The sequence below is a fragment of the Gemmatimonadales bacterium genome, assembly GCA_035502185.1.
In the GTDB taxonomy this organism is placed as follows: domain Bacteria; phylum Gemmatimonadota; class Gemmatimonadetes; order Gemmatimonadales; family JACORV01; genus Fen-1245.
On sequence record DATJUT010000103.1, the window covers coordinates 1 to 57,671 of the forward strand.

The 57,671-nt window shown below is 73.2% G+C and carries 46 protein-coding genes (1 of these 46 running past the window's edge); 31 read left to right on the forward strand and 15 right to left on the reverse strand.

The window, feature by feature from the left end; all coding sequences use genetic code 11:
• The 14 genes from VMF70_13690 to VMF70_13755 all read left to right on the forward strand — a co-directional run.
• Positions 1-405, forward strand: a 405-nt coding sequence (locus VMF70_13690) for a nickel-dependent hydrogenase large subunit (GenBank protein HTT69070.1), incomplete at its 5' end; no start/stop codon positions are given.
• Positions 406-481: 76 nt separating this feature from the next.
• Entirely contained in the window at positions 482-1,009 is a 528-nt protein-coding gene (locus tag VMF70_13695; GenBank protein HTT69071.1) for a hydrogenase maturation protease, read from the forward strand.
• Complete coding sequence (locus tag VMF70_13700; protein HTT69072.1) at positions 979-1,350, forward strand: hydrogenase maturation nickel metallochaperone HypA; 372 nt, start codon at positions 979-981, stop codon at positions 1,348-1,350. The genes VMF70_13695 and VMF70_13700 overlap by 31 nt, the downstream gene beginning before the upstream one ends.
• Entirely contained in the window at positions 1,337-2,029 is a 693-nt protein-coding gene (hypB, locus tag VMF70_13705) for a hydrogenase nickel incorporation protein HypB (protein ID HTT69073.1), read from the forward strand. The genes VMF70_13700 and hypB overlap by 14 nt, the downstream gene beginning before the upstream one ends.
• Complete coding sequence (gene hypF / locus VMF70_13710) at positions 2,026-4,338, forward strand: carbamoyltransferase HypF (protein HTT69074.1); 2,313 nt, start codon at positions 2,026-2,028, stop codon at positions 4,336-4,338. The genes hypB and hypF overlap by 4 nt, the downstream gene beginning before the upstream one ends.
• Before the next feature lie 4 nt (positions 4,339-4,342).
• Positions 4,343-4,621, forward strand: a complete 279-nt coding sequence (locus VMF70_13715) for a HypC/HybG/HupF family hydrogenase formation chaperone (protein ID HTT69075.1) — start codon at positions 4,343-4,345, stop codon at positions 4,619-4,621.
• Entirely contained in the window at positions 4,618-5,739 is a 1,122-nt protein-coding gene (gene hypD, locus VMF70_13720) for a hydrogenase formation protein HypD (GenBank protein HTT69076.1), read from the forward strand. The genes VMF70_13715 and hypD overlap by 4 nt, the downstream gene beginning before the upstream one ends.
• The gene (gene hypE, locus VMF70_13725; GenBank protein ID HTT69077.1) at positions 5,739-6,785 is read left to right on the forward strand and encodes a hydrogenase expression/formation protein HypE; all 1,047 of its coding nucleotides are present in this window, start codon (positions 5,739-5,741) and stop codon (positions 6,783-6,785) included. Before hypD ends, hypE begins: the two co-directional genes overlap by 1 nt.
• 142 nt (positions 6,786-6,927) lie before the next feature.
• Complete coding sequence (locus VMF70_13730; protein ID HTT69078.1) at positions 6,928-7,872, forward strand: ABC transporter ATP-binding protein; 945 nt, start codon at positions 6,928-6,930, stop codon at positions 7,870-7,872.
• Positions 7,873-7,958: 86 nt separating this feature from the next.
• A complete protein-coding gene (locus VMF70_13735) occupies positions 7,959-9,002 on the forward strand; it encodes an ABC transporter permease (GenBank protein ID HTT69079.1) in 1,044 nt (347 codons plus the stop codon).
• Between the two features lie 71 nt (positions 9,003-9,073).
• A complete protein-coding gene (locus VMF70_13740; protein ID HTT69080.1) occupies positions 9,074-10,639 on the forward strand; it encodes an alkaline phosphatase family protein in 1,566 nt (521 codons plus the stop codon).
• A gap of 201 nt (positions 10,640-10,840) precedes the next feature.
• Positions 10,841-11,836: an NAD(P)H-quinone oxidoreductase gene (locus VMF70_13745; GenBank protein ID HTT69081.1), complete on the forward strand. Its 996-nt coding sequence runs from the start codon at positions 10,841-10,843 to the stop codon at positions 11,834-11,836.
• Positions 11,837-11,861: 25 nt separating this feature from the next.
• Complete coding sequence (locus tag VMF70_13750) at positions 11,862-12,572, forward strand: hypothetical protein (protein ID HTT69082.1); 711 nt, start codon at positions 11,862-11,864, stop codon at positions 12,570-12,572.
• Between the two features lie 18 nt (positions 12,573-12,590).
• A complete protein-coding gene (locus tag VMF70_13755) occupies positions 12,591-14,111 on the forward strand; it encodes a type IV pilus twitching motility protein PilT (protein HTT69083.1) in 1,521 nt (506 codons plus the stop codon).
• 175 nt (positions 14,112-14,286) lie between these two features.
• Here the strand turns inward: VMF70_13755 and VMF70_13760 are convergent, their stop codons facing one another.
• From VMF70_13760 to VMF70_13785, 6 genes are all read right to left on the reverse strand, one after another.
• On the reverse strand, positions 14,287-15,285 hold the full coding sequence (locus VMF70_13760; protein HTT69084.1) for a dihydroorotate dehydrogenase-like protein: 999 nt from the start codon (positions 15,283-15,285) through the stop codon (positions 14,287-14,289).
• Complete coding sequence (gene nifJ, locus VMF70_13765; protein ID HTT69085.1) at positions 15,282-18,875, reverse strand: pyruvate:ferredoxin (flavodoxin) oxidoreductase; 3,594 nt, start codon at positions 18,873-18,875, stop codon at positions 15,282-15,284. Before nifJ ends, VMF70_13760 begins: the two co-directional genes overlap by 4 nt.
• Positions 18,876-19,075: 200 nt before the next feature.
• Complete coding sequence (locus VMF70_13770; GenBank protein ID HTT69086.1) at positions 19,076-19,486, reverse strand: OsmC family protein; 411 nt, start codon at positions 19,484-19,486, stop codon at positions 19,076-19,078.
• A complete protein-coding gene (trxA, locus tag VMF70_13775; protein ID HTT69087.1) occupies positions 19,483-19,836 on the reverse strand; it encodes a thioredoxin in 354 nt (117 codons plus the stop codon). Before trxA ends, VMF70_13770 begins: the two co-directional genes overlap by 4 nt.
• Before the next feature lie 3 nt (positions 19,837-19,839).
• Positions 19,840-20,289, reverse strand: a complete 450-nt coding sequence (locus VMF70_13780) for a DUF302 domain-containing protein (GenBank protein HTT69088.1) — start codon at positions 20,287-20,289, stop codon at positions 19,840-19,842.
• Positions 20,286-20,630: a metalloregulator ArsR/SmtB family transcription factor gene (locus VMF70_13785; GenBank protein HTT69089.1), complete on the reverse strand. Its 345-nt coding sequence runs from the start codon at positions 20,628-20,630 to the stop codon at positions 20,286-20,288. The genes VMF70_13780 and VMF70_13785 overlap by 4 nt, the downstream gene beginning before the upstream one ends.
• Before the next feature lie 169 nt (positions 20,631-20,799).
• Between VMF70_13785 and VMF70_13790 the strand changes: the two genes are divergently transcribed.
• From VMF70_13790 to VMF70_13800, 3 genes are all read left to right on the forward strand, one after another.
• Entirely contained in the window at positions 20,800-21,270 is a 471-nt protein-coding gene (locus VMF70_13790) for a MarR family transcriptional regulator (protein HTT69090.1), read from the forward strand.
• Positions 21,271-21,343: 73 nt separating this feature from the next.
• Positions 21,344-21,919, forward strand: coding sequence for a YceI family protein (locus VMF70_13795; GenBank protein HTT69091.1), 576 nt, complete (start codon positions 21,344-21,346; stop codon positions 21,917-21,919).
• An 85-nt stretch (positions 21,920-22,004) separates the two neighbouring features.
• Positions 22,005-22,472 carry a GAF domain-containing protein gene (locus VMF70_13800; protein ID HTT69092.1) on the forward strand — a complete coding sequence of 156 codons (468 nt, stop codon included), beginning with the start codon at positions 22,005-22,007 and terminating at the stop codon, positions 22,470-22,472.
• Between the two features lie 82 nt (positions 22,473-22,554).
• Here VMF70_13800 and VMF70_13805 read toward each other — a convergent pair whose 3' ends face one another.
• Positions 22,555-24,252, reverse strand: coding sequence for an electron-transfer flavoprotein:ubiquinone oxidoreductase (locus tag VMF70_13805; protein HTT69093.1), 1,698 nt, complete (start codon positions 24,250-24,252; stop codon positions 22,555-22,557).
• A 78-nt stretch (positions 24,253-24,330) separates the two neighbouring features.
• Entirely contained in the window at positions 24,331-28,032 is a 3,702-nt protein-coding gene (locus tag VMF70_13810; protein ID HTT69094.1) for a TonB-dependent receptor, read from the reverse strand.
• A gap of 155 nt (positions 28,033-28,187) precedes the next feature.
• Between VMF70_13810 and acnA the strand changes: the two genes are divergently transcribed.
• The gene (gene acnA, locus VMF70_13815; protein HTT69095.1) at positions 28,188-30,857 is read left to right on the forward strand and encodes an aconitate hydratase AcnA; all 2,670 of its coding nucleotides are present in this window, start codon (positions 28,188-28,190) and stop codon (positions 30,855-30,857) included.
• 10 nt (positions 30,858-30,867) lie between these two features.
• Here the strand turns inward: acnA and VMF70_13820 are convergent, their stop codons facing one another.
• Complete coding sequence (locus VMF70_13820; GenBank protein HTT69096.1) at positions 30,868-31,137, reverse strand: hypothetical protein; 270 nt, start codon at positions 31,135-31,137, stop codon at positions 30,868-30,870.
• Positions 31,138-31,200: 63 nt separating this feature from the next.
• Positions 31,201-31,767 (reverse strand): nitroreductase, encoded by a 567-nt coding sequence (locus VMF70_13825; protein HTT69097.1) that lies wholly within the window; start codon positions 31,765-31,767, stop codon positions 31,201-31,203.
• Positions 31,768-31,854: 87 nt separating this feature from the next.
• Here VMF70_13825 and VMF70_13830 point away from each other — a divergent pair, with 87 nt between their 5' ends.
• On the forward strand, positions 31,855-32,850 hold the full coding sequence (locus VMF70_13830; GenBank protein ID HTT69098.1) for a beta-ketoacyl-ACP synthase III: 996 nt from the start codon (positions 31,855-31,857) through the stop codon (positions 32,848-32,850).
• 121 nt (positions 32,851-32,971) lie between these two features.
• Here the strand turns inward: VMF70_13830 and VMF70_13835 are convergent, their stop codons facing one another.
• The gene (locus tag VMF70_13835; protein ID HTT69099.1) at positions 32,972-35,368 is read right to left on the reverse strand and encodes a beta-propeller fold lactonase family protein; all 2,397 of its coding nucleotides are present in this window, start codon (positions 35,366-35,368) and stop codon (positions 32,972-32,974) included.
• A gap of 40 nt (positions 35,369-35,408) precedes the next feature.
• Between VMF70_13835 and tkt the strand changes: the two genes are divergently transcribed.
• Together tkt and VMF70_13845 are read left to right on the forward strand one after the other, a co-directional pair.
• Positions 35,409-37,448: a transketolase gene (gene tkt / locus VMF70_13840; protein ID HTT69100.1), complete on the forward strand. Its 2,040-nt coding sequence runs from the start codon at positions 35,409-35,411 to the stop codon at positions 37,446-37,448.
• Between the two features lie 13 nt (positions 37,449-37,461).
• Entirely contained in the window at positions 37,462-40,236 is a 2,775-nt protein-coding gene (locus VMF70_13845) for a bifunctional transaldolase/phosoglucose isomerase (GenBank protein HTT69101.1), read from the forward strand.
• A gap of 6 nt (positions 40,237-40,242) precedes the next feature.
• Here the strand turns inward: VMF70_13845 and VMF70_13850 are convergent, their stop codons facing one another.
• Positions 40,243-42,144: an ATP-binding protein gene (locus VMF70_13850; protein HTT69102.1), complete on the reverse strand. Its 1,902-nt coding sequence runs from the start codon at positions 42,142-42,144 to the stop codon at positions 40,243-40,245.
• 8 nt (positions 42,145-42,152) lie between these two features.
• The gene (locus tag VMF70_13855) at positions 42,153-43,208 is read right to left on the reverse strand and encodes an HD domain-containing phosphohydrolase (protein ID HTT69103.1); all 1,056 of its coding nucleotides are present in this window, start codon (positions 43,206-43,208) and stop codon (positions 42,153-42,155) included.
• Between the two features lie 77 nt (positions 43,209-43,285).
• On the opposite strand from VMF70_13855, the gene VMF70_13860 reads away from it, so the two are divergent.
• A complete protein-coding gene (locus tag VMF70_13860; GenBank protein ID HTT69104.1) occupies positions 43,286-45,952 on the forward strand; it encodes a glycoside hydrolase family 38 C-terminal domain-containing protein in 2,667 nt (888 codons plus the stop codon).
• On the opposite strand, the gene VMF70_13865 is transcribed toward VMF70_13860, so the two are convergent.
• Together VMF70_13865 and VMF70_13870 are read right to left on the reverse strand one after the other, a co-directional pair.
• Positions 45,949-46,812, reverse strand: a complete 864-nt coding sequence (locus VMF70_13865) for an ABC transporter permease (protein ID HTT69105.1) — start codon at positions 46,810-46,812, stop codon at positions 45,949-45,951. The two genes, VMF70_13860 and VMF70_13865, sit on opposite strands and share 4 nt — an antisense overlap.
• Positions 46,809-47,801 carry an ABC transporter permease gene (locus VMF70_13870; GenBank protein HTT69106.1) on the reverse strand — a complete coding sequence of 331 codons (993 nt, stop codon included), beginning with the start codon at positions 47,799-47,801 and terminating at the stop codon, positions 46,809-46,811. Before VMF70_13870 ends, VMF70_13865 begins: the two co-directional genes overlap by 4 nt.
• Positions 47,802-47,861: 60 nt before the next feature.
• Here VMF70_13870 and VMF70_13875 point away from each other — a divergent pair, with 60 nt between their 5' ends.
• From VMF70_13875 to VMF70_13915, 9 genes are all read left to right on the forward strand, one after another.
• Positions 47,862-49,382 carry a peptide ABC transporter substrate-binding protein gene (locus VMF70_13875; GenBank protein HTT69107.1) on the forward strand — a complete coding sequence of 507 codons (1,521 nt, stop codon included), beginning with the start codon at positions 47,862-47,864 and terminating at the stop codon, positions 49,380-49,382.
• 2 nt (positions 49,383-49,384) lie between these two features.
• Entirely contained in the window at positions 49,385-50,398 is a 1,014-nt protein-coding gene (locus VMF70_13880) for a hypothetical protein (GenBank protein ID HTT69108.1), read from the forward strand.
• A 1-nt stretch (position 50,399) separates the two neighbouring features.
• Complete coding sequence (locus VMF70_13885) at positions 50,400-53,102, forward strand: heparinase II/III family protein (GenBank protein ID HTT69109.1); 2,703 nt, start codon at positions 50,400-50,402, stop codon at positions 53,100-53,102.
• A 7-nt stretch (positions 53,103-53,109) separates the two neighbouring features.
• A complete protein-coding gene (locus VMF70_13890) occupies positions 53,110-54,282 on the forward strand; it encodes an aminotransferase class III-fold pyridoxal phosphate-dependent enzyme (GenBank protein ID HTT69110.1) in 1,173 nt (390 codons plus the stop codon).
• A complete protein-coding gene (locus VMF70_13895; GenBank protein HTT69111.1) occupies positions 54,279-55,094 on the forward strand; it encodes an amidohydrolase family protein in 816 nt (271 codons plus the stop codon). The genes VMF70_13890 and VMF70_13895 overlap by 4 nt, the downstream gene beginning before the upstream one ends.
• The gene (locus VMF70_13900) at positions 55,055-55,801 is read left to right on the forward strand and encodes a hypothetical protein (GenBank protein ID HTT69112.1); all 747 of its coding nucleotides are present in this window, start codon (positions 55,055-55,057) and stop codon (positions 55,799-55,801) included. The genes VMF70_13895 and VMF70_13900 overlap by 40 nt, the downstream gene beginning before the upstream one ends.
• Positions 55,802-55,854: 53 nt before the next feature.
• Positions 55,855-56,847, forward strand: coding sequence for a prolipoprotein diacylglyceryl transferase (lgt, locus tag VMF70_13905; GenBank protein HTT69113.1), 993 nt, complete (start codon positions 55,855-55,857; stop codon positions 56,845-56,847).
• Positions 56,848-56,998: 151 nt separating this feature from the next.
• The gene (locus VMF70_13910; protein HTT69114.1) at positions 56,999-57,646 is read left to right on the forward strand and encodes a cytochrome c3 family protein; all 648 of its coding nucleotides are present in this window, start codon (positions 56,999-57,001) and stop codon (positions 57,644-57,646) included.
• 19 nt (positions 57,647-57,665) lie between these two features.
• Positions 57,666-57,671, forward strand: the beginning of a protein-coding gene (locus VMF70_13915) for a molybdopterin-dependent oxidoreductase (protein HTT69115.1). 2,964 nt of this gene lie beyond the right edge of the window; 6 of the gene's 2,970 nt are visible here — the first part of the coding sequence; it begins with the start codon at positions 57,666-57,668; its stop codon lies beyond the right edge, outside the window.

The window sequence follows — 57,671 nt, forward strand, 5'->3', positions numbered from 1 at the left end:
GAGCGGCTGCAGGAGATTGCCGCCGATCCGGTGCTGGTGGACAAGAACGTCCGCACCCTGCCCACGGTGAAGCCGTCCGAGGGCGTCGGCGTCGTCGAGGCGCCGCGCGGGACGCTGATCCACCACTACAAGACCGACGAGCGCGGCGTGATCACGATGGCGAACCTGATCGTCGCGACCCAGGGCAACGCTGCCCGGATGGCGATGGGCGTGGAGAAGGCCGCCAAGGGCCTGATCTCGGGCAAGCAGGTCTCGGAGGGGCTGCTGAACATGGTCGAAATGGCGTTCCGCGCCTACGACCCGTGCCTGGGCTGCGCGACCCACAGCCTGCTGGGGGAAATGCCGCTCGAGGTCACCATCCGCGATCCCGAGGGCGAAGTGCTGCAGGTCGTGAGGCGGGACTAGGCAGTAGCGGTGTAAGAGGGTGTAAGGGTGTGGGGTGTAGGCGTAGGGTCACGGCGGCGGGAGTGGGGGATCGAACGTGGCGGCAGACGGGACGGCCGAGCGCGTCGTCGTCGTCGGGCTGGGCAACCCGCTCCTGACCGATGACGCCGTCGGCGTGCGCGCCGCCGAGATCCTGGCGGAGCGGCTGGCCGCCACCCCGGTGGACGTGGTGCAGAGCGCTTGGGGCGGAATGCGCTTCGTGGACCTGCTGGCCGGTTACGATCGCGCCATCATCGTGGACGCGATCGAGTGGCGGCGGGGCCCCCCGGGCACCATCTACCGCCTCACCCCCGACGAAGCCATCCCGACCCTCCGGGCGGTCTCCTACCACGACGTCAGCCTGGGCACCGCCCTGGCCCTGGGCCGCACGCTCGACATCCCGCTGCCCACCGAGACCGTCTTTTTCGCCGTCGAAGCCCAGGAAACCCGCATGTTCGGCGAACAACTGACCCCTGCCGTTCGGGCAGCGCTGCCGGAGCTGGTCCGGCGCGTCGAGGCACAGCTAATGCAGTGGAAAGTGCTCGGGGTTCAGACATGCACGAAGCAGGCATCGCCCAGAACCTGATCGAGGCAGTCCAGCAGCGGCTCGCCTCCGAACCCGGCGCCCGCGTCGCGGCGATCCACGTCCGCGTCGGGGAGCTGTCCGGCGTCTCGACCGATGCCCTCGACTTCGCCTTCGAGTGCCTCGCGGCCTCGACTCCCCTGAGCGGTGCCAGGCTGGTGTTCGATCCGGTGCCGCTGGTGGTGGCGTGCGACGCGTGCGGGCAGGAGAGCCCGGTCGAGGATCTCGTCTTCCGCTGCGGCGTGTGCGGCTCGGAGCGCACCCGGATCGTGAGCGGGCGGGAGCTGGAGGTGCGGACGCTGGAGCTGGAGGACGAGACCGAGGTGGCGCATGCACGAGATTGACGTCAAGGCGGGGCTGCTGGCGCCGAACGACGCGGTGGCGCGCGAGAACCGGCACCTGTTGGCGGAGCACGGGATCTACGCGGTGAACCTGATGAGCGCCCCCGGGTCGGGGAAGACGTCGCTGCTGGAGCGCGTGCTGCCGGCGCTGGCCGTGCACCACCGGGTGGGCGTGGTCGAGGGCGACATCGTGGGCAGCTGTGACAAGGACCGGCTGGACCGGTTCGGCGGCCCCGTGCACCAGATCAACACGGGCGCCGCCTGTCACCTCGACGCGCGGATGGTGCACCACGTCCTGCATCACCTCGCGGAGGACGGCTGCGACGTGGTGGTGATCGAGAACGTGGGGAACCTGGTGTGTCCCGCGGAATTCGATCTCGGCGAGGACGACGCGGTGATGCTGCTCTCGGTGACGGAGGGGCACGACAAGCCCAAGAAGTACCCGCTGATGTTCCGGCGGGCCGATCTCGTCGTGGTGAACAAGGTGGACCTGCTGGACCGGACCGACTTCGATCCGCGCGCGGCCGCGCTCGCGGTGCACGACGTGCATCCCGGCGTCGCGATCGTGTCGACGTCGTGCCGGACCGGGGAGGGCGTCGGGGACGTGGTGGCCTGGCTCGAGCGGCGGATCGCGGCGAAGCACGCGGCGCGGCCGGCCTCCTCGGGGGTCGAGGCGCGGTGAGCGCACTCCTGGCGCCCCTCGCGCCGCGGCCGCTCGCCGCGCGCATCGTCGTCACGGGGGCGGTGCAGGGCACCGGATTTCGGCCGTTCATCTTCCGGCTGGCCGTGTCGCTGGGGCTGGCGGGGTCGGTGCGCAACACCTCGTACGGCGTGGTGATCGAGGTGGAGGGCCCGGAGGAGCGGGTGACCGAGCTGGCCCGCCGGCTGGAGGGCGAGGCGCCCCCGGCGGCGGTCGTGCGACGGGTCGACGTGGCGTGGGTGGAGCCGCAGGGGGCGGAGCGGTTCGCGATTCTCGAGAGCGAGACCGGCCCCGAGCCGGTGGTGGCGATGCTGCCCGATCTCGCCACGTGTCCCGACTGCCTGCGGGAGCTGAACGATCCGGACGATCGCCGCTACCGCTACCCCTTCCTCAACTGCACCGCGTGCGGCCCGCGGCTCTCGATCATCGAGGGGCTGCCCTACGACCGGCCGCTGACGGTGATGCGCGCGTTCGCCCTGTGTCCGGACTGCGCGGCCGAGTACGACGACCCGCGGGACCGGCGCTTCCACGCGCAGCCGGTGGCGTGCCCGCGGTGCGGCCCGCGCCTCGCGTTCGAGGGCCGGGACCGCGACGCGCCGCCCGGCGCGACCTACCCGCTCGAGGCGGCGGCCGCGGTCGTGCGCTCCGGCCGGATCCTCGCGCTCAAGGGGCTCGGTGGCTACCAGCTGATCGTGGACGCGCGCGACGGCGCCGCGGTGGCGCGGCTCCGGGCGCGCAAGGGGCGGGAAGCGAAGCCGTTCGCGGTGATGTTCCCGAGCCTCGACGCGGTGCGCCGCGCGGCCCGCGTCGGCGAGCGGGAGGCGGAACTGCTGACCTCGCCGTCGGCCCCGATCCTGCTGCTGCCGCTGGTGGACCGCGGCGCGGTGTCGCCGGAGACGGCGCCCGGCCTGCGCTCGGTGGGCGCGATGCTGCCGTACTCCCCGCTGCACCACCTCCTGCTCGCCCGGCTCGGGTTCCCGGTGGTGTGCACCAGCGGGAACTTCTCCGAGGAGCCGATGGCCGTCGAGGCGGACGACGCGCGCGCGCGGCTGGGCTCGATCGCGGACGCGTTCCTGCATCACGACCGCCCGGTCGCCCGCCACGTGGACGACTCCGTGGCCCGGGTGGTGGACGGCGAGCTGCTGGTCATCCGGCGCGCGCGAGGCTTCGCGCCGTTGCCGGTGGCGGTCACCGGCGACCTGCCCACGGTGCGCGCGCTCGGCGGCCACCTCAAGAACACCGTGGCCTGGAGCCAGCACGGGCAGATCGTCGCGAGCCAGCACATCGGTGATCTGGACCACCGGCTGTCGCTCGAGGCGCTCGGGCGCACCGTCCGGGACTACGAGCGCCTGTACGCGCTGCGCCCGGTGGCCGTCGCCTGCGATCTCCATCCCGACTACGCGACGACGCGCCTCGCCGAGGCGAGCGGGTTGCCGGTGATCCGGGTGCAGCACCACCACGCCCACGTCGCCGCGGCGATGGCCGAGCACGATCTCGCGGGCGAGGTGCTGGGCGTCGCGTGGGACGGCACGGGCCTCGGCACCGACGGCACGATCTGGGGCGGGGAGTTCCTCCGCGCCTCGGCCACCGGCTTCGTGAGGGTGGCGCGCCTGGCGACCTTCCGGCTTCCCGGCGGGGAGGCGGCGGCGCGCCAGCCGTGGCGGTCGGCCCTGGGCGTGCTGCACGAGACGATGGGCGAGGAGCTGTGGACGCTCGACCTGGCGCCGGTGGCGGAGGCGCGCGGCCGCCGCGAGGTCCTCGAGTCCCTGTTCCGGTCCCCGGGCGACGCGGTCCGCACCTCGAGCGCGGGCCGGCTGTTCGACGCGGTCGCGTCGCTGCTCGGCCTGCGCCAGGAGTCGCGGTACGAGGCCCAGGCGGCGATGCTGCTCGAGCAGATCGCCGCCCCGGTCACGGCGGGCGCGTACCCGTTCACGCTGCGCGAGGCGCCGGGCGGGACGGGCGACGCGCTCGTGGAGCTGGACTGGCGGCCCGTGGTGCGGGGACTGCTCGCCGATCTCGGTCGCGGCACCGCGGCCCCGGTGGTCGCCGGGCGGTTCCACCTGACGATGGCCCGGATGATCGGCGCCGCGGCCGAGTGGCTGGGCGTGAGCCGGGTGGTGCTCACCGGCGGCTGCTTCCAGAACGCCGCGCTGCTCTCGCTCGCCGCGCGGGAGCTGCGGGCCCGCCGGCTCACCGTGGTGGCGCACTGCCGCGTGCCGCCCAACGACGGCGGCCTGGCGATCGGGCAGGCCATGGTGGCGGCGCACCAGCTCCTCGAAGGCGGAGGGTAGCCGCATGTGCCTCGGCATCCCGGGCGAGATCCTCGAGACCCATGCCGGACCGGGCGGGCTCCGCTACGGCACCGTGCGGTTCGGCGGGGCGAGCCGCGACGTGTGCCTGGAGTACGTGCCCGAAGCCGCCGTCGGCGACTACGTGATCGTGCACGTGGGCCTGGCGCTGAGCCGGATCGCGCCCGAGGACGCCGAGGAGACCTTCCGGTACCTCGAGGAGATGCAGGAGCTGGCCGGACTGGACGGCGAGATGCAGGCGATCGAACGGTCGGAGGTGCCGTGAGGTACCTCGACGAGTACCGCGACGGGTCGGCGGCGCAGCGATACGCCGAGACCCTGCGCGCGATCGTCACCCGCCCCTGGACCCTGATGGAGGTGTGCGGCGGCCAGACGCACGCGATCGTGCGCTACGGCATCGACGAGATGCTGCCGCCCGGCGTCACGCTGGTGCACGGGCCCGGCTGCCCGGTCTGCGTCACGCCGGTGGACATCCTCGATCGCGCGTTCCGGATGGCCCGCCGGCCGGGGGTCGTGTTCACCTCGTTCGGGGACATGCTCCGGGTGCCGGGCACGAGCGACGACCTGCTGCACGTTCGGGCCGAGGGCGGCGACGTGCGCGTGGTCTACTCGCCGCTCGACGCCGTCGCGATCGCCGAGCGGGAGCCGGAACGCCAGGTGGTCTTCTTCGCGGTGGGTTTCGAGACCACGGCGCCGGCCAATGCTATGGCGGTCCAGCTCGCCGCGCGGAAGGGGCTGCGGAACTTCAGCCTCCTCGTGGCCCAGGTGCGGGTCCCTCCCGCGCTCGAGGCCATCCTGGCGGAGCCGGAGTGCCGGGTGCAGGCGTTCCTCGCCGCCGGCCACGTGTGCACGGTGATGGGCACGGCGGAGTACCGGCCGCTGGTCGAGCGGCACCGGGTGCCCGTGGTGGTGACGGGCTTCGAGCCGCTGGACCTGCTGCAGGGCGTGGCGATGGCGGTGCGCCAGCTGGAGGAGGGCCGCCACGAGGTGGAGATCCAGTACGCGCGGGTGGTGCGGCCGGACGGCAACGCGGTCGCGCGCCGCGCGATCGAGGAGGTCTTCGAGGTCACGGACCGCACCTGGCGCGGCCTCGGCCCGATCCCGCGCAGCGGGCTGGGCCTGAACGCGCGGTACGCCGAGTTCGACGCGGAGCGCCGGTTCCCGGACCACTCGCCGGCGGCCCGGGAGGACCCGGACTGCCGCGCCGGCCTGGTGCTGCAGGGGCGGCTCCGGCCGCAGGAGTGCCCCGCGTTCGGCACGCGGTGCACGCCGGAGCACCCGCTGGGTGCGCCGATGGTCTCCTCCGAGGGGGCGTGCGCGGCCTACTGGCTGTACCGCCGGCGGCGGGCCGCCGGCGCGGCGGCGACGGCGGTGGCGGGCTGATGGGCGGCGAGCTGGCGTGCCCGGTTCCGCTGCCCGCCGGCGGCCGCATCCTGCTCGCGCACGGCGGGGGCGGACGGCTGACGCGCGAGCTGGTGGAGCGGCTGTTCGTCCCGGCGTTCCGGAACGACGCGCTGGCGGCGCTGCACGATGCCGCCGTGTTCGACACGCCGGCCGCGAAGCTCGCGTTCACCACCGACAGCTTCGTGGTGCATCCGATGTTCTTCCCGGGCGGCGACGTCGGCACGCTGGCGGTGAACGGCACGGTCAACGACCTCGCGATGAGCGGCGCGCGGCCGCTGTATCTCAGCCTCGGGTTCATCCTCGAGGAAGGGCTGGCCATGGACGACCTGGCCCGCATCGTCGCGTCGATCGAGCGGGCCGCGCGCGAGGCGGGCGTCGTGGTGGTGGCGGGCGACACCAAGGTCGTCGAGCGCGGCAAGGGCGACGGCGTCTACATCACCAGCGCGGGCGTCGGCGCGGTGGTGGCGCGCCGGCCCGTGGCGCCGACGGAGGTGCGCCCCGGTGACGCGGTGCTGGTGAGCGGGACGATCGGCCAGCACGGCGTCGCGGTGATGGCGGTGCGCGACGGCCTCGCGTTCAGCTCCCCGATCGTCAGCGACTGCGCCAGCGTGGCCGCCCCGGCGCTCGCGCTGGTCGAGGCCGGCCTCGCCGTGCACTGCCTCCGCGACCCCACCCGCGGCGGCGTGGCGACGGTGCTGAACGAGATCGCGACCCAGGCCGCGTGCGAGATCTCGGTGCACGAGAGCGCGGTGCCGGTCGGCGAGGACGTGGCGGGCGCGTGCGAGGTGCTGGGCCTGGACCCGCTGTACGTGGCGTGCGAGGGGCGCTTCATCGCGTTCGTCGCGGCCGGCGACGCGGACGCGGCCCTGGTGCTGCTCCGCGCGCGGCCCGACACCGCGGCCGCTGCTCGCATCGGCACCGTGGCCGCCGGGGGCACGCCGGGGCTGGTGACGCTGAAGACGCGCGCCGGCGGCGAGCGGGTGCTGGACCTGCTGTCCGGGGAGCAGTTGCCGAGGATCTGTTAGCCGGTTGTGGGTTGTGGGTGGCAGGTGGTGGGACGTCGAGGCCGCGGTCGCGGCCTCTTCCTTAACCCAGGGTCTGCAACCCACCGACGGTCCGCTGCCCCCCTTTCGCCCGGCTCGGCGTCTCGACATCATCCACGGCCCCATGCCCACCGCCACGGCCGTCCCCGCCATCCGCTGTACCGGCCTCCACAAGCGCTACAAGGACGTGGTCGCCGTCTCGGGCCTCGACCTCGAGGTGCGTGCGGGCGAGTGCTTCGGCCTGCTGGGCCCCAACGGCGCCGGCAAGACCACCACGGTCGAGATGCTGGAGGGGCTGGTCCCCCCGGACGGCGGCGACATCCAGGTGCTGGGAATGCGGTGGGGGCACGACGAGCACGCGCTACGCGAGCGGCTGGGCGTCGCCCTCCAGGAGACGCGGCTCGCCGACCGGCTCAAGGTCGCCGAGGTGATCCGTTTGTTCCGCAGCTTCTACCGCCGCGGACGGACCGTCGAGCAGGTGCTCGAGGTCGTGGAGCTTGGCGAGAAGCGGGACGCCTGGGTGGAGAAGCTGTCGGGCGGCCAGCGTCAGCGCCTGGCGATCGCGTGCGCGCTGGTGGGCGATCCCGACATGCTGTTCCTGGACGAGCCGACCACGGGGCTGGACCCGCAGTCCCGGCGCCAGCTGTGGGACGTGGTGGCTGCGTTCAAGCGGCAGGGCGGGACCGTCGTGCTCACGACCCACTACATGGAAGAAGCGGAGCGGCTGTGCGACCGCGTGGCGGTGATGGATCACGGGCGGGTCATCGCCCTGGGCACGCCGCGGGAGCTGATCGCGTCGCTCGGCGCGGAGGAGGTGGTGGAGTTCGCCCTTCGCGACGGCGCGCCGGCGCCGGCCGAGGCGGTGCTGGCGGCCCTGCCGGGCGTGAAGGCCGTGCGCCGCGACGGACCGCGGTACGTCCTGACCGTGAGCGAGGTCCACCGCGCCGTGCCGGGGCTGCTGGGCGAGCTGCAGCGCCGTGACGTCGAGATGACGGAGCTGGTGACGCATCACGCGACGCTCGAGGACCTGTTCCTGAGTCTGACGGGGAGGCACCTGAGAGACGAGTGAGAAGTGAGAAGTGAGGGGTGAGAGGTTCAGGTGAGAAGTGAGAAGTGAGAAGTGGGAAGTGAACTGCGTGAGAAGTGAGGGAAGGGATGAGTGCAGTCGGTTCCGACAGCCCGCTGTGGCAACTGACGCTCGCCCGCTTCCGGGAGCAGCTCCGGCAGCCGGAGGTGCTCTTCTGGGTGTTCGCCTTTCCGCTGCTGCTGGCGGTGGCGCTGGGGCTCGCGTTCCGGAACCGGCCGCCGGAGGTGACCCGGGTCGGGATCGAGGCCGGGCCGGGCGCGGACTCCCTGGCGGCGCTGCTGGGTGCGGGCCGCGGCATCCAGGCCACCGTGCTGCCGGCGCCGCGCGCGGCCGAGCAGCTGCGCAAGGGCGGCATCGCGCTCGTGATCGTGCCGGGCGAGCCCATCGTGTACCGGTACGACTCGACGCGGGCCGAGAGCCGCACCGCCCGCCTGGTGGCCGACGACGCGCTGCAGCGCGCCCTGGGGCGCACGGACGTGCGGCGGGTCGCCGACCAGAGGGTGATGCAGAAGGGCTCGCGCTACATCGACTTCCTGATCCCGGGCCTGCTCGGCCTCAACCTCATGGGCACCGGCATGTGGGGCATGGGCTACGCAGTCGTGGACGCCCGCAAGCGCCGGCTCATCAAGCGGCTGCTCGCCTCGCCGATGCGCCGCAGCGAGTACCTGCTGTCGTTCATCGCGGCGCGCCTGGTGATGCTCGGGCCGGAGGTCGCGCTGCTCCTGGGCTTCGGCGCCCTCGTCTTCGGCGTCCCGTTCCGCGGCTCGGTGCTCACGCTCGCCGCGCTGGTGCTGATCGGCGCCATGTGCTTCGCGGGCCTCGGCCTGCTCACGGCCAGCCGGGCACGGACCGTCGAGATGGTGTCGGGGCTGATGAACCTGATCATGCTGCCGATGTGGGTGCTGTCGGGCGTGTTCTTCTCGTCGTCGAACTTCCCGGCGGCGATGCAGCCGCTGATCAAGGCGCTGCCCCTGACCGCGCTGAACGACGCCCTGCGCGCCGTCATCCTCGACGGCGCCTCGCTGGCGGCCGTCGCCGGACCGACCGCCGTCTGCGCAGCCTGGGGCGCAGTCGCGTTCGCCGTCGCCCTCAAGATCTTCCGCTGGCTGTGATCCGGGAGCCGCATCGCACGGACGGACCGGCCTGCGCATATTCCCTCCTTCACCGAAGCGTCGGAGTCTGAATGGCCAGTCCGCTCCTCGCGCTGCTCGCCGCCCTGCAGGCCTCCGCGCCGCACCAGCAGCCCCTGCCGCGGCTGGTGGTGCACATCACCATCGACCAGTTCCGGGCCGACTACCTGGAGCGCTGGCGCGCCCAGCTCACGGGCGGCCTGGCGCGGCTGCTGGAGCGCGGCGCGGTGTTCACCGACGCGTACCAGGATCACGCGATGGCGGAGACGGCGCCCGGCCACGCCACGGTGCTGTCCGGGCGCAACCCGCGGTCCACCGGCATCGTCCGCAACGCCTTCGGGGTCACGGACAACAACGAGACCGGGGAGCTGCTCGACGTGACCGGGCCCGGTGCGTCGCCGTGGCGATTCCGCGGGACGGCGCTGTTCGACTGGATGCAGGCCCGCTGGCCCGGCGCCCGGGCGCTCTCGGTCTCGCGCAAGGACCGTGGCGCGATCCTCCCGATCGGCCGCGCGCGCCAGCAGGCGTACTGGTACCAGTCCGGCCAGTTCACGACCAGCCGGTACTACGCGGACTCGCTGCCCAAGTGGGTGCGCGACTTCAACGCGGGGCTGCTGCCGGCCCGCGCCCCGGGCAGGCGCTGGGACCTGCTGCTCGACCCGTCGGCCTACGCCGAGCCCGACTCGATGGACTACGAGAACGGCGGCAAGGACGTCGTCTTCCCGCACGTCCTGCCGCCGGACACGACGGCGGCGGCGGATGCCTTCATCGCGACCCCGTGGATGGACTCGCTGACGCTGGCCCTGGCCCTGAACGGCGTGGTGCAACTCCACCTCGGGTCCGGCGGGCACCCCGATCTCCTGGCCGTCAGCCTGTCGGCGACCGACTACATCGGGCACGCCTTCGGGCCCGACTCGCGGGAGATCCACGACCAGGTGCTCCACGTCGACCGCTACCTCGGCGCGTTCCTCGACTCGCTCGACCGCCTGTTCGGGCGCGACGGCTACGTCGTCTCGGTGACCGCCGACCACGGCATGACGTCGTACCCGGAATACGCGAACCGCCACGGCACGCCGGGGGCGCAGTGGCTGAACCCGTCTGGGCTGATCCGCGCCGACAGCGTGGCGCTGGCCCAGCAGCTCGGGCCGCACCGGTGGATCCGCTTCTTCGAGCTGGGCCTGCTGGTGGTGGACCGCCCGGGGCTCGTCGCGCACGGCGTGGCGGTGGACGCCCTGGTGCACCTGATCGCGAACGAGATGCGGCAGGCGCCCCAGGTCCTGCGGGTCGATACGCCCGAGACCCTCGCGGCCGCGGACACGGCGACGGACGCCGTCGCCCGACGGTGGAGGAACGCGATCCCGCCCGACCTCCCGGCCGCGTTGATGGTGACGCTGAAGCCGCACATGGTGTGGGGGAGCGGGGGCGAGGCCCAACACGGGCAGCCCAGCGACGACGACACCCACGTGCCCCTCGTCATCGCCGGTCCCGGCGTGCGGCCCGGGCGGTACGCGCAGCGCGTGCAGGTGGCGGATCTTGCGCCGACGCTGGCGCGACTGGTCGGGGTCGAGCCGCTCGAGAAGCTGGATGGGCGGGTGTTGGTCGAGGCACTCGACAGGTGAAGCGCGAGAGGCGCGAGGTGAGAAGTGAGCGGTTCAGGTGAGAGGTGAGAGGGGGAAAGGCGTGAGGGGTGCGCGCGCGCTGCTCGGGGGCGGCCGTGCCGGGACGAGCTGCGCCCTCTCCCTTCGACCTCTCACGGCTCACTCGAACCTCGCGTGCCTCACGTCTCACCGCTCACCGGCGGGGTGGGAAGGGGTGGGGCGATGAGAGCCATCGTGATTTCCGCTGCGGGAGGGCCGGAGGTTCTCCAATTGCGCGACGTGCCCACGCCGCGACCGGCGGCCGGCGAGGTGCAGGTGCGGGTGCGCGCGGCCGGGGTCAACCGCGCGGACGTCCTGCAGCGGCAGGGGCACTACCCGCCGCCTCCGGGCGCGCCGGGCGACATCCCCGGGCTCGAGTACGCCGGTGAGGTGGCGGCCCTGGGCGCCGGCGCCAGGGCCTGGAAGGTGGGCGACCGCGTCATGGGGCTCGTGCCGGCGGGCGGGTACGCGGAGGCGGTGACGGTCAACGAGGCGGTGGCGATGCCGGTGCCGTCGGCGTGGACGTTCGAGGAGGCGGCGGCGGTCCCCGAAGCGTTCATCACCGCCTACGATGCCCTGTTCCGCCAGATGGGCCTCAGGTCCGGCGAGCGGGTGCTCATCCACGCCGTCGGGAGCGGCGTCGGCACGGCGGCCCTGCAGCTGGCGAAGGCGTTCGGCGCGCGCACGTTCGGCACCTCGCGCAGCGCGGCGAAGCTCGCGCGGGCGACCGCCCTCGGCCTGGAGGTGGCGATCGACACCTCCAAGGCCGATTTCGCCGAGGTCGTCAAGCAGCGCACGGCGGGCGAGGGCGTGGACGTCGTGTTCGACCTGGTGGGCGGCCCGGTGCTGGCCGGGAGCATCCAGGCCCTGGCCCGCGGGGGCCGGATGATCGTCGTGGGCCTCACCGGGGGGCGAAGCGCGACCATCGACCTGGGCATGCTGCTCAGCAAGCGCCTCACGCTGGTGGGCACGGTGTTGCGGGCGCGCACGCTGGAGGAGAAGATCGGCGTCACCTCGCGTTTCGCGGCCGAGGTGCTGCCCCTCCTGGAGGGCGGGATCGTGCGGCCGGTGGTGGAGCGCAGCTTCCCGCTCGCGGACGCGGCCGAGGCGCACCGCGTGCTGGAGTCCGACGCGGTCTTCGGGAAGCTGGTGCTGCTCTGCGACCAGGCGAACGGGTAGCGAGCCCGGGCAGTCGGAGGCGTCCATGGCAGGCTCCAAGCTGTCGGCCAAGGCGAGCGAGATCGTCGAGTACCTCGAGACCGTCCTCAAGGAGGCGGAGCACTTCGGCGTGCTCGTGGAGCAGTACGCGGCCGCCAAAAAGGGCGGCGAGATGTACGCGGCCCAGCTGTCGCGCGAGTTGGGCCACCTGCGCCAGAAGACGATGGCGCGCAACCTCGGCTTCATCGCCGACTCCGCCGGCCAGCTGGCGGTGATGGCCTCGCGGGGCGGCAGCCCGATGATGAAGGCCCGGATGCTGCGGGACGCCGTGGTGGCGTTCAGGGGACTGATCGAGCGCACCCTCAAGGGGACGATCACGGCGGACGAGAACGACCAGAAGGAGAAGACGTTCCTGGCCGAGAAGGAGCGGAAGACGCAGGCCGAGCACGTCAGGGCGCGGGTGCTGGCGGAGGAGGCGAGGGAGGCGGCGAAGGACGCAGTGGTGCAGGCGCCGCCGGCGGGTGCGCCCGGCGTCGCGCCGGCGTCCAGACCGCCCGCGGGCGCGGGCCAGCCCGGCGCGCCGGCCCCGGCCCCGGGGCCGTCGGCCCCGTCCCGCTCCGCGGCGCCGGCCGCCCCGCAGCCCGCGGCCGCGCGGCCCGGCGCCCAGACTCCGCCGCCCGCGCCGGCCGCGGCGCCCGCGGCGGCTCCGGCCCAGCCGAAGGCGGCGGAGCCGACCCCGGCCAAGCCGCAGCCCTAGCCCCGGAGAGGGAGAGGCATGGCGACGCTCGACAAGTTCATCGAGGTGATGTTCCAGCAGGGCGCCGCGCACATGCGTCTCGCCAGCGGCGCCGCGGTCATGCTGAGCGTGGAGGGCGCCGAGCGGCCGGTGACGCGGGACCTGCTCACGAAGGCCAAGATCATGGCGCTGGTGCGGGAGATCGCGCCGGAGGGGATGAAGGACCACCTGGAGGCCGAATCGCGCATGGCCTTCGGCTACGCCCTGGACGGCGGGCGCGTGGACGTGGAGATCGTCCACATGGGCGACGACATCGCGGTCACGATCGGGCCGGCCAGGCCGCGCCGCTCGAGCGCGGCCATCTCGATGCCGATGGAGGCCCGCGCGCCCGCGGCGCCGGCTCCCGGCCCGGGGCCGAGGCGCGAGGCGCCGGCCGGGGGCGGCGAGGCGGCGGCCGGGGCCGAGGAGCGGATCCAGGACCTGCTGCGCCGGCTGGTCGAGTCCGGCTCGTCGGACCTGCACCTCCGCGTCGGCGAGCCTCCCATCACCCGGAAGGCGGGCGTGATGGCCCGGACCGAGGGGCAGGAGCCGCTCACGGTCGAGGAGATGGAGGCGCTGGTCTTCTCGATCATGCCGGAGCGCAACCGCCGGGAGTTCGCCGAGAGCAACGACACCGACTTCGCGTACGAGATCCTCGACCTGGCGCGGTTCCGCTGCAACGTGCTCCGCGACCGCCGGGGGCCGGCGGCGGTGTTCCGCGTGATCCCCACCCGGGTGCAGACCGCGGAGGAGCTGGGCCTGTCGGAGGAGATCCAGAAGCTCTGTTTCCTGACCAAGGGCCTGGTGCTGGTCACCGGGCCGACGGGATCCGGCAAGTCCACCACGCTCGCGGCGATGATCGACCTCATCAACCGCAAGCGCACGGATCACATCATCACGATCGAGGACCCGATCGAGTTCGTGCACTCGAGCAAGAGCTGCGTGGTCACCCAGCGGCAGGTGGCGCTGCACACGGAGTCCTTCAAGCGGGCCCTGCGGGCGGCGCTGCGGGAGGATCCCGACATCGTCCTGGTGGGCGAGATGCGCGACCTCGAGACGGTGGCGATCGCGATCGAGACGGCGGAGACGGGCCACCTGGTCTTCGGCACACTCCACACCACCACGGCGGCGTCCACGGTGGACCGGATCATCGACCAGTTCCCCGCGGACCGCCAGAGCCAGATCCGGGTGATGCTCTCCGAATCGCTGAAGGGCGTGGTCGCTCAGATCCTGTGCAAGAAGATCGGCGGCGGGCGCGTGGCGGTGCGCGAGATCCTGCTGGCGATCCCGGCCATTTCGAACCTCATCCGCGAGGGCAAGACCTTCCAGATCCCGTCGATGATCCAGACCAACAAGAAGCTGGGGATGGTGACGCTCAACGACGCGCTGCTGGAGGTCGTGGACAAGAAGCTGGTCGAGCCCGCCGAGGCGTACATGAAGGCGGCGGACAAGTCGGGCCTCGAGGGGATGATGAAGGCCAGGGGGTATGATCTGGGGTTTCTGAAGACGATGCAGGCGTGAGAGGTGAGAGGTTCAAGTGAGAGGTGAGAAGGGAAGGGCGTGAGACGTGAGAGGCGGGAAGGGTGAGAAGAACGGCGTGAGAGGGGACTCACCTCTCACGCCGTTCGCTTCCCACCCCTCACCTCTCACTGCTCACTTGAACCTCTCACCGCTCACTTCTCACCTGTCACGGCCCCTACTTCACGGCATACGAGCTCAGCACCTTCACGTAATTCGCCCGCTCGTATGCCTCCGGATTCGCGGTCGACCGCTGGCTCAGGCTGCCGCGCATCTGGCGGACCGACTCGTACTCGTGCTCGTTCATCCAGGCCGCCAGCTCCTGCCGCACCGCGGTCAGGTGCCCGATGCCGCTGCGCAGCAGCGTCGAGGTCATCATGGCGACGTTGGCGCCCGCCATCATCGCCTTCAGCACGTCCCCCGCGGCGTGGACGCCGCCCGTGACGGCGAGGTCGGCCTGGAGGCGGCCGTACAGCACCGCCACCCAGTGGAGCCGGAGCAGCAGCTCGTACGGCTGGCTCAGCGACAGCGCGCTCACCACCTCGAGGTTCTCGACGTCGAGGTCGGGCTGGTAGAAGCGGTTGAACAGGACCAGCGCCCCGGCCCCGGCCTCCTCCAGGCGGCGCGCCATGTTCGCGAACGCCGTGAACTGGTGCCCGACCTTGACGGCGAGCGGGATCCGGATCGCCGCCCGGACGTCGCGCACCAGGTCGCAGTACTGCTGTTCGACCGCGGCGCCGGTGAGGTGCGCGTCGGTGGGGATGAAGTACACGTTGAGCTCCAACGCGTCCGCACCGGCCTGCTCCATCTTCCGCGCGTAGTCCACCCACCCGCCGCTCGAGACGCCGTTGAGGCTGGCGATGACCGGGATGCCGAGCGCGGCCTTCGCCTTCCGGACGTGCTCGAGGTAGCCCTCCGGCCCGAGGTTGTAGCTCGCGAGATCGGGGAAGTAGCTCAGCGCCTCCGCGTGGCTGTCGGTTCCGGCCGACAGTGCGCGGTCCAGCACCTCGCTCTCGCGGGCGAGCTGCTCCTCGAACAGCGAGTGGAGAACCACCGCGGCGGCACCGGCATCCTCGAGCCGCCGCAGGTTGTCGAGGTCCTCGCACAGCGGCGAGGCCGAGGCCACGAGCGGGCTCGACAGCGTGAACCCGAGGTAGTCGGTCGTGAGGTCGGTCATGGCTTGGCTCCGCCGTCGCCGCCGTTCCCGTCGCCGCCGTTCCCCTCCTGCTGCGCCATGAACGTGTAGGTCCGCCAGCGGGTCGCGACGTCCTGCTGTGCCAGCTGCGCCAGGTGCTTCGCCGCCGCCGGATCGCTGTGCGCGAGCATCGTGTACCGCGTCTCGTTGCGGGTGTACTGCTCCAGCGGCAGCGAGGGCGCCTTGGAGTCCAGCACCAGCGGGTTCTTGCCCTGCGCCGCGAGGGCGGGGTTGTAGCGCAGCAGCGGCCAGTACCCGGTCTTCACCGCGATGTCCTGCTGACTCAGGCCGTCCACCATGTCGTAGCCGTGGTTGATGCAGTGGCTGTAGGCCACGATCAGCGACGGCCCGTCGTACGCGTCCGCCTCGAGGAACGCCCGCACCGTCTGAGCGTCGTCGCCGCCCATCGCCACCCGCGCCACGTACACGTTGCCGTACGCCATGGCCATCAGCGTCAGGTCCTTCTTGGCGTTCGGCTTGCCGCCGGCGGCGAACTTCGCCACCGCGCCTCGCGGCGTGGCCTTGGACGCCTGGCCGCCGGTGTTGGAGTACACCTCGGTGTCCAGGACCAGGATGTTCACGTTCCGGCCCGACGCGATCACGTGGTCGAGGCCGCCGTAGCCGATGTCGTACGCCCAGCCGTCGCCGCCCACGATCCAGACGCTCTTCCGGACCAGCACGTCGGCCAGGGACTCGAGCATCCGGGCCTCGGGATCCGGCAGCGCCGCCAGCGCGGTCTTGAGCCGGGCCACCCGCGCGCGCTGCGCCGCGATGCCGGCCTCGGTGGACTGGTCGGCGCCGATCAGCTCGCCCGCGAGCGGCTCACCGAGCCGCCCGGCCATCCGCCGCACCAGCTCCCGCGCGAACTCGGCCTGCTTGTCGAGCGAGAGCCGCATCCCCATCCCGAACTCCGCGTTGTCCTCGAACAGCGAGTTGGACCACGCGGGACCGCGGCCGTCCCCGTTCATCGCCCACGGCGTCGTGGGCAGGTTGCCGCCGTAGATCGACGAGCAGCCGGTGGCGTTCGCCACCACGGTCCGGTCGCCGAACAGCTGGCTCAGCAGCTTGACGTAGGGGGTCTCGCCGCAGCCCGAGCACGCGCCCGAGAACTCGAACAGCGGCTGGAACAGCTGCACGTCCTTGATCTGGTCGGGGCGCAGCACCGTCCGGTCGGTCTCCGGGAGCGCGAGGAAGAACTCCCAGTTGGCCCGCTCCGGCTCCCGCAGCGGCAGCTGCGGCCGCATGTTGAGCGCCTTGAGCTTGGCCTCGCTCTTGTTCTTCACCGGGCAGGCCTGCACGCACAGGCTGCAGCCGGTGCAGTCTTCGGGCGCCACCTGCAGCAGGTAGCGCCGCTCCTTGAACTCCCGCCACCGCGCCGGCGCCGACTTGAAGGTCGGGGGCGCCTCCTTCAGGACGGCCGCGTCCACCACCTTGGCGCGGATGGTGGCGTGCGGGCACACCAGCACGCACTTGCCGCACTGGATGCAGATCTTCTCGTCCCACACCGGCAGCTCGACGGCGATGTTGCGCCGCTCCCACTGGGTCGTGCCGGTGGGATAGGTGCCGTCGTCCGGCAGCGCGCTCACGGGCAGCAGGTCGCCGCGCCCGGCGATGATCTCCGCCGTCACCTTCTGCACGAACTCCGGCGCCTCGGCCGGCACCGGGGGCCGCAGGTCGAACGTGCTCGTGACCTTCGCCGGGACCTTCACCTCGTGCAGGTGGGCGAGCGCGGCGTCCACCGCCGCGAAGTTCTTCTTCACCACCGACTCGCCGCGCTTGCCGAAGGTCTTCTCGATCGCGTGCTTGATCGCCGCGATCGCCTCGTCCTTCGGGAGCACGCCGCTGATGGCGAAGAAACAGGTCTGCATCACCGTGCTGATCCGGCCGCCGAGGCCCGCGTCCTGCGCCACCTTCAGGCCGTCGATCACGTACAGCTTGAGCTTCCGCTCGATGACGTGCTGCTGCGCCTTGCGCGGCAGCTGGTCCCACACCTCGTCCGGCCCGTACGCCGTGTTGAGCAGCACGGGGGCGCCCGGCTCGGCCGGCGCGAACAGGTCGTTCCGCTCCAGGAAGGTGAAGTTGTGCACCGCCACGAAGTTGGCGCGGGTGACGAGATAGCTGGAGCGGATGGGCTTCGCGCCGAACCGCAGGTGCGAGGTGGTCATCGTGCCCGACTTCTTCGAGTCGTACACGAAGTAGCCCTGGGCGTAGTTGTCGGTGCCCTCGCCGATGATCTTGATCGAGTTCTTGTTGGCGCTCACCGTGCCGTCGGCGCCGAGCCCGAAGAACAGCGCGCGCACCGTCTTCGGATCCTCGGTCGAAAACTCGGGATCGTAGCGCAGGCTCGTCCGCGTGACGTCGTCCTCGATGCCCACGGTGAAGTGGTTGCGGGGCTCCGTCGCCGCCAACTCGTCGAACACGCCCTTCACCATCGCCGGCGTGAACTCCTTGGACGACAGGCCGTAGCGGCCGCCGATCACCCGCGGGAACGAGCGCAGCGGAGGCTCGGCGCCGCTCATCGTCTCGGCCAGCGCCGTCAGCACGTCCTGGTAGAGCGGCTCCCCGGCGCTGCCCGGCTCCTTGGTGCGGTCGAGCACCGCGATCGCCTCCACCGTCTTGGGCAGCGCGGCGACGAACAGCTGGACCGCGAACGGCCGGAACAGCCGCACCTTGAGCACGCCCACCTTCTCGCCCCGGGCGACCAGGTGGTCCACGGTCTCGTGGGCCGCCTCGGCCCCCGAGCCCATCAGCACGATCACCCGCTCGGCGTCGGGAGCGCCCACGTAGTCGAACAGGTGGTAGGAGCGGCCGACGCTCTTGGCGAAGCGGTCCATCACCCGCTGCACGATGCCCGGGCAGGCGAGGTAGTACGGGTTCACGGCCTCGCGGGCCTGGAAGTACACGTCCGGGTTCTGCGCCGAGCCGCGGAGCACCGGGTGATCCGGCGAGAGAGAGCGCGCGCGGTGCGCCCGCACGGTCTCGTCGTCGATCAGGGCCCGCAGCTGCTCCGGCGTCAGCGCCTCGATCTTGGCCACCTCGTGCGAGGTCCGGAAGCCGTCGAAGAAGTGCAGGAACGGCACCCGCGACTCCAGCGTGGCCGCGGTCGCGATCGCCGCGAGGTCGGTCACCTCCTGGATCGAGTTCGACGCCAGCAGCGCGTACCCCGTCCCCCGCGTGGCCATCACGTCGCTGTGGTCGCCGAAGATGGACAGCGCCTGCGCAGCCAGGGAGCGGGCGGCCACGTGGAAGACCGTGCTCGTCAGCTCGCCGGCGATCTTGTACATGTTCGGGATCATCAGCAACAGGCCCTGGGACGACGTGAAGGTCGTCGACAGCGAACCCGTCTGCAGCGAGCCGTGCAGGGCACCGGCCGCGCCGCCCTCGCTCTGCATCTCCACCACCGTGGGAATCGTCCCCCACAGGTTGGGGCGCTTCTCCGACGCCCACTGGTCCGACCACTCGCCCATCGGGGATGAGGGGGTGATCGGGTAGATGGCGATGACTTCGTTGAGCTGATAGGCGACTCTCGCCGCCGCCTCGTTCCCGTCGATGGTCAGGGTCTGCTTGCCCATGGTCTCTCCGTGGCGCGCAGGCTCGCCGGTCAGAGGCGTCCGGGCTTGGGCGCTTCTCAGAGCCGCGTCGTCGACCCCGATGTTCCGCAAGATGCGTTCCATTCCCAGGGATCGGGCAGGGACTTTTCAACCGATTGTCGGGAAAGGAGATACAGCGGAGCCGGCGGCCACGTCGCCGCCGGCTCGAGCGGGGGCTGGGGCTAGGCGGTCGGAACGGTCTCGAGGACCTCGACCGCAATCTCCGGCTGGTGAGTGAGCGTATGGTGGACGGTGCAGCTCTCGGCCACCCGCGCCACGGCCTCCCGGTAGTGCTCCGGCACGCCCTTCGGAATGGCGACGGTGACCTCGAACCGACCGATCCGGTGCGGATTGGCCTCCGTGGCCGTGAACACCTGCACGGTCAGCCCGGCGGCATCGAGGCCGCGCGTGACGAGGAACTGCTTCACGAACAACGCCACGCACGTGCCCAGCGCGGCCGGGACGAGCTCCAGCGGCATCGGACCGGCGTCCTGCCCGCCGCCCTGGGGCGGCTGGTCCACCACCAGCTTGTGGCCGCGGACGTCGGCGGTGAACCGCACCCCGCCGTCCCAGGTGACCGTGACCGGCTTCATGCGCTCTTCGCCTCGGCGCCGGCCGTGCCGATGTGCTTGTCCAGCATCTCGGTGAAGTAGGGGAGGGGAGCCGCGCCCAGCACGCCGTCCACGACGTCGCCGCCCTTGAACAGCGCCACGGTCGGGATGCTCCGGATGCCGTAGGTCTGCGACGTCACTGGATTCTCGTCCACGTTGAGCTTCGCCACCGTCACCCGGCCGGCGTACAGCTCGGCCACCTTCTCGAGCACCGGCGCCACCGCGCGGCAGGGGCCGCACCACGGCGCCCAGAAGTCCACCAGCACCGGGCTCTCGGCCTTCAGCACGTCCGCCTCGAAGCTGGCATCGGTCACCACCTTGGTGTCTTTCACGATTCAGTTCCTCTCGGGTGTCACGGTTGACGCGGCGGACCGGCGCAGGCTCTCCAGTGCCTTCTCGAGCCGGTCGCGCACCTCCGCCGCGAGTGGTTTCAGGTCGGCGCGGCCGGTCACGCCCAGCTGGACGACGGGGTCGAGCGCAGCCACGACGCTTGTGCCGGGGCGGTCCCCGGCATGCACGATCACGTTGCACGGCAGCAGGAGCCCGATCGCCAGCTCGCTGTGGAGCGCCCGGTGCGCGAGGGGCGGATTGCACGCGCCCAGGATGACGTAGGGCCGGAACTCGGCGCCGAGCTTCTGCTTCAGCGTCGCGCGCACGTCGATCTCCGTCAACACGCCGAAGCCCTGCCCGGCGAGCGCGTCGCGGGTGAGCGCGACCGCCCGCTCGTACCCGACGGGCACCTCCGCCTCGATGCCGTACGGAGCGAGATGGCCGGCGGTGGTCATGCCTCCGCCCCTTCCGGCCGCCGACCGCGGGCGGCGGGCAGGTCGCAGTGCCGCAGGCAGTCGAGCATCCTCACGACCCGCGCATCCGCGATGGAGTACCAGACGTTCGAGCCGCTGCGCCGTCCCGCCACGATCCCAGCTCCCCGCATCCGGGCGAGCTGCTGCGAGACCAGCGCCTGCGGAGCCTCCAGCCCGTCCTGAAGCTGAGTCACGGTCTGCTCGCCGGCCTCGAGCAGTTCCACGATCCGCAGCCGCACCGGGTGGCCTAGCACGCGGACCATCTCCGCAGCTTCCGCCAGGACGCGCGGGTCCAGCGGCGCCTGGCGCAGGGTAGTTGTCATAGCGAGATGGTAATATGGCTATGTACGAATGTCAATATGGGCCCCCAGGGCGCCGAGCGTCGGCGCGGCTGGGCGTGAGGGCCCACACGACACCCCCCGGGTCGGCGCGGATTGGCGCTCGATAACCAACGTCTTGACAATAGTCGTTATCACGATTATATACCTGCCCATGGTGAAGCGGCTGAAGGACGAGCTCAAGCAGTCCCGCCCCTTCGGGTCGGTCGAGGAAGAGGTGCTTCTGGGGCTGGCGCGCACGGCCGACGCTCTCGAGCGCGGATTGGTGCAGGTCTTCAAAGGGTCCAGCCTCACGGGCACGCAGTACAACGTGCTGCGGATCCTGAGGGGTGCGGGCGCGTCGGGACTCCCGTGCGGCGAGATCGCCGACCGGATGGTGACCAGAGACCCGGACCTCACCCGGCTCCTGGACCGCCTGGAGAAACGGCACCTGGTGACCCGGGCCCGCGACGATGCCGACCGGAGGGTCGTGACGACGCGGATCACCCAGAGTGGCCTGTCGCTGCTCGATCAGCTGGCGGAGCCGCTCGCCGAGGTCCAGAAGCGGCTGCTGGGGCACATGGCGGAAGAGCGGCTCCGCAGGCTGGCGGACCTCCTCGACGAGGCCCGCTCGACGCCTGAGTAGGCGGTTTGGCGGGGCCATATCTGTGATCACGACTAGTGTCTGGACAAGTACTACACCGGAGGAGGATGCAGCGATGAAGGCGAACACGACGAAGCAGCAGTGGGCGTTCGATCCAGCGCACTCCAGCGTGAACTTCACCGTGCGCCACATGGTGGTCTCGAAGGTCCGGGGCCGGTTCGCCAAGTGGGACGGCACGCTCACGATGGACGAGAACGATCCGAGCCATGGGGCGGTCGAGGTGACGATCGACGTGGCGAGCATCGATACGGGGGTCGCCCAGCGCGACGCGCACCTCCGCTCGTCGGATTTCTTCGACGTCGAGCGCTACCCCGTCCTCGCGTTCAGGAGCACCCGGGTCGAGCAGGCGGGGCCCGGGGGGGAGGCGCTGAAGGTGGCGGGCGACCTGACGATGCACGGCGTGACGCGGCCCGTGGTGCTGGACGTGGAGTATGCGGGCAGCGCGAAGGATCCCTGGGGCGGCGTGCGGGCCGGCTTCAGCGCGCGCGGCGTGCTCGACCGTAAGGACTTCGGCCTGACCTACAACCAGCTGCTCGAGACGGGCGGGGTGGTGGTCGGCGAGACGGTCGAGATCGCGATCGACGCGGAAGTGGTGAAGAAGGTGGAGGGGGTCACGGCGGCGGCGGCGTAAGAGCTGTAGCCCGACACCCTACCCCCCTACACCCACTCGCGTTGCGGCTGGGTGTGGGGTGTAAGGGTGTGAGTATCTTCCATGTATGGCCACCGACGCCTCCGCCCGCACCCAAGCCGAGCGCACCGTGCTCGCCATTCCCGGCTCGCCGGGGCATTCGACGCTCGACACCGTTCTCGAGCGCACCGTCGAAGCGCTCCAGTCCGGGTTCCCTCACTACACGGGCGTCTACATCTACTGGCTGGATGGTGACACGTTGGTGCTGCGGGCGTTCCGTGGCCGGCCCACGGAGCACGTGCGCATCCCGGTGGGCGTCGGCATCTGCGGCCGCGCGGCCCGCGAGCGGCAGACGGTGGTGGTGGACGACGTCGGCTCCGACCCCGCTTACCTGGCCTGCAGCATCGAGACCCGGAGCGAGATGGTGGTGCCGGTCATGCGCGGGACGCAGGTCCTCGGTGAGATCGACATCGACTCGGACGTGAAGGCGGCGTTCACGGCCGACGACCGGAAGTTCCTCGAGCAGCTCGCCTTCCTGATCGCGACGAAGGCGTAAGACCGGGGGTTGGGAATTGGGGTTTGGGGGTTGGGGGTGGAGGGGCCCAAACCCCAACCCCCAAGCCCCAAACCCCAGCTCGTCACGTCACGCTGTACTCCGGTCCGCTTCCGCCCTCTGGGGGCGTGAGGCGGCCCCCCTTCGCCGAAATCGCTCCGCATTGCACGCAGTTGGGCGAGTTGACGCGGAGCTTGCGGACACCCTGATCGTCGGTGATCCACTCGTAGACTCCGGCCGGGCACATGTTGATCCAGGTCTCACCGAGGGCATCCGGCACGTCGGTCTTGACGAGCAGGTGGTTGGGCTGCGTGTCGCGGGTGCGGTTCCCGCTGGCGTACACGCTGGACAGCTTGTCGAAGGTCAGCTTCCCATCCGCCTTGGGATACCGGCGCGGGCGCGGGGCGACGGGACGCAGCGCGTCCGGCTCGGCCGGGAAGCGGCCGCCGGGGAAGGCGCCGCCGGTCAGCGTCATGAGGCCGGCCAGGGCCGCGCCCGGCAGCAGACCGGCCGCGAACGCCTGCCGCATGTTCCGGACACGGTAGAGGTCGCTCCAGATGAAGCTCCGTCGCACCGCCTCGTCGTAGCCCGCCAGCGCGCCCAGCAGCGCGGGGTCGCGGCCGGCCTTGAGGCAGGCGAAGATCGCTTCCGCCGCCAGCATGCCCGACCACATCGCGTAGTGGATGCCCTTCAGGGCCGGCACGTTGACGAATCCCGCCGAATCGCCGGTCACGACGGCGCCGGGGACGCTGAGCCGGCCGGGGAGCGCGAAGAAGCCGCCCTCCGGAATCGACTTCGCGCCCCAGCCGTGCTCGGCGCGGCTGCCGCCCGCCAGGATCGGCCGCACCAGGGGGTGCAGTTTGAGCTGCTGCAGGAGGTCGTGCACCGAGAGCGAGGCGTCGCGGTAGTCGAGCCCCACCACCAGGCCGATCGCGACCTGCCGCTCGCCCATCGGGTACACGAAGCTGCCGCCGAACTCGGCGGCCGCCTTTCCCCAGCGCAGCGGCCACCCCATGGTGTGAATGACACGGTCGAGCGGCCGCGGGACGTCCCACACCTCCTTGACGCCCAGCGCGTAGACCTGCGGGTTCTTGCCCGCAACGTGGAAGTGCCGGTCGAGCGCCCCCGCGAGGTGGCCGTTGACCCCCTCGGCGAGGACGGTGGCGGTCGCGACGACCTCCGCGCCGGGCTCGAAGTTGGCCTCGGGGTTCCCGTCGCGATCGCGGCCCTTGTCGCCGGTCAGGACACCGCGCACGGCATGATCGCTCACCAGCAGCTTCGCCGCGGTGGTCTCGGTCAGGATGCTCACGCCGGCGCGCTCGGCACGCTCGGCGAGCCAGCGCGCCATCTCGCTGATCGAGGCGGCCCAGTTCCCGTGATTGCGCATCGTGGGCGGCATGAGCGGGGACCGGAACGCGCGCCGTCCGGTGAGCAGGTAGAGCTCCTCGCCGCGCACGGGTCCCCGGAAGGGAAGCGCCGACTCGGCGACGTCGGGGAAGAGCGCGCGGAAGGCGACCGGGTTGACCACGGCGCCGGAGACGAGATGGGCGCCGGGGTACTTGCCCTTCTCGACGACCGCGACCGGGACCTCGCCCAGGCGCTCCTTCACCTCGGGAGCCGTCTCGAGCAGCTGGGACAGGCGGATCGCCCCGGCCAGTCCGGCCGGACCGGCACCCACGAACAGCACGCCCACGTCGATGCGCTGGTCCCCAGGGGCCTCGGGGACGGCAAGGTATTCGGTGTGGTCGATTCTGGGCTGGTAGTCGATCGGTCTCGCCGTCACGCCGCCCTCCGGCCGGGTGCGGGAAGCTAGCGCACCACGAACCGCGCCGGGAGCGGCGCCGCCTCCGGGGCGGCCGGTCTACTGCGGCCCGGGCCCCGCGCCGCGGAAGCGGCGGAACAGCGTGGACTGGAACTCGCGGACGGAGGCCGGCAGCCGCTGCCACTGCTCCTCGTGGAGCACCGCGTGCACCTCGACGATCGCCCGCGCCACGTCGTCGCGGGCGGCCTGGAACAGCGGCCGCAGCTGGGGCATCAGTCCGATGAGCTGGTTCGGGGCGGGGCTGTCGCCGAGGCGTTGCAGGACGTGCCGCAGCGAATCCACCCTCGTCGCGTTGCGTGCGGCCAGCGAGTCCCGGACGGGCGTGAGCAGCACGATCTGGCCGGAGTCGAGCTGCAGCGAGTCGCGCAGCTCGAGCGCGATGCCGGCCGGATTCGGGAGGGCGGAGTCGATGCGTGCGACCAGCGCCTCGGGCGAGAGCTGCGGCCGGAAGCCTCCCTGGCCGCCGAACCCACCGCCCCCGAACCCGCCGGCGCCGCCGAAGCCGGCGAAGCCGCCGCGCACCCCGCCGCGCATCGCGTCGAGCGCCTGCCGCACGCGGTCCGGGCCGATGGTGAGGCGGGCCTGGATGCCGATCTGGAACGGCGGACGGTAGGCGGTGGCCGAGCCGTAGGTGGCGCCGAACCGCTCGTTCACCTGGTAGGCGTAGCTGTTGGTGGACGGATCGAACCCGGTCACGTACAGCAGGGTGCCGTCCGGCCGAGTCTGCAGGCCCCAGCCCTGGGCTCCGTTGACGCCGTGCAGCAGCTCGTCGAGTCCCCGCAGGAAGTTGTAGGTGATCACCGACACCTGGAGCCGGTGGTTGAGCCCCCAGAAGGCCGGCCGCCAGTTCAGCTGGAAGTCGAGGGTGCCCTGCCAGGGTCCCTGGCAGGAGTTGGGGCCCGCGACCGTCCCCATCTGCCGCTGCAGGCAATCCCGCACCGACGGCGAGGCGGTGGCCAGGAGGCGGGTCATGGCCTGCGCCACGTCGCTGCCCGCGCCCGGCGCGAAGATGAAGGCGCGGTCGTTGCGCAGGCCGTCGCCGTTCACGTCGCCGCCGACCATCGGCGTGAACGGCGTGCCCGAGGTGACCCGCCCGATGGACGTGATCTCGAGCGCCGTCGAGAAGGGATAGGTTACGGTCAACAGGAAGCTGTGTTCACGACCGTAGTCGCTGGGCGCCCACTCGATCCCGTTCGGGTCGCCGGCCGTCGAGCCGCGGATGCCGGTCTGCTGGGCCTCGGCGTGCTGCCAGGAGTAGGACGCCGAAAACACGATGCCCGGGCCGACTACCCCGCCGAGCGTGGCGGTGACCTGGCGCGACCGGGTCTGGAGGTTCGACTGCGCGAGGATCACCGAGCCGAACGCCGTGTCCCGGCGCGAGGCGATGAAGCTCGGTGCCCCGGTGGTGGACGTGATGGCGCTCGGCGCGACGTACACCGGACGGCCGCCCTCCGCCGCGAGCGTGAATTGCGGCGTGGCGAGGAGGTTGAGGTCCTGGTAGCCGGTTTGCGCGACGCCCTCCGCGACGTCGGCCTCGACCGTGAGCCGCAGCAGCTGCGTCAGGCGGCGCTCGAGGCTCAGCGACCCGCGCCAGGCGCGCGGCGTCTCGAAGCCGGGGGCGAGGGCCGTCACGGTCGGCGCGCCCTGCGTGCCGGCCTCCAGTCCGCCGCCGAGGCAGTCGAGCGGGATGGAATCCGGATCGGTGAAGTAGCCGCTCCAGTCCGGCGCCGGCACGCCGGGTCCGACGCACACCAGCTGCGCCGTGCTCTGCGCGAGCCCGGTGGCGGCGCGCGCCTGGGCCACGAGGTTGGTGGGGGCCTGGTTGCGGAATTCTCCGACGCCGCCGCGCACCACCCAGGTGGCCGGCTGGAAGGCCCGGAACTCGCCGGCGGGCGCGCTGCCGAGCGTCCAGGTGAAGCCCGCCCGCGGGCTGAGATGCACCTCGGACGGCAGGTGATCGGTGCGCACCCCGAAGGTCGAGTCGACCTCCGGGTTGTACGCGGGCGGATCGCCGAACGACGAGCCCTCGAGCCGCACGCCGTAGGTGAGCTGGAACGGGCGCGTGATCACCCACACGTCGCCGGCGTAGGCGCCCCACTGCTGGTCGTAGGAGCGGCGCTGTGTGATCCCGAGCGTGCGGCGGAAGGTGGCGGGCGAGTCGGCCGCCAGCGCGCCCAGGGAGTTGTACGTGAACGTGCCGTACTGGTCGCCGCCGAGCAGGTTGTCGGAGCGCTCGGTGAGCCAGCTGCCGCCCACCTTGAACCGGTGATGGCCGGCGCCGGGCAGCCACGAGATCTCGTCCGAGCCCTCGAAGCTGGACGACGTCGCGCGCGACGGGAGGCCGGGATTGCCGCCGAACACCAGGGTCGTGACGCCGGTCGTGGTGTCCGGGAGGGCGGATGCGACCTGGACGCGCGCCTGGGGCGCGAGGCTGAACGGGTCGCCGTCGTTGCGCGCCCCCTGCCAGAAGCCGCGCAGCTCGTTCAGCACCGTGGCGCCGAAGTGCGACGTGATCGTCGCCATCAGGCCTCCGCCCGAGTTCGTCAGGTCGCCGCCGGTCTGCGGCAGGGCGAGGGATCCGAGGCGCGCCGGATTCTGGCTGGTGCCGTTCCAGTTGCCGCGCAGGGTGAGGGTGTGCGCGTTGCTGAGCACGAAGTCGAGACGCACCAGGCCCGAGAGGTTGTTGCTGGCACGCGTGTCGGCGCCGGGGACGTCGTAGAGGGGCACGCCCAGGGAATCGGCCAGCTTGAGGAACCGGGCCACCGAGTCCGGCGACACGCCCAGCCGCGAGAAGTCGGCGGCGCTGGCCGTGAACAGGGTCTGCTGCGGATCGGAGCGCAGCCGCGCCATTCCCGAGACGAAGACGAACGCGCGGTCCTTCACGATCGGTCCGCCGATGCCGCCGCTGAGCTGGTTCTGCGTGTAGCCCTGCGTGTAGGGAGATTCGCCGGGATCCACCGAGAGGTCCTCGTTCCTGACCTGCCCCTGCCAGGACCCCTGCAGCACGTTGCTGCCGCTGCGGGTGGTCGAGGAGACGAGGCCGCCGGAGAACTGGCCGCGCGACACGTCGTAGGTGCTGGTGACGACGCGCGTCTGGCGCAGGCCTTCCTGGGGCACGGTGGTGTTGCCGAACAGCAGGCCGTCCAGCGTGACGGCGTTGGCGTCCGGCCCCAGGCCCGCGACCGAGAAGGCCGATGCCGTGGAGTCGGAGCCCGCGATCGGCAGCACGCCGGGCACCAGCGAGACCAGCGACGCCAGGTCCGACGGGTCGATGGGCAGCCGGGCGAGCTGGTCGGGCGTGAGCACCCGCTCGGTGGAGCCGGGCGTCGGGCCCTCGCCGCCGCGGAGCAGCGGCCCGCCGTTCACGTTGACGGGCTCGAGGGTGACCGGGCTGGCTTCGAGCTGGACGTTCCACACCAGCCGGTCCTCGTCGGCGTCCCGCATCACCAGGGCGGTGCGTGGGTTCATCCCCAGCACCCGCACGCTCATGCGGTACTGACCGCCGCCGTCCGGGAAGAGGATGGTGAACCGCCCGCGCGCGTCGGTGCGGGCGCGGCGGGTGACCTGCGTCTCCAGGGAGTAGGCCTCGATGCTGGCGTCCTGAACGGGGTTGCCGTCGTCGCCGAGGATCGCCCCCGTGATGATGTCGGTCCCAGCCTCGGCCTGCGCCGCGGCGCGGGGCGGCGCCGCGGCCAGCAGCACCCCGACGGCCACGCACAGCAGCAGATCCAGACGACGCATCGACGGCCTACCTCGCACGCTCACGCAGGACATACGGCTTAACGGTAGACGACGCTGGGCGGGCGGCGTTAGGCGCGGCGGCCGGCCCTCCGGCGGCGGCGCTCCCGTACGCGGGCGGGTGGCGTCGGGCGCGGCGGCCCCACGATATTGCGACCATGACGAGCCTCAATTCCTTCGGGAGCCGATCGACTCTGCGCGTCGGCGACCGGAGCTACGAGATCCACCGGCTGGACGCCCTGGAGAAGGCCGGCTTCGCCGTGGGCCGGCTGCCGTTCTCCCTCAAGATCCTGGCCGAGAACCTGTTGCGCCTCGAGGACGGCGCCGCCGTGCGGCGGGCGGACGTCGAGGCGCTCGCGCGGTGGGAGCCCGGCGCGGCGCCGGCGCACGAGATCGCCTTCATGCCGGCCCGGGTGCTGCTGCAGGACTTCACCGGCGTCCCGGCGGTCGTGGACCTCGCGGCGATGCGCGACGCCATGCGGCAGCTGGGTGGCGACCCGGCCCGGATCAACCCGCTCCTGCCCGCCGAGCTGGTGATCGACCACTCGGTGCAGGTCGACGCGTTCGGCTCGGCGACCGCGTTCCAGGCGAACGCGGACCTGGAGTTCGAGCGGAACCGGGAGCGGTACGCCTTCCTGCGCTGGGGTCAGCGCGCGTTCCGCAACTTCCGCGTGGTGCCGCCGGACACCGGGATCGTGCACCAGGTCAACCTGGAGTACCTGGCGCGCGTCGTGTTCACCAGCGACGACGCGCCGCCCCGGGCGTACCCCGACACGCTGGTCGGCACGGACTCGCACACCACGATGGTCAACGGCCTGGGCGTGCTGGGCTGGGGCGTCGGCGGCATCGAGGCGGAGGCGGCGATGCTCGGCCAGCCGATGACGATGCTGATCCCGCAGGTCGTGGGCGTCCGGCTGAGCGGCCAGCTCGCCGAAGGCGCCACGGCGACCGACCTGGTGCTGACCGTGACCGAGATGCTCCGCAGGAAGGGCGTGGTAGGGAAGTTCGTGGAATTCTTCGGGCCCGGAGTCGCGGCGCTGCCCATCGCGGATCGGGCGACGATCGGCAACATGGCGCCGGAGTACGGCGCCACCTGTGGCATCTTCCCGATCGACGCGGAGGTGCTCCGCTATCTGCGGTTCACCGGGAGGCCGGCGTGGCGGGTCGCACTGGTCGAGGCGTACGCGAAGGAGCAGGGACTGTTTTTCGCGGCCGGCGCGCCGGAGCCGGTGTTCAGCGACACGCTCGCGCTCGACCTGGCGACCGTGGAGCCCAGCATCGCGGGGCCGCGGCGGCCGCAGGACCGGATCGGGCTCCGACGGGCGAAGGCGGCCTGGGCGGAGGCGCTGCCGAGCCTGGTGCAGGGCCAGGGGCCCGGCGAGGCGCGGGTGGCGGTGAACGGGGACCGCCATACCCTGCGGCACGGGTCGATCGTGATCGCCGCGATCACCAGCTGCACGAACACGTCGAACCCGTCGGTGATGGTGGCGGCCGGCCTGCTGGCCAAGAAGGCGGTGGAGCGCGGGCTCACGAGCCAGCCGTGGGTGAAGACGAGCCTCGCCCCCGGATCCAAGGTGGTGAGCGACTACCTGGCCCGGGCCGGCCTGACCCCGTATCTGGAGCAGCTGCGGTTCCACCTCGTCGGCTACGGCTGCACCACCTGCATCGGCAACAGCGGGCCGCTGCCCGAGCCGGTTTCGGCGGCGATCAAGGCCGGCCAGCTGGTCGTTCTGTCGGTGCTGTCGGGGAACCGGAACTTCGAGAGCCGCATCCAGTCGGAGGTGCGGGGCAACTACCTGATGAGCCCGCCGCTGGTGGTGGCCTACGCGCTCGCGGGCCGGATGGACGTCGACCTCCTGACGGAGCCGCTCGGGCGGGACCCGCAGGGCCGGCCGGTCCTGCTACGGGACATCTGGCCCACGGCCCGGGAGGTGGCCGAGACCGTGGAGCGCGCCCTCCGCCCGGAGATGTTCGGCACGGAGTACGCCGCGGTCTTCGACGGCGACGAGCGGTGGAAGGGTCTGCCGGTGCCCGAGGGGGAGCTGTACGCGTGGGACGAGGCGTCCACCTACATCCGTCGCGCGCCGTACTTCGACGCGATGCCGCGGACGCCCGCCCCGGTGGGCGACATCGCTGGCGCCCGGGCGCTGGCCTACCTCGGCGACAGCATCACCACCGACCACATCTCGCCGGCCGGCTCCATCCGCAAGGACGGGCCGGCCGGGCGTTACCTCACCGAGCGTGCGGTCGCCGCGAAGGACTACAACTCGTACGGCTCGCGCCGCGGCAACCACGAGGTGATGGTGCGCGGCACCTTCGCCAACGTGCGGATCAGGAACCGGCTGGTGCCCGGCGTCGAGGGCGGGGTGACCCGCCACCTGCCCGACGGAGCCCAGCTCAGCATCTACGACGCCGCGGAGCGCTACCGGGCCGAGGGCGTGCCGCTGGTGATCCTGGCAGGCAAGGAATACGGAGCGGGCAGCTCGCGCGACTGGGCGGCCAAGGGCCCCCGCCTGCTCGGGGTCCGCGCCGTGATCGCAGAGGGCTACGAGCGGATCCACCGCAGCAACCTGGTCGGGATGGGGCTGCTGCCGCTGCAGTTCAAGCCCGGGCAGACGGCGGAATCGCTGGGGCTGACGGGCGAGGAGGTGTACGAGATCGTCGGCGTCGCCACGGCGCTGGCGGGCTCCAAGGAGGTGGCCGTCCGCGCCACCGCGGCGAGCGGCACGCGCGAGTTCCGGGCGACGGTGCGCATCGACACGCCCAAGGAAGTCGAGTACTACCGCCACGGCGGGATTCTGGAGTACGTCCTGCGGCAGCTGGCCTGAGGCGCGCCGCCTAGTCGCCCGGCGGCAGCAGCCTGTCGTTCTGTCCCGCTTTGACGCCGAATCCCACGCCGACGCCGAGGGCGACGGCCGTGAGCCCGGTGACGATGGGCAGCAGCGTGAACGGTGTCGCGACCAGGGCCGCCAGGCCCCCCGCGATCCAGGGCGCGGGCCGGGTGTGCACCATGTCCACGAAGCGGAGGCGCCGCCGGACGTAGCCCTTCGTCCAGCTGAAGCCGCCCACGAGCGCGGCGCCGCTCAGGATCAGGGTCGGAAGGATCATGGTCTCCTTACGTAGCCACGGGGACGGGGGATTCGCCACCCGCCGCCGGCCCGGGCCACTCGGCTAGTCGAGCCACACGGTGCGCTCCGCCGGATCGGAGCGCCTGCCGGGCCGAACCGCCTCGGCCGGGTAGCCGAGGCTGACGATGGCGACGATGCGGTGCGTCTCGGGCGCGCGGACCAGCTCGCGCACCGCGGGGTCGCGCATGATGCCGCCGGTGCGGACGTAGGTCCCGAGGCCTTCCGCCGTGGCGGCGACGAGGAGGTTCTCGGTCGCCATCATGGTGGCGGCGTAGTCCTCCTCCCGGCGCACGGGGTCCTCGGACTCGGCGCCCAGCACCACCACGAACGCCGGCGTACCCCGCGCCTCGCGGAAGGTCTTGTCGATGGCCTTCGCCGCCTCGGGCGCGGCCGGATCGGGGAAGCGCGTGGCGCGGTGGGCGCGCTTCCGCTCGGCGAAGCGCAGCGCCGAGGCGCCGGTCAGGACGGCGAACCGCCAGGGTTCGGTGAGCTTGTGGTTCGGTGCCCGCACGGCGGCCGCGAGGAGCCGCTCGATCACGGGGCGCGGAACCGGGTCGGGCTTGAACGCCCGGGTCGAGACCCGGGCGTTGATGGCGTCGTGCGCATCCATGACCGACAAGGTAGTCGCCGGGCCTTGTCGGCGGCATCCCGGGGCCGTACCCTTTCGGCCTCCCGCCCGAGGCAAGGGGATCGCGTCATGCCGCGCACCGAGTTCATCAGCACCGGGATGTACGTGCCGGAACGGGTCGTGAAGAACGACGAGTTCACCCAGTGGATGGACACGTCGGACGAGTGGATCCGCACCCGCACGGGCATCACGGAACGGCGGTGGGTCGCGGAGGGTCAGAGCGGGGCCGACATGGCGCTCGAGGCCACCCGGCGCGCCCTGGCGGACGCCGGCCTCAAGGCCACGGATCTCGACGCCATCATCTACTGCACCCTCTCGCCGGACTACTTCTTCCCGGGCACCGGCGTGTTCCTGCAGCGCAAGCTCGGCGTCGCCGAGATCCCGTGCCTCGACGTGCGCAACCAGTGCACCGGGTTCCTGTACGGCCTGTCGATCGCGGACGCGTGGATCCGGACGGGGCAGTACCGCCGCGTGCTGCTGGTCGGCTCCGAGGTGCATTCCACGGGCATGGACCTCACGACGCGCGGCCGGGACCTGGCGGTGCTGTTCGGCGACGGCGCGGGCGTCGCGATCCTGGGGCCCACCGAGGCCGACGGTCGCGGGGTGCTGTCCACGCACATCTTCGCCGACGGGCGCTACGCGGAGATGCTGTTCTGCGACGCGCCGGCCTCGGCCCGCCGCCCGCGGCTCTCGCAGGAGGACCTCGACTCGGCCCGCATCTACCCCCGGATGGAGGGCAAGGAGGTCTTCAAGCACGCCTCCACCCGGATGCCGGAGAGCGTGCAGCGCGCGCTCGGGGCCAACGGCCTCGCCGCGAAGGACATCAAGATCCTGATCCCGCACCAGGCCAACCTGCGCATCTCGGAGATGGTCCGGCGCCAGCTCGACCTGCGGGACGACCAGGTCTACAACAACATCCAGCGCTACGGCAACACGACTGCCGGCTCGATCCCGATCGCGCTGGACGAGTGTGTGCGCGCGGGGCGGCTGGCGCGCGGCGACCTGCTGCTGCTCGCCGCCTTCGGATCGGGGTTCACGTGGGGAAGTGCTGCGATCCGGTGGTAGGGCCGTGAGAGGTGAGAAGTGAGACGCGCAGATGAGAAGTGAGAGGCAGGAACGTGAGAAGTGAGAGGCGCCGCCTCACCCCTCACGCTCCTGCCTCTCACCTCTCACTCCCCCTCACCCCTCACCTCTCACTTCTCACCATCATCACGCTGTGCCTCGGCGCGGGCATCGGACTCTGCCGTACCGACCCCCATATCTCCCGGTTCAGCACGTTCTCGTCGGCCATGTCGGGCCGCCGGAAGACGCGCGGGTCGAGACTCGAGTGGGCGCGCGGCGGGTTCACCTCCCCGAGCGGCCAGCGCGAGGGCAGGGCGGTCCACGCGGAGCTGTCGGCCTCGGTGGTGAAGGCGGGGTAGAGAGGCCCCGCGGCCGCGTCGTACTGGCTCATCGGGGAAAGCCCCAGGATCAGCTCGATGGTGCGCAGCACCGACGCGGTCGTGTAGAACGTGCTGTCCACCATGCCGCGCCGCGTCCACGGGCTCGCCACCAGCAGAGGTGAGCGGTGGGCATCCACGTGGTCGGGACCGTTCTGCGCGTCGTCCTCCAGCACGAACACCGCCGTCCGACTCCAGAACCGCGAGCGGGAGAGCGCCTCGACCAGGCGGCCGAGGGCCCGGTCGTTCTCGGCGACCATCGAGCGCGGCGTCGGCCGCCCCGGCTGCCGCCCGTAGGTGTGGTCCTGCGGGAGGTCCAGGATCATCAGCTGCGGCAGCGTGTCGCCGGCTTCGGCGGCCGCCAGCTCGCGCAGGAACTCGTCCACCCGGACGCTGTCGGGCACCGCCAGGTCCCATCCGACGTAGCGTGGGTCGGTCATCCGCTCCAGCCCCTTGTCGTCCGCGCGGGCGCGGCCGGCGGCACTGTCCCACTGGGTCATCTCGCCGTAGTTGCGCACCGTCACGCCCGCGCGGCGCGCGTCGTCCCACAGGTAGCCGGCCAGCGGGTCGAGCACGGGGAGCCCGGCGAGAAAGTCCCAGTCGCGGCGGCCGCTGTAGTTGGCGGGCCAGGTCTTCTCGACGTAGTCGCCCGCGTAGGCGGCGTCCGACCACATGTGGCCGTCGGCGCTCACGTCGCCGTTCACGTAGAAGTTGTCGAACAGCACGAACCGCCGCGCGAGGGCGTGGGCGTTGGGCGTCACGCTGTCGCCGAAGATGGCGAGGCGCGGGTCGCCGTCGCCGCGCGGATCGTCGCCCAGCACCTGGTCGTAGGTGCGGTTCTCGCGGATCACGTACACCACGTGGCGGATCGGCGTCGAGTCGCCCGCGGCCCCGGGGATGGGCGAGCGCGCCGGCCACGGTGAGCGGGCCAGGAGCGCGTCGCGGTAGGGCGAGTTGGCCAGGACCTGGCGCGTGTAGCGGCCCAGCGTGGCCGCGTCGGGCACCGGGACGCGCGATACGCTGCCCACCAGCAGCGCGGCGATGTACTGGCCGGGCCTGGAGCCCGGCGCGGTCGGCCCCTGCGGGTTCGGTCCCGCCCCGGTGCCCTTGCCGTTCGCGACGTACAGCGTGCGGCCGTTGGCCGCGACGGCGACCGCCGTCGGGTACCAGGCCGTCGGGATGAGGCCGACGACGCGGGCCCCGTCCTCGGTGAGGTCCACCACGGCGACGGCATTGTTGTCGCCGTTCGCCACGTACAGCCGGCGCCCGCCGGGGGCGAGCGCGAGGGCGTCGGGCCCGCTGCCGTGCGGCGCCCGCGCGGTGAGGCCCAGGGCGATGGTGGCCTCGACCCGTCCCTCGCGCAGGTCCACGACCGACACCTCGTCCGCGGCGGCGTGGGCGACGTACAGCGTCCGGCCGTCGCGGGAGATCGCGAGCGCCGACGGACGCGGCGGCACCGCGATCGCGGCGCGCGGCGTCAGCGTGCCGCCGGCGACGCCGTAGACGCTGACGGTGCTGTCGCCCCAGTTGGAGACGTAGGCCGTGCGGCCGTCGGGCGCGAACAGCGCGGTGTAGGGGTGGCTGCCGGTGCTCGCGGCGGCCGCCCGCTTGAGCGGCGCCGCGTCGAGCAGGTAGACCGAGTCGCTCAGGTTCCCCACCACGGCCAGCTGAGTGCCGTCCGGCGCCAGCGCCAGCCCCGCCGCGAACAGCGCGACGCCCGAGTCGGCGAGCACGACGCTGTCGGCGCGCGCCCATCGCCCGCCGCTCTCCGCCAGCCGCCACACCCGGTTGGTGGTGCCGCCCGAGACGAACGCGTCACCGCTGCGGCGGACGGCGAGCCCGAGCCAGGCCGCGCTCAGCGGGACCGAGTCGGTCACCACCCACCGGGCCGGGTCGATCACCACGAAGCGGTTCTCGCTGTAGCCGCTCGTGAGCGCGAGCACCCGGCCGTCGGGGTGGACGGCCAGGGCGAGCGGCAGGGTGCCCACGTCGAGCGCGCGGCCCGCGGGGCTGATGCGCCAGCCGTCGGCCAGCAGCGTGGTGCCGTCGGCCTGGCGGCCGGGCCGCAGCCGGCCCCGGGCGGCGAACGCGGCGGCGGCGACGGCGAGGAGGCATACGGCGAGGACGGCGAGGCGTGGACGCATGGGTTCGCATCGGGATGAAGGGAGCGTAAATTGATCAGGCATGACCCCTTCCGACAAGATGGGCACGCAGGATCTCGACCTGCTGTGCATCAACACCATCCGCACGCTCGCCATGGATGCGGTGCAGCAGGCCAACTCGGGACATCCCGGGACGCCGATGGCGCTCGCGCCGCTGGCCTACGTGCTGTACACCCGGCACCTCCGGCACAGCCCCGCGCACCCCGACTGGCCCGACCGCGACCGCTTCGTGCTCTCGTGCGGTCACGCGTCCATGCTGCTGTACGCGACGCTGCACCTCGCCGGGTACGACCTCTCGCTGCACGACCTGCAGCAGTTCCGCCAGTGGGGCAGCCGCACGCCGGGCCACCCGGAGCACGGGCTGGCGCCGGGCGTGGAGACGACGACGGGACCGCTGGGACAGGGGTTCGCGAACGGGGTCGGCCTGGCGATCGCCGCGGCGCACCTGGCGGCGCGCTTCAACCGCCCGGGTCACGAGATCGTGAACCACTGGACCTACGCGTTCGCGAGCGACGGCGACCTGATGGAGGGGATCTCGCACGAAGCGGCGTCGCTGGCCGGGCACCTGAAGCTCGGCAGGCTGATCTACTGCTACGACGACAACCACATCACCATCGAGGGCAAGACCGACCTCGCCTTCAGCGAGGACGTGGCGCAGCGGTTCGCGGGATACGGCTGGCACGTCCAGCGCGTGGCCGACGGCAACGATCTCGCGGCCCTCGACGCGGCCCTCGCGGCCGCCAGGGCGGAGCCCGCGCGCCCCTCGCTCGTCATCGTGCGCACCCACATCGCCTGGGGCAGTCCGCACAAGCAGGACACCGCGGAGGCGCACGGCGCGCCGCTGGGCGCCGAGGAGGTCGCGCTGACCAAGGCCGCCTACGGCTGGCCGGCCCAGCCGCCGTTCCTCGTGCCCGACGCGGCGAAAGCGCACGTCGGCCGCTGCGTCGAGCGGGGCGCGGCGCTGGAGCAGGAGTGGCGCGGGCGGCTGGCCGCGTACGAGCGCGCGTACCCGGACCTCGCGGCGCAGTACCGCACCGAGCTGGCCGGGGAGCTGGCCGCGGGCTGGGATCGCGCGCTGCCGTCGTTCACGGCGGCGGACGGCGCCCAGGCGACGCGCCAGTGGTCGTCGAAGGTGTTGAACGCGCTCGCCCCGGTGGTGCCGAGCCTGGTGGGCGGCGCGGCCGACCTGTCGCCGTCGACCAACACGGTGCTCAAGGACGCCGGCGACCTCGAGGCCGGCGGGTACGGCGCGCGGAACATGCACTTCGGGATCCGGGAGCACGCCATGGGCGGGATCCTGAACGGCATGGCGCTGCACGGCGGCGTCCGGCCCTACGGCGCCACGTTCCTGGTCTTCTCCGACTACATGCGCCCCGCGATCCGCCTCGCCGCGCTGATGGGGCTGCCAGTCGTCTACGTGTTCACCCACGACAGCGTGGGCCTGGGCGAGGACGGACCGACGCACCAGCCCGTCGAGCACCTGGCGGCGCTGCGCGCGATTCCGAACCTGACCGTGATCCGGCCCGCCGACGGCCCGGAGACGGCGCAGGCCTGGCGGGCGGCGCTGCTCCACCGCCACGGGCCCACCGCCCTCGTGCTCACCCGCCAGAAGGTGCCGGTGATCGACCGCGCGCGCTTCGCGCCGGCCGACGGCCTGCTGCGGGGCGCGTACGTGCTGGCGGAGGCGGGCGGCGGGACGCCGCGCGTGGTGCTCATCGCGAGCGGCTCGGAGGTGGGCCTGTGCCTCGCGGCCCGCGACCTGCTCGAGGCCGAGCGGGTGCCGACCCGGGTCGTGAGCGCGCCGAGCCTGGAGGCGTTCGCCCGTCAGGAGGCGGCGTACCGCGACGCCGTGCTGCCGCCCGCCGTGCGCGCGCGCGTGGCCGTCGAGGCCGCCTCGCCGTTCGGCTGGCACCGCTGGGTCGGAACCGACGGCGAGGTGCTGGGTATCGACCGCTTCGGCGCCTCGGCCCCCTTCGAGCGGATCTTCCAGGAGTTCGGCTTCACCGCGGCGCACGTCGCCGAGCGCGCCCGCGCCGCGGTGGCGCGCGCGGCCGGAGCGTGAAAGGGCGATGACCATGAACCCGATCCAGGCGCTCGAGCAGCTCGGGCAAAGCGTATGGCTGGACACGATCGACCGCGAGCTGCTCACGTCGGGCGGCCTGCGGCGGCTGATCGCGGACGAAGGGGTGCGGGGCGTCACGACCAACCCGACGATCTTCGAGCAGGCCATCGCGCACGGCACCGCGTACGACGGGGCCATCGCCGCGCTGGCCGCGGTGCGGCAGGACAGCGCGGCGCTGTTCGAATCGCTCGCGGTCGCCGACGTGGCCGAGGCGGCCGACCAGCTGCGGCCGGTGTACGACGCGGCGGGCGGCAACGACGGCTTCGTGTCCATCGAGGTCGCGCCGACCCGCGCGTTCGACACGGCCGCCACGATCGCGGAGGGGCGCCGGCTGTGGACCCGGGTGGACCGGCCGAACGTGATGGTGAAGGTGCCCGGGACGGTGGAGGGCCTGCCGGCCATCGAGCAACTGATCGCCGACGGCGTGAACGTGAACATCACGCTGCTGTTCTCGGTGGACATGTACCGACGCGTCATCGACGCGTATTTCACGGGGCTCGAGCGCCGGGTGCAGGCCGGCGAGCGGCTGGCCCGGCTCCGCTCGGTGGCGAGCTTCTTCGTGAGCCGGGTCGACGGCGAGGCCGACAAGCGGCTGGCGGCGCTGGCCGCCGCGGCGAAGGATCCGGCGGAGCGGCGCCGGATCGAGGGGTTGCTGGGCCGGGCGGCGGTGGCGAACGCGAAGCTCGCCTACGAGGCCTTCCAGGCGTCGATCGCCTCGCCGCGGTTCCAGGCGCTCCGCGCGCGCGGCGCCGCGGTGCAGCGCCCCCTGTGGGCGAGCACCAGCACCAAGAACCCCGACTATCCCGACACGTTGTACGTGGACGACCTCATCGGGCCGGACACCGTCAACACGATGCCGCTCGTGACCCTGCGCGCGTTCGCCGATCACGGCCGGGCCGAGCGGACGGTGGATCGCGGGCTGGACGAAGCGCGCGCGGCGCTCGGGGCGATCGAAGCGAGCGGCGTCAAGCTGAAGGACGTGACCGACCTGCTGGTGGTGGACGGCGTGAAGAAGTTCGCCGATTCCTACCACGCCCTGCTCGGCTCGCTCGAAGCCAAGCGCGACGCGCTGCTCGCCAGCCGGCCGGTGCGCGCCTCGCGCCGGTTGGCCGCCTTCGACGACGACGTGGCGGGTCTGGTGAAGCGGGACGCCGCCGAGCGCACCCGGCGCCTGGTCGCCCGCGACCCGGGGCTGTGGTCGGACGAGCCCGCGGCGCGGCGCGAGATCGCGGAGCGGCTGGGCTGGCTCGACCTCCCGCGGGCGATGGCGGACTGCGTGAGCGATCTCGCGGAGTTCACGGCGGGCGTGCGGCGCGACGGCTTCACCCGCGTCGTGCTGCTCGGGATGGGCGGCTCGAGCCTCGCGCCGGAGACCTTCGGCCGCGTGTTCGGGGCGGCGGCCGGCCATCCGTCGCTGGCGGTGCTCGACTCGACCGACCCCGCGTACATCGCGCGGATCGAGCGGGCGGCGCCCCTGGAACGCACCTTCTTCCTGGTGTCCAGCAAGTCGGGCACCACGCTCGAGACCAGCGACCTGTTCGCCTGGTTCTGGGAGCGCACCGGCGCGCGGGGCGCCCAGTTCGCCGCCATCACCGATCCGGGGACGCCGCTCGCGGCGCTCGGGCGGGAGCGCAAGCTGCGGCGCGTGTTCGAGGCGCGGTCCGACGTCGGCGGCCGCTACAGCGCGTTGTCGCACTTCGGCCTCGTGCCGGCGTCGCTGCTCGGCGTCGACCTCGCGACGCTGCTCGCGCGCGCGGCGCGGATGGCGGACGCCTGCCTCGGCACGTCCGGCGCCGACCCCGGCCCGGGCGCTCGGCTCGGCGCGGCCCTGGCGGCGGCGTGGGAGGACGGGCGCGACAAGGTGACGATCGCGACCGGCGCGGGGCTCGAGGCGTTCGGCCCGTGGGTCGAGCAGCTCCTGGCCGAGAGCACCGGGAAGCACGGCAAGGGACTCGTCCCGGTGGTCGGGGAGCCGCTGGCGCCGCCGTCCGCCTACGGGCCCGACCGCCTGTTCGTCGCGCTCCAGCTCGCGGGCGCGCCGGAGCCTCGGCTGGCCCAGTCCCTCGCCGACCTCGAGGGCGCGGGCCATCCGGTGGTGCGGCTGTCGCTGGCGGACCGGCTCGACCTGGGTGCGGAGTTCTACCGCTGGGAGGTGGCCACCGCGCTGGCCGGCTCGTGGATGGGCATCAACGCGTTCGACCAGCCCAACGTGGCGGAGAGCAAGGACAACACCGGCCGCGTGCTCCAGCAGCTGGTCGCGGGCGCGACGCCGAGCGCACCGCCGCCCGCCGAGGACGCGCACCTGGGCGACGCGCTGGCCCGCTGGCTGGCCGGGATCGGGGGCAGCGACTACGCGGCGCTGCTGGCGTACCTGCCGCCCTCGGCCGAGCACGACGCGGACCTGACGGCGATGCGGGTCGCGATCCGCGACGCGCTGGGCGTGGCGACGACGGCGGCGTACGGGCCGCGCTACCTGCATTCCACCGGCCAGTTGCACAAGGGCGGGCCGTCGTCCGGCGCGTTCCTCGCGGTCGAGAGCGGCGACGGCCCCGAGCTGCGCGTTCCGGGGCGCAACTACGCGTTCGCGACGCTGGAGCTGGCCCAGGCCCTCGGGGATCTCGTGGCGCTCGAGCGGCGCGGGCGGCCGGTGGTCAGGATCCGGGTGGGTCCCGGCGGGTTGGGCGCGGTGCGGGCGGCGGTGGAGCGGGCGGCGCGCGCGGGGCGGTGACGCCGCTCACGCCACGGCGGCGCTCGCCTGCGGTCCCTCGATCGGGAGCTCGATCCAGAAGGTGCTGCCGCGGCCCGGCGTCGATTCCACGCCGATGACGCCGCCGTGCATCTCCACGAAGCGCTTCGACAGGGCGAGGCCGAGCCCGGTGCCCTCGAAGCGGCGGCTGAACGTCCCGTCCACCTGGCTGAACTCGGTGAACAGCCGGGGCAGGTCCTCCTTGGCGATGCCGATCCCGCTGTCGGTGACCGAGATCCAGACCGCCTCGCGCTCGACCTTCCGGCCGCCCGGCACCGGGAGCGTGGTCCGGCGCTGACCGGCGTGGACCGTCACGTGGCCGCCGGCCGCCGTGAACTTCACGGCGTTCGAGAGCAGGTTGAACAGGATCTGGCGCACCCGCATCTCGTCGGCGTTGACGAGCAGCGGGGCGTCCCCCAGCTCCAGCGTCACCTTGTGGCCCTTGGTCCGGATGAGGCTCTCCATCCCGGTGATCACGTCGCCGATGAGCGAGCGCACGTCGGCCTGCATGAGGTGCAGGTCCATCCGTCCGGCGTCCACCTTCGAGAGATCGAGCACGTCGTTCACCAGTCCGAGCAGGTGACGGCCGTTGCGGGCGACGGTCTCGAGGGCGTCGCGCTGCTGCTCCGAGAGCTGGCCCAGGGCGCCGATGAGCAGCATCTCCGAGAACCCGATCACCGAGTTGAGCGGCGTGCGGAGCTCGTGCGACATGTTGGCCAGGAACTGCGCCTTCATCCGGTTGGCGCGCTCGAGCTCGCCGATCTTGACCGCGAGCTCGCGGCTGGTCTCCTCGGTGGAGCGGTAGAGCCGCGCGTTGGAGACGGCCACCGCCAGCTCGGAGGCGACCTCCTGGACCAGGCCGACCTCCTCCGGCCGCCAGTGGCGCGCGATGCCGACCTGATGGAAGCCGGCCACGCCGATCGCCTCGCCGCGGAGCACGATCGGGGTCACCAGGAGCGCGAGCGGCGCGTCCGCGTCCGGGCCGGTGGCCGCGACGCCCTCGGCCGACCGCGCATCGGGCAGCGCGATGGAGCGGCGCTCCCGCATCGCGGTGATGAGGACCGGCTGGGTGAAGTCGGCGCGGGCTCCGGTGGAGGCCACCTCCGGCTCGTGCCACTCGCTGGCAGGCGGGAGCAGGTCGTTGCCGCGCCGCAGCCGCACGAAGCAGCGCGACGCGCCGAGGGCCGCGCCCATCTCGCGCACCGCCGCGTCGAGCGTGGTCTGCAGGTCGAGGGACTGCCGGATGCGGCTGTTCACGGCGTTGAGGAGCTCGGCCCGCCGCTCGCGGTCGGCGAGCTCGCCCACCGCCCGGATGCTCTCCAGCACCAGGCCGGTGTGGTCGGCCAGGTTGCGCAGCAGGTCGACGTCCTGCTCGCCGAGCACGCGGTCGTCGTGCGGGTTGTCCACGCCGAGCGCGCCGACGCACCGGCCGCGCACCAGGAGCGGCAGGGCGACCGCGCGCCGCAGCGTCACGCGCTCGTGCGGCGAGCGGAACCGGCGCTGGTCCGTGGCCGGGTCGTTCACCAGCAGCGTCTGGGCGTGCCCGACCACCCAGCCGGAGGTGGTCGCGTCCAGCGGGATGGCCGACCCCACCAGGGCGGCGAGCGGCCCGGTCGCGGCTTCGAGCACCAGGTGCTCACCCTCGGGGTCGAGCAGCGCGACGTGCCCCATGTCGGCCCGGAGGAACCGCGCGGCCGCCTCCGCCACCAGCCGCAGCACGCCGCGGCGGTTGCGCTCGGTGAGCAGCACGCGATTGATCTGGTTGACCGCGTCCAGCCGGGCGATCGCGCGCTCGAGCCTGGACCGTGCCGACAGGGAGCGCACCAGCAGCAGCGCCGCGCCGGCGAGGCCGGCCGCGAGGACGCCGACCAGCGTGACGGACGTCGTCACGGCGGGGCCTACGGCTCGCGCATCGCGTTGACCATGGTGATGAACGGCTCGACCAGCGCGGGGTCGAACTTGGTGCCCGCGCCGCGGCGCAGCTCCGCGACGGCCTGCTCGGCGGAGAAGCGGGGCCGGTAGGGGCGGGAGGCGCGCATCGCCTCGAACGTGTTGCAGATGGCGAAGATCCGCGCGCCCAGCGGGATCGCCTCGCCCGCGAGCCGGTCCGGGTGTCCGGAGCCGTCCCAGTGCTCGGTGTGGTGCCGCACGATCTCGAGCGCCCGGCCGAGCCCGGGGACGTTGCGCAGGATGTCCGCCGCGATCGCCGGCTGCCGCAGGAACTGCGCGCGGTCCTCGGCGCTGAGCGGGACGGTCTTCTTCAGCAGGCCCTCCGGCAGCATCAGCTTCCCGACGTCGTGCAGCAGGAAGCCGCGGAACACGTTGGGATCGGCGGCGAGCTGGGGGGCCACGCGCTCGCAGAACAGCAGCGCGAGCCGGGCCGGGCGCTCGGCCTCGATGGGGTTCGTGCCCTCCCGCTCGGCCAGCGCCAGGGTCAGCGCGGCCACCGTCCCCGTGTAGGTCTCCTCGAGCCGCACCAGGCTGCGGTTCAGCTCGCTGACCTTCTCCTGCAGCTTGGCGGCGAGCCGGTCCGCGTACGCGGCCGCGAAGGTCTCGCGCACGTAGGAGCGCGGCTTGAGGGCCGGCACCGGCTGGCCCAGCGCCTTCGCGACGGCCGTGAGCAGCTCCTTGGGCTCCAGCGGCTTGAGCAGGTAGGCCGCCGCGCCGAGCCCCGTGCCGAACTCGCGGTCGGCCGATTCGGTGTAGGAGCCGGTGTAGAAGATGACGGGGATGCTGGCGAGCGCGGGGTCGCTCTTGATCGCGCGGCACAGCTGGAAGCCGTCGAGCCGCGGCATCAGGATGTCGGTCACGACGAAGTCCGGCCGCCGGGCGCGCACCGAATCCAGCGCCGCCTGCCCGTCGGCGGCGGTCTCCACGTCGTACCCGGCGCTGTGGAAGATCGCGCGCAGCGTCCGGACGCTGTACTCGAGATCGTCGACCACCAGTGCCTTCACCGCGTGCGCTCCTTCCGCGTCAGGCTTGAATATGGGTGCCCTGTCCCGCGCGGCAAGCGCGCCGTAGCTTGCCTCGCGTGTCCGTCACCGTCCACGTCGTGCCGCACACGCACTGGGACCGCGAGTGGTATCACCCCGCCGCGGTGTTCGGCCTGCGGCTCGTGCGCCTGGTGGACGACCTGATCGAGCTGCTCACCCGCCGCCCCGACTTCCGCACCTTCCTGCTCGACGGCCAGGCCGTCGTGCTCGACGACTACCTCGCCGCCCGGCCCGAGCAGGAGAGCCGCATCCGCCGGCTGTTTGCCGAGGGCCGGCTGGAGGCGGGGCCCTGGTACGTGCTCGCCGACGAGTTCCTGGTGTCGGCCGAGGCGCTGGTGCGGAACCTGTTGGAGGGCGGCCGGACGGTCCGACGCTGCGGCGGGCGCCCGATGCCCGTCGGCTATTCGCCCGACGCGTTCGGGCATCCCGCCGGCCTGCCGACGCTGCTGCGCGGGTTCGGCATCGAGGTCGCGGTGCTGTGGCGCGGCTTCGGCGGCGAGCCGGGCCAGGAGGGCGACCTGTACCGGTGGCGCGCCCCCGACGCGTCCGAAGTGCTGATGGTCCACCTCCCGGCGCCCGGGTACGAGAACGGTCAGAGCCTGCCGGGCGAGCGCGCGGCGCTCGCGGAGCGCTGGGAGCGGCTGCGGGCCCAGCTGGCGCCCCGCGCGCGCTCCCCGTTCTGGCTGGTGCTGGCGGGAGCCGACCATCACGCCGCGCAGCACGACCTGCCGGACGTGCTCGCGCTGCTGACCGCGATGGTGCCGCAGGTGAGCTTCGCCATCTCCCCGCTCGAGGACTACGCCGCCGCCGTCCTGGCCTGGGCGCGGGCGCACGCGCTCCCCGGCGTCGCCGGCGAGCTGCGCGCCGGCCATCGCCACGCGTGGGCGCTGCAGGGCACCCACGGCTCGCGGCTGTACCTCAAGCAGGCGAACGCCGCGTGCCAGCGGCTGCTCGAGCGCTACGCCGAGCCGCTGGCCGCGCTGGAGGAGGTGGGCGGAGGAGCGGGAGGGGGCCGGCGCGCCGAGCTGCGCGTCACGTGGCGCACGCTGCTCGAGAACCACCCGCACGACAGCATCTGCGGCACCAGTGCGGATCCGGTGCACCGGGAGATGACGGTGCGCTTCGAGCGGTGCCGGCAGCAGGCGCTGGAGATCGTGGCGCGCGCGCTCGACGGCACGATCGGACACGACGCGGCGGCCGCGCGCCTGGCCGGCCGGCCGGCCTGGACGCCCGCGCTGCTGGTCTTCAACCCGTCGCCCGCGCCGCGCGACGCCGTGGTCGATGCCGAGGTGGCGCTGTTCGAGGCCGACGTGTCGGTGGGCCAGCAGCGGGTGCCTCCGGCCCCTGCCGTGCGGGCCGGCGCGTTCCGGCTGGTCGGGCCCGATGGCCGGACGGTGCCTTTCCAGGAGCTGGCGACCCGCGAGGGGCACGACCTGGTCGAGAGCCCGACGCGCTACCCGCTCTCCGCCGCCGTCGAGTGGCGGCGCGTGGCCGTGCGCGTCCGCGACCTGCCGCCCCTGGGCGTGGTCGCCCTGCGCGTCGAGCCGGAGGCGGACCGGCCGCCGGCGGCCGGCGCGATCGAAGCGGCCGACGCATCGCGGGTCGAGGTCGAGGGAAACGCGATGTGGAACGAGCACCTGGCCGTGCTCGTCGAGCCGGACGGGAACCTGCAGCTGGTGCACCGGGCGAGCGGCGAACACTACGGAGGGCTCGCGGCGCTCGAGGACAACGGGGACGCGGGTGACAGCTACACGTACTCGGCGCCGCGGCCCGACCGCCTGGTGCGCGTGCCGGACGAGGTGGCGGTCCGGGTGCTGCATGCGGGACCACTGCGGGGCACGCTCGAGATCGCGCGCCGCCACGACCGCGCGGCACTCGAGACGGTGACGCGCGTGACGCTGGACGCCGGAAGCGACCTGGTCGAGGTCGAGATCGAGGGCGAGAACCGGCGTACCGACCACCGGCTCCGCGCCGCGTTCCCGCTCGGGCGCGCCGCGGAGCGCGAGGTCGCGGACGGCCTGTTCGGTCCCGTGGAGCGGGCGGGGAGACCGGCGCCGCCGATGCCGAGCGGCGTCGAGCAGCCGGCGCCGACGGCGCCGATGCAGCGCTGGGTCGCCGTGGCATCGGGCGGCCGGGGAATCACGGTGCTGGCGGACGGACTGCCCGAATACGAGCTGAGGCCCGACGGCACGGTGCTGGTCACGCTGCTCCGGGCCTTCGGCCAGATGTCGCGGGAGGACATGCCGGAGCGGCCCGGGCATGCCGGCTGGCCCACGCCCACCCCGGAGGCCCAGTGCCTCGGGCCGTTCCGCGCCCGGCTCGGCCTGTGCCCGCTCGGGGGCCGCGCGCTGGAGGATCTCACCGAGGTCGAGCGGGCGGCCGAGCGGTTCCACGCGCCCGTGCTCGGGGCGATGCGCCGCGCCCTGCTCGCCGCGCCGGATCCCGTGCGGGGGCCGGCGCTGGCCGGCCGGGGCCTGGTGTTCTCCGCGCTGAAGCCCGCCGACGCCGGCCGCGGCCTCGTGCTGCGCTGCTACAACGCGCTGCCGCGGGCGACGGCCGGCGAGTGGCGACTCCCGTGGCGGATCGCCACTGCGCATCTCGCCCGCCTGGACGAGACGCCGCAGGCGCCGGCGGAAATCGGGGCGGAGGGGGTGGTGCGGTTCCTGGCGGCGCCGCGCGCCGTCGTGACCATCCTGGTGCGCTAGGGGACGCGCTCGCCGGCGAGCACGCTCTCCATCGCGTCGGCGATCCAGCTGAAGGCCAGCACGACCAGGGCCACCGCGACTGCCGGTGCCAGGCTCACCCACGGCGCGATCATCAGCGCGTCGCGCCCCGACGCGATCATGTTGCCCCACGACGGCATCGGGGGTTGCACCCCGAGGCCGAGGAACGACAGGCCGGCCTCGAGCATGATCGCGCTGCCCACGCCGAGCGCGGCCGCCACCAGCGCCGGGGTGAGGGCGTTCGGGAGCACGTGCGCCAGGAGCACGCGGAGCGGCGGGGCCCCGAGCGCGCGCGCGGCCTGCACGAATTCCCGCACGTCGAGGGAGCGGACTTCGCTCCGCACCAGCCTGGCCACCGTCATCCACCCGGTGACGCCAAGCGCGAGCACCGTGACCACGGCGCCCGGCTCCACCAGCGCGACGAGCAGGAGCAGGAACGGCACCCGCGGGATGGCGAGCGCGGCGTCGGTGACCGCCACGATGGCCCGGTCCACGGCCCCGCCCGCATAGCCCGCGACCGCACCCGCGCCGACGCCGACGGCGGTGGACACCAGCGCGGCCAGCACGCCGACGGCCAGCGAGATCCGCGCGCCAGCCAGGAGTCGGCCGAGCACGTCGCGTCCGAACCGGTCCGTCCCCAGCGCGTGCCACGCCCCGTCGGGGGTCCGCGACAGCGGGCCGGCGAACCGCCGCGCGACGATGTCGGCGAATCCGCCGGCGGGATGGTCCAGGAGCAGCGGGCCCGCGATCGCTCCCACGACGAACACGGCGATGAGCGCCGCACCCGCCCGCGCGCGCGGGTCGGCCCACGCGCCGGCCAGGAGCCCGGTCCGCGCGCTCACGCGGCCGTCCTGCGGCGCGGATCGGTGAGCGCCGCCAGCGCGTCGGCCAGCAGGTTGCCGGCCACGACCAGCACCGCGAACACCGCGGTGGACGCCATCACCACCGGGTAGTCGCGCGCCAGCACGGCCTGCACGGTGACCCGGCCCATCCCCGGCCAGGCGAAGATGGACTCCACGAACACCACGCCGGAGAACAACGCGGGGAGCTGGAGGCCGAACAGCGTGACGACCGGTCCCAGGGCGTTGCGGAGGGCGTGCCGCAGCAGCACCCGGGACTCGCGCAGACCCTTGGCGCGCGCGGCCCGCACGAACGGCTGGCGCAGCGCGTCGATCACCGCGCCGCGCACGAAGCGCGCGGTGCCGGCCACCCCGACGATCGCGAGCGTCGCGACCGGCAGCGCCAGGTGTCGCAGCCGGTCGGTGAACCGCGCGGCGGGTCCGAGCAGGTCCGCCCCCAGGCCGGCGGCGCCGAAGGCGGGAAACCGCAGGACGGCCGGCCAGCGCCACAGGGCCGTACCGTAGGCGAAGGTGGCCACCAGGCCGAGGGCGACGACGTACGAGGGCAGGGCGTAGAGCAGCGTCGTCGCCGCCGTCACGGCCGCGTCCGTGCGGGAGGCCCGCCGCGCGGCCTGCCAGGCGCCGAGCAGGAGGCCGCCCACGTAGGTCAGCAGCAGCGACGCGCCCACGAGGAGCAGGGTGGGGCCGACCGCGTCCCCGATCACCGCGGACACCGGGCGCTGCTGCGCGATGCTGGTCCCCCACCGGCCGCCCGCGAAGCGGGTGAGCCACTCCAGGTACTGGACGGGCAGCGGGCGATCGAGGCCGAGCGCGTGGCGGGTGGCGTCCACGGTGGCGGGGTCGGCCCCCGGGCCGAGGAACAGGCGCACCGGGTCGCCGGGCACCAGGTGCAGCGCGACGAACGTCGCCGTCACCACCAGCAGGACGGTGAGCGCGGCGACCAGCAGCCGGCGCGGCAGCGCGGTGCGCATGTCGCCAATCTCGCGGCAGGTGTCCGTTTTCTCTAGCTTCCGGGCGTGCGGTGGTGGGGGATGGCCTGCGTGCTGGCCGCGGCGGGGTGCCGCAACGTCGCCCCGCCGGCGACGGTGTTTTACGCGTCGGGCGCCGAGCTGCAGTCGATCAACCCCCTGCTCACCGTCCACCCGCTCGCCCGGCAGGTCCAGCGCTACGCCTTGTTCCTGACGCTCGCGCGCTACGACACGGCGATGGTGGCGCAGCCGTATCTGGCCGAGCGCTGGCGGTGGAGCGCCGACCGGCGCACGCTGGAGCTGACCGTGCGGGGCGACGTGCACTGGCACGACGGCGCCCCGGCCGGCGCGGCCGACGTCGTGTACACGCTGGACGCGGCGCGCGACAGCGCCACGGGCTACCCGCGCCGCGCGGACCTCGCGTGCCTCGCTGGCGTGCGGGCGGTGGACGCCCGGGCCGTGCGCCTGGAGTTCTGCCGGCCCCAGCGCGGCATTCCGGACGTTCTCACCGACCTCGCGATCCTGCCGGCGCACCTGCTGGCGGGGGTGCCGCACGCCGAGCTGCGGCACGCCGCGTTCAATGCGCGCCCGGTGGGCGACGGCCCGTTCCGGTTCGTGTCGCACACGCCCGACCAGCGCTGGGTGTTCGAGGCGAATCCGGACTTCCCGGCCGCGCTCGGCGGGCCGCCGGGGCTGGGGCGTTTGGTGATCGTGATCGTGGACGAGCCTGCCACCAAGCTCGCGGGCCTGGTGACGGGCGAGCTGGACGTCGCCGGCATCCTGCCGATGCACGCCGCCCTGGTGCGCCGGGATCCGGCGCTGGCCGTGGTGAGCTACCCGCTCCTGCTGACCTACGGCCTGGTGTGGAATACCCGGCGCGCGCCGCTGGACGACCCGCGCCTGCGACGCGCGCTGACGCTCGCGCTCGATCGCCGCGCGATGGTCGACGCCTACCTCTATGGCTTCGGCGTCGTGGCCGACGGACCGGTGCCGCCCTGGCACCCCCTGGCGGTGCCGGTCGCGCGCGTGCCCTTCGACCGCGCGGCGGCGGGCGCGCTGCTGGACTCGCTCGGCTGGCGCGCCGGCGCAGACGGCCGGCGCCGGCGCGGCGGACGGCCGCTGGCGTTCACGGTCCTGACGGTGGGCACCGCGGACAACGCGCTCGAGCAGATGATCCAGGCCGACCTGGGGGCGGTGGGCGTGGGCGTGCGCATCCGGCAGCTGGAGCTGGGCGCGTTCCTGGCGCGGGCGGGCGGAGCCGCCCGCGATTATGATGCTCTCGTGACCGGCGTGCTCGGCGACCTGTCCCTGGGCTACCTGCGCGGCCTGTTCGATTCGCGGCTTCGCGACGAGCCGCTGCAATACGCGCAGTACGCCGATGCGGCCGTCGACCGCGCGCTGGACGCCGGCGATTTCGCGGCGGTGCAGCGCATCGTGGCGCGGGACCTTCCGATCACGTTCCTCTATCACGCCATCGGCCTGCAGGGCATCAACCGCCGCGTGCACGGCGTGCGGATGGACCTGCGGGGCGAGCTGGCCACGCTGCAGCGCTGGCACCTCGATCCCGCCGCGCGGCGTCCGTGACGATGCGGATCGCCCACGCCCGCGCGCCGCTCCGGATCGACCTGGCGGGAGGCTGGACCGACGTCGCCCCCTACGCCGCGCGATCCGGGGGCGCCGTGGTGAACCTGGCGATCACGCTCCGCGCTCACGTTCAGGTGCGTCGGCAGAAGGGCGGGGTCAGCCTGCACGCCCTCGACCTGGGGGCCGCCGTCTCGGCCCGCCGCGCCGCGGAGCTGCGGCCGGACGGCGAGCTGGGCCTGCTCAAGGCGGCGGCGCGGCGCCTGGGCCCGCCGGGGGGCTTCGAGGTCCTCACCAGCAGCGACGCGCCGCCGGGCTCCGGCCTCGGCGGCTCGGCGGCGATGGGCGTCGCCCTGGTGGCGGCGTTCGCGGCGCTGCGCGAGGAGCGGCCGCTGGCGGCGGAGATCGCGCAGCGCGCCTTCGAGCTGGAGGCGGGCGACGCCGGGATCGTGGGCGGGCGTCAGGATCAGTACGCGGCCTCGCTGGGCGGCCTCCAGTTCCTGGAGTTCGACGCGCGGCGCGTCAGCGCCACCCGGCTGGATCCGGGCGAGGACGGCCTGCGCGAGCTGGAGCGCCACCTGGTGCTGTGCTACAGCGGCGCCTCCCGGCTGTCGGCCGAGATGCACGCGCAGGTGTGGCGGCGGTACGCGGACGGCGACCACGCCGTGGCGCTCGCGCTGGACGGCCTGCGCGAGTGCGCGCTGGAGATGCGCGACGTCCTGGCGCGGGGCGACGTGGCCGCGGTGGGCGGCCTCCTCCTGCGCAACTGGGCGCACCAGTGCGCGCTCGGCGAGGGGATGGAGACGCCCGCGATGAGCGCGCTCGCGCGGGCGGCGGCGGCCTCGGGCGCCGCGGGGTGGAAGGCGTGCGGCGCAGGGGCGGGCGGATGCATGGTGTTTCTCGCGAAGGCGGGGCGGGCGTTCGCGGTCGCCGAGGCGCTGCGGGGTGCGGGCGCCACGGTGCTCCGGTACGCGGTCGACGGAACCGGCGTCGTGACCTGGCTGGGAGGGGAGCGCTGAGATGCGCAGCCTGATCGTCTCGCTGGACGCGCTGGAGCGGCGCCGGCCGGAGCTGGCGGCCTCGCCCGAGCTGGCCGCGTTGCGGGCGCGGCTGCGCTCCGAGCTGGACGACATCGCGGCGCGACCGCTGTACATCCCGGAAGCCAAGGCCCTGCTGTCGCGCTGGGGCGCGGCGTGCCGGGACGACGGCGCGGAGCTGGTCTTCGACCCGTGGTCGCCGCAGGGGCAGCGCTGCTCCCGCTGCGGCCGCGTGTGGGCCACCGACCAGAGCCACCGCTGGTGGGTGTACTGGTACCAGCTGTGGCTGGCGGAGCAGTGCTGGCAGCTGGCGCTGCTCGGCCTCCTCGACGCCGCGCCGCGGCTCGAGGCCCGCGCGCTCGAGATCCTCGCCGGGCTGGCGTCCCGCTACCTGACCTATCCCAACGCCGACAACGCCCTCGGCCCGAGCCGTCCGTTCTTCTCGACCTACCTCGAGTCCATCTGGGTGCTGCAGGTCGCCGCGGCCGCGTCGCTGCTTGCCGAGCACGGCCGGCTGCCCGGCGACCTGGAGCGCGAGCTGGTGGCCCGGCTGTTCCGGCCCTCGGCCGAGACGATCGCCGACTACGACGAGCCGGGCTCCAACCGGCAGGCGTGGAATGCGGCCGCGCTGTACGCGCTCGGCGCCGTGCTGGACGACGCGGGACTCCGCGAGCGCGCGGCGCACGGCCCCGCAGGCATCCTCGCCACGCTCGACGGGGGACTGCGGTCCGACGGCCTGTGGTACGAAGGCGAGAACTACCACTGGTTCGCGCTGCGCGGCCTGGCGTGGGGCGCCGAGATGCTGCGGACGGCGGGCGAGGCGGACCTGTGGACGAGCGACGCGGCGGCGGCGGCCAAGTTCCGCGACGGATTCTGGGCGCCGGTCCGGACCGCCCTGCCGGACTTCACGTTCCCGGCGCGCCGCGACTCCAAGTTCGGCGTCTCGCTCCGCCAGCGCCGCATGGCGGAGCTGTGGGAGCTCGCGCTCGCCCGCACCGCTCGCGCGGACCTCGCGGCGCTGCTGGTCCACGTCTACGACCCGGCGGTGGCGGTCGTCGAGGGCGGCAGGGGCCTGGTGACCGAGGTGGAGCGCGCCGAGCCGCCGACCGGCGTGCGGCGGCCGGACCTGGGTTGGAAGGGCCTGGTGTGGGCGGTGGAGTCGCTGCCGCCCGCCGCCGCGCCCTCGTGGCCGCCCGGCTCGGCGCACCTCGAGGACACCGGGCTGGCGGTCTTCCGGCGGGACGCCGGCCGGACCTACGCCAGCCTCGACTACGGGGAGAGCGGGGGCGGGCACGGGCATCCGGATCGCCTCAACCTCACGCTCCACGCGGGCGGCGTGCCGTGGCTGGTGGACTTCGGCACCGCGTCGTACGTCGCGCCGTCACTCGGGTGGTACCGCTCGACCCTGGCGCACAACGCGCCGCTGGTGGACGGACTGTCGCAGGGGCCGGCGCAGGGCGTGTGCGTGGGCTACGAGGAACGCGGCGACTACGGCTGGGTGTGCGCGCAGCTGGCGGAGGGATCGGCCTACGACGGCGTGGGCCTGCAGCGCACCATCGTGGTGACGCCCGGGTACCTGCTCGACGTCGTCCAGATGGCGAGCGGCGTCGGCGAGCGGATGCTGGCGCTCCCCTGGCACGGGTGGGGCCGCGTGGAGCCGCACGGGGCGGGCCTCACCTTCGTGCGCGACGACGGGACGCTGCATGTCCTGCTCGCGGGGCGGCAGCCCTTCCAGGTGCAGCTCTCGACCGCGCCGGGTCCGCCGGTCGGTGGCGGCGATGGCGAGGACCTCCAGTTCGCGGTCGTGGTCTCCTCCGGCGAGGAGGTGACGCTCGCCGCGTGCGTGGCCCACCAGGGCGGCGTCGAGGAGCTCGAGTGTCACAAGGGATCGTTCGTGGTCCGGCTCGCGGGCGGCGGGATGCACTCGCACGCGCCCACGGAGCACGGCTGGCACATCGACCTGGGGCGCGGGGATCCCATCGAGCTGGGCGGGGCGCGCGAGCCGCCGGAGGAGGCGGTGCCCGCCGCCGCACCGGCGCCGGAGGCGCGGGTCGCCGCGGCGCGGAGCCTCCTGGTGCGGGAGCCCCCGGCGCTCGACGGCACGCTGGCCGGCTTCCGGGTCGACGAGCCGCTGGCGCTCGATCGGGCGGATCAGTTCCGGCGCGCCGAGGAGCCGTGGGCGGGCCCGGAGGCCTTCTCCGCGCGGGCCTGGCTGAACCACCTGGACTCGACGGTATTCCTCGCGGTCGAGGTCACGGCGCCCGAGCCGGCGTTCCGGGCACGCGGTGAGGCGGATCCGGAGTGGGACAACGAAAGCCCCGACATCCACTCGGACGGGATCCAGGTGTACGTCGAAGGCGTGAGCTTCCTCGGCTGGCTGGTGGTGCCCGACGGCGACGACGAGTCGGAGCTGAAGGTGTCGGCGGTGCGCGGCACCGACGCGTCGTCCGAGATGCTGCACGGTGCGTGGGCGCCGACGGAGCGCGGCTACCGGATCACCTGTGCCATCGAGCTGCCGGACGACGTGGGGGACTTCGGCTTCGACCTGTGCGTGAACCGGTTCCGCGAGGGACGGGAGCGGCGGGTCGGTCAGCTGGTGTGGTCGGGTGCGGGCGGCAGCCGCCTCTACCTGGCGGGGGACCGGCCGTTGAGCCACCGGCTGCCGCTGGTGGCGGCGCGGCCGTGAGGATCGGGTGAGCGACGCCGGCGACCTGGAGCGGCGCGCCGCGAGGGCCGTGGCGGGCTTCACGTCCACCCGCTCCAAGGGCCCCGACGCGATGTTCGGCGGGCCCGGCGGGCCGACGCACCTGGTGCGCTCGCGCGGCGCGCGAGTGGAGACGGTGGACGGCCGCGAGCTGCTGGACTGGACGATGGCCCTCGGCGCGGTCGCCCTGGGCTACGCCCACCCGAGGGTCGTGGAGGCCGCCGCACGCGCGGCCCGCGACGGCGCCGTGGGGCCGCTGCCGCACCGGCTGGAGGTCGAGGTGGCCGAGCGGCTGTGCGCGTGCTATCCCGGGGCCGGGCTGGCGCGCTGGTTCAAGACCGGCGCCGAGGCCGTGCAGGCCGCGGTGCGCGTGGCGCGGCTCGCCACCGGCCGCGAGCGGGTGGTGCATGTCGGCTACCACGGGTGGCTGGACGGACCGACCGTCGGGGCCGGGGTGCCGCGCGGCACCGCGGCGATGTGGGCCACGGCACCGTTCGACGACCTCCCGGCGCTCGGGGAGCGGCTCACCGCGGCCGACGCGGCGGCCGCGATCGTCGTGGAGCCGGTGATCGAGCGCGCGCCGTCGCCGGGGTGGCTCGCGGGAGTGCGCCGCCTGGCGACGGAGCACGGCGCCGTGCTGGTGTTCGACGAGATCAAGACGGCCTTCCGCCTCGCGGCCGGCGGGGCGGCCCGGCGTTGGGACGTCCAGCCGGACCTGGCCGTGGTGGGGAAGGCCCTGGCGAACGGCTTTCCGCTCGCCGCGCTGCTGGGACGTGCCGAGCTGATGGCGCGGGTGCGGGAAACCTGGATCTCCTCGACGCTCGCCACGGAGTTCGTGGCGCTGGCCGCGGCCGGCGCGGTGCTCGACGTATGGGCCGAGATCGACGTGGCGGCCCACCTGGCGCGGGTCGGAACCGGGATCCGGGCGGCGCTGGAGGCCTGCGCCGCGGCGGGAGGGTGGACCGTGGAAGGCATGCCCGAGATGTGGTTCCTGCGGTTTTCCGACCCCGAGCGCGAGCGGCGGTTCCTGCTGGGATGCGTCGGCCGGGGCGTGCTCCTCAAGCGCGGCGCCTACGACTTCCCCAGCCTCGCCCACGGTGACGCCGAGGTGGAGGAGACGATGCGCGCCGTCCGCGCCACGCTGCCGGAGCTGGGTCCGTGACCCGGGCGGCGGCGCCGCGGCCGCTGGTGGACGTGCACGCGCACTTCCTCCACGAGGGCTGCGGGCGGACGGACTGGGCCGGGCGGAACGCCAGCCGCCTCGCGGCGGGCGCGCGCATCGGCATCACGGTGCACGTGGCTTCCATCCTGGGCAGCTTCGGGCACACTTCGCCCACGTACTTCCCGTCGCCACCGGACGTGTCGGCCGGGAACGAGGCGATGCGGGCCATCGCGCGCGCCCACCCGGGCGTGGTCCTGGGCTACGTGACGGTGAACCCCAACTACGCGGACCACGCCATCGCCGAGATCGAGCTGGGTCTCGCGGCGGGGATGGTCGGCGTCAAGCTCGCCGCCAGCCGCCGCGCGAGCGATGCGCTGCTGGATCCGATCGCGGCGCTCGCGGCCGAGCGCGGGGTGCCCGTGCTCCAGCACGTCTGGCAGCGCCGCGTGCGGGAGGTGCCGGGCCAGGAAATCTCCGACGCGCTCGATCTCGCGGCGCTCGCGGCGCGCCACGGCGCCGGCCGGTTCATCCTCGCGCACATCGGGGGCGGCGGCGACTGGGCGCACTCGCTGCGCGCCCTCGCCACGGTGCCCAACGTGTTCGTGGATCTCTCGGGCAGCGGCGTGGACCGGGGGATGCTCGAGCTGTGCCTGGAGTGCGTGGGGGCGGGCCGGCTGCTGTGGGGCACGGACCTGACGATGGACACGGGGCTCGCGAAGCTGCGCGCGCTGGAGGCGATGAACCTCGCGGGCGATGCACTGGAGGAGATCCGATGGAAGACCGCGGCGCGGCTCTTCCGCCTGGGCTTGTAGACCACAACGCGCTGATCGGCGCGTACCCGTTCCGGCGTCTGCCCGACCCGACGCCGGAGCGGCTGGTCGCCGAGCTGGAGCGGCTGGGCATCGCCCGCGCGTGGGTCGGGCACGTGCCGAGCATCTTCTACCGCGACGTGGCCGCGGGCAACGACGAGCTGCTGCGCTGGCTCGAGCCGCACCGCCCGCGCCTGCTGCCGGTGCCGGCCGTGAACCCAGCGTACCCGGGCTGGCGGCGGGAGCTGGAGCGCGCCCGCGCCGGGGGATGTCCGGCGGTCCGGACCTATCCGGCCCACTACGGGTTCGACGCCGCCGGTCCCGAGATGCGGGCGCTGGCGGGGGCGTGCGGCGATCTCGATCTCGCGCTGGTGCTGACGGTGCGCCTCGAGGACGGACGGCAGCGCCACCGGCTCGACGTCGCGGGCGAGCTGCTGGGCGCCGACGTGCGCGCGACGGTCCGCGCGCACCCGCGGGTGCGCGTCCTGGTGACCAACGCGGACCGCGCGTTGATCGAGGAGGTGCACTTCGGCTCCACGCCCGAGGAGGCCGCGCGCCTGCACTGGGACATCGCCTGGCTGTGGGGGCCGCCCGACGACCAGCTGGCGGCGCTCCACCGGAGCATGGGAAAGGACCGCTTCGTGCTCGGAACGCACTTCCCCTTCCGGCTCCCGGAGGCGGCGCTCGCGCGCCGGGCGCTCGCCGAGTAGCGGCGTCGCGCCCACCCGCATAGCTTGCCCGGCGCGCGTCCCTGTTCGGGCGCGTGTTCGCGTTGACCGAGGTGGCTCGAGTGGTCCTGGCCGAGATCGTCTTCCCCGGATGGAATCCCGTCGCGTTCCACCTCGGCCCGCTGGCGGTGCGCTGGTACGGGCTCGCCTATCTCGCCGGCTTCCTCGCCGCCGGCGCCCTGCTCGACAAGATGGTGCGCGACCGGTTCCTGCCGCTCACCTCCGCGGCGGTGAGCGACCTGGTGGGATGGCTCGTGGTGGGGGTGCTGCTCGGCGGGCGCCTGGGCTATGCGCTGTTCTACGATCCGGCCATGTTCGCCCGGCCGCTCGACCTGATCAAGGTGTGGGAGGGCGGTCTGTCGTTTCACGGCGGCCTGGCCGGCGTCGTCGTGGCCTCGGTGCTGTTCGCGCGCCGCCGCAAGATCGCCTGGCGGCGGCTGGCCGACGCCCTGGTGCTGGCGGCGCCGGTCGGGATCTTCCTGGTGCGGATCGCGAACTTCCTCAACGGGGAGCTGTTCGGCCGCGTGGCACCGCCGGGCCTGCCGTGGGGGATGCGGTTCCCAACGGACCCCGCGGCGCTCGCACTCTCGCCGGAGCTGGCGCGTGCCGGAAGCATGAACTGGCACGACGCCTACGCGGCGCTGCGCGCCAGCGGAGGGTGGGCGGCCATCGCGGTGCAGGTGCCGCTGCGCCATCCGTCGCAGCTGTACGAATCCCTGCTCGAAGGCGCCGTGGTGGGCGCGACCCTGTGGACGGTGTACCTGCGCCGCCGCGCGACCCTGCGACCCGGCACGCCGGCGGCGCTGTTCCTGCTGCTCTACGCGGCGGCGCGGTTTCTCATCGAGTTCACCCGCCAGCCGGACCCGCAGTTCGTCACGCCCGCCCACCCGCTCGGCACGGTCCTGGGACCGCTCTCGATGGGCCAGGTACTGAGCCTGCTGCTGGCGCTGGGCGGCGTCGTGCTGCTGCTGTGGCAGGCCAGGGTCGCACCGCCCGCCGCCGCGCCGCCGCCCCCCTCGGCAGCCTGAAAGCGGCGCGGACCCGCCACCGCCGCGCCGCGCTGCGACCGGGCCCCTCCGGGCCCCGGCGGCCCTTGTGAATACTTTCACTCGTTGCTAGAATGCCGCGTCCTTTCCCCATACGACGTCTGCGGCGTCTCACCCTCTGGCCAGGGCCTGGATGACGCGTTCGACCTATGTGATCGCCGGCGGTGTGCTGCTCGGTCTGACCGCAGCACTCGCCGGCGTTTCGTTGGTCAGGGGTCAGGGCGCCGCGGCGCGCGCGCCGGCCGACACGGCGTTCAGCGCGATTCCACGGTCGGCGGGCGCGGGCTACACCAGCCTCGACGGCGTGCGGCCGGGCGGCGACTGGCCCAGACTGGGCCGGCTCAAGGGCCCGGTGCAGCCGATCTTCTACCGGCACGACGTCCACGCCGGCCAGTATCGCATTCCCTGCCTGTACTGCCACAACAACGCGGCCAACTCCTGGACGGTGAACCTGCCGTCGGAGAGCACGTGCATGGGCTGCCACCTCGTGACGTCGGCGCCCGACACGGCGGGGAACCCGAACGCCGACATCGCGAAGCTCCGGGATTTCTACGCCAAGGGCGTCTCGATCCCGTGGGTGCGGATCAACAAGATCCCGGAATACGCGCACTTCCCGCACATGCGCCACGTCGCGGCCGGTCTCGCCTGCCAGACCTGCCACGGCAACATCCAGCAGATGCCGCGCGTGTTCCCGGTGCGCAACGTGAGCAACATGGGCTGGTGCACGAACTGCCACATGGAGCGCGGCGTGACCCGCGACTGCACTGCGTGCCACTTCTAGCCGAGCGTCGAGGAGCGTGATGGAG

Coding starts and splice junctions, on each gene's coding strand:
- VMF70_13700 (HTT69072.1), top strand. CDS start 979: ATGCACGAAGCAGGCATCGCCCAGAACCTGATCGAGGCAGTCCAGCAG.
- hypB (HTT69073.1), top strand. CDS start 1,337: ATGCACGAGATTGACGTCAAGGCGGGGCTGCTGGCGCCGAACGACGCG.
- VMF70_13715 (HTT69075.1), top strand. CDS start 4,343: ATGTGCCTCGGCATCCCGGGCGAGATCCTCGAGACCCATGCCGGACCG.
- hypE (HTT69077.1), top strand. CDS start 5,739: ATGGGCGGCGAGCTGGCGTGCCCGGTTCCGCTGCCCGCCGGCGGCCGC.
- VMF70_13730 (HTT69078.1), top strand. CDS start 6,928: ATGCCCACCGCCACGGCCGTCCCCGCCATCCGCTGTACCGGCCTCCAC.
- VMF70_13735 (HTT69079.1), top strand. CDS start 7,959: ATGAGTGCAGTCGGTTCCGACAGCCCGCTGTGGCAACTGACGCTCGCC.
- VMF70_13740 (HTT69080.1), top strand. CDS start 9,074: ATGGCCAGTCCGCTCCTCGCGCTGCTCGCCGCCCTGCAGGCCTCCGCG.
- VMF70_13745 (HTT69081.1), top strand. CDS start 10,841: ATGAGAGCCATCGTGATTTCCGCTGCGGGAGGGCCGGAGGTTCTCCAA.
- VMF70_13750 (HTT69082.1), top strand. CDS start 11,862: ATGGCAGGCTCCAAGCTGTCGGCCAAGGCGAGCGAGATCGTCGAGTAC.
- VMF70_13755 (HTT69083.1), top strand. CDS start 12,591: ATGGCGACGCTCGACAAGTTCATCGAGGTGATGTTCCAGCAGGGCGCC.
- VMF70_13760 (HTT69084.1), bottom strand. CDS start 15,285: ATGACCGACCTCACGACCGACTACCTCGGGTTCACGCTGTCGAGCCCG.
- nifJ (HTT69085.1), bottom strand. CDS start 18,875: ATGGGCAAGCAGACCCTGACCATCGACGGGAACGAGGCGGCGGCGAGA.
- VMF70_13770 (HTT69086.1), bottom strand. CDS start 19,486: ATGAAGCCGGTCACGGTCACCTGGGACGGCGGGGTGCGGTTCACCGCC.
- VMF70_13780 (HTT69088.1), bottom strand. CDS start 20,289: ATGACCACCGCCGGCCATCTCGCTCCGTACGGCATCGAGGCGGAGGTG.
- VMF70_13785 (HTT69089.1), bottom strand. CDS start 20,630: ATGACAACTACCCTGCGCCAGGCGCCGCTGGACCCGCGCGTCCTGGCG.
- VMF70_13790 (HTT69090.1), top strand. CDS start 20,800: ATGGTGAAGCGGCTGAAGGACGAGCTCAAGCAGTCCCGCCCCTTCGGG.
- VMF70_13795 (HTT69091.1), top strand. CDS start 21,344: ATGAAGGCGAACACGACGAAGCAGCAGTGGGCGTTCGATCCAGCGCAC.
- VMF70_13800 (HTT69092.1), top strand. CDS start 22,005: ATGGCCACCGACGCCTCCGCCCGCACCCAAGCCGAGCGCACCGTGCTC.
- VMF70_13810 (HTT69094.1), bottom strand. CDS start 28,032: ATGCGTCGTCTGGATCTGCTGCTGTGCGTGGCCGTCGGGGTGCTGCTG.
- acnA (HTT69095.1), top strand. CDS start 28,188: ATGACGAGCCTCAATTCCTTCGGGAGCCGATCGACTCTGCGCGTCGGC.
- VMF70_13820 (HTT69096.1), bottom strand. CDS start 31,137: ATGATCCTTCCGACCCTGATCCTGAGCGGCGCCGCGCTCGTGGGCGGC.
- VMF70_13825 (HTT69097.1), bottom strand. CDS start 31,767: ATGGATGCGCACGACGCCATCAACGCCCGGGTCTCGACCCGGGCGTTC.
- VMF70_13830 (HTT69098.1), top strand. CDS start 31,855: ATGCCGCGCACCGAGTTCATCAGCACCGGGATGTACGTGCCGGAACGG.
- VMF70_13835 (HTT69099.1), bottom strand. CDS start 35,368: ATGCGTCCACGCCTCGCCGTCCTCGCCGTATGCCTCCTCGCCGTCGCC.
- tkt (HTT69100.1), top strand. CDS start 35,409: ATGACCCCTTCCGACAAGATGGGCACGCAGGATCTCGACCTGCTGTGC.
- VMF70_13845 (HTT69101.1), top strand. CDS start 37,462: ATGAACCCGATCCAGGCGCTCGAGCAGCTCGGGCAAAGCGTATGGCTG.
- VMF70_13870 (HTT69106.1), bottom strand. CDS start 47,801: ATGCGCACCGCGCTGCCGCGCCGGCTGCTGGTCGCCGCGCTCACCGTC.
- VMF70_13875 (HTT69107.1), top strand. CDS start 47,862: ATGGCCTGCGTGCTGGCCGCGGCGGGGTGCCGCAACGTCGCCCCGCCG.
- VMF70_13880 (HTT69108.1), top strand. CDS start 49,385: ATGCGGATCGCCCACGCCCGCGCGCCGCTCCGGATCGACCTGGCGGGA.
- VMF70_13885 (HTT69109.1), top strand. CDS start 50,400: ATGCGCAGCCTGATCGTCTCGCTGGACGCGCTGGAGCGGCGCCGGCCG.
- VMF70_13900 (HTT69112.1), top strand. CDS start 55,055: ATGGAAGACCGCGGCGCGGCTCTTCCGCCTGGGCTTGTAGACCACAAC.
- VMF70_13910 (HTT69114.1), top strand. CDS start 56,999: ATGACGCGTTCGACCTATGTGATCGCCGGCGGTGTGCTGCTCGGTCTG.